This is a genomic window from Aminobacter sp. P4_D5 (genome assembly GCF_056401815.1).
Genome location: NZ_JBFUIP010000015.1, coordinates 1 through 55,176, shown reverse-complemented (window position 1 = coordinate 55,176; position 55,176 = coordinate 1). Strand labels below are relative to the sequence as shown.

Annotated in this window: 55 protein-coding genes and 1 pseudogene; 35 read left to right on the top strand and 21 right to left on the bottom strand. The window is 61.5% G+C overall.

All coding sequences use genetic code 11. From position 1 onward, the window contains the following. A partial coding sequence (locus tag AC1DWF_RS05960) for a DeoR/GlpR family DNA-binding transcription regulator (protein ID WP_476841512.1) occupies positions 1 to 773 on the bottom strand: 773 nt, incomplete at its 3' end. A 240-nt stretch (positions 774 to 1,013) separates the two neighbouring features. Here AC1DWF_RS05960 and AC1DWF_RS05955 point away from each other — a divergent pair. From AC1DWF_RS05955 to AC1DWF_RS05940, 4 genes are all read left to right on the top strand, one after another. Continuing rightward, positions 1,014 to 4,310, top strand: a complete 3,297-nt coding sequence (locus AC1DWF_RS05955) for an autotransporter domain-containing protein (protein WP_476788088.1) — start codon at positions 1,014 to 1,016, stop codon at positions 4,308 to 4,310. A gap of 167 nt (positions 4,311 to 4,477) precedes the next feature. After that, positions 4,478 to 4,960, top strand: coding sequence for a GNAT family N-acetyltransferase (locus tag AC1DWF_RS05950; protein WP_476841511.1), 483 nt, complete (start codon positions 4,478 to 4,480; stop codon positions 4,958 to 4,960). Positions 4,961 to 5,028: 68 nt separating this feature from the next. Further along, positions 5,029 to 6,405, top strand: coding sequence for an NfeD family protein (locus tag AC1DWF_RS05945; RefSeq protein ID WP_476785712.1), 1,377 nt, complete (start codon positions 5,029 to 5,031; stop codon positions 6,403 to 6,405). Further along, on the top strand, positions 6,402 to 7,166 hold the full coding sequence (locus AC1DWF_RS05940) for a slipin family protein (protein ID WP_476785711.1): 765 nt from the start codon (positions 6,402 to 6,404) through the stop codon (positions 7,164 to 7,166). The genes AC1DWF_RS05945 and AC1DWF_RS05940 overlap by 4 nt, the downstream gene beginning before the upstream one ends. Before the next feature lie 70 nt (positions 7,167 to 7,236). Here the strand turns inward: AC1DWF_RS05940 and AC1DWF_RS05935 are convergent, their stop codons facing one another. Further along, complete coding sequence (locus tag AC1DWF_RS05935; RefSeq protein WP_476788086.1) at positions 7,237 to 8,121, bottom strand: LysR substrate-binding domain-containing protein; 885 nt, start codon at positions 8,119 to 8,121, stop codon at positions 7,237 to 7,239. Positions 8,122 to 8,138: 17 nt separating this feature from the next. Continuing rightward, positions 8,139 to 9,203 (bottom strand): YeiH family protein, encoded by a 1,065-nt coding sequence (locus tag AC1DWF_RS05930; protein WP_476788085.1) that lies wholly within the window; start codon positions 9,201 to 9,203, stop codon positions 8,139 to 8,141. A gap of 216 nt (positions 9,204 to 9,419) precedes the next feature. Here AC1DWF_RS05930 and AC1DWF_RS05925 point away from each other — a divergent pair, with 216 nt between their 5' ends. Next, positions 9,420 to 10,313 (top strand): DMT family transporter, encoded by an 894-nt coding sequence (locus AC1DWF_RS05925; RefSeq protein WP_476841510.1) that lies wholly within the window; start codon positions 9,420 to 9,422, stop codon positions 10,311 to 10,313. Between the two features lie 146 nt (positions 10,314 to 10,459). Here AC1DWF_RS05925 and AC1DWF_RS05920 read toward each other — a convergent pair whose 3' ends face one another. The 4 genes from AC1DWF_RS05920 to AC1DWF_RS05905 all read right to left on the bottom strand — a co-directional run bounded on the left by AC1DWF_RS05920 (position 10,460) and on the right by AC1DWF_RS05905 (position 17,001). Next, entirely contained in the window at positions 10,460 to 14,017 is a 3,558-nt protein-coding gene (locus AC1DWF_RS05920) for an autotransporter outer membrane beta-barrel domain-containing protein (RefSeq protein WP_476841509.1), read from the bottom strand. Continuing rightward, positions 14,004 to 14,621 (bottom strand): hypothetical protein, encoded by a 618-nt coding sequence (locus AC1DWF_RS05915; RefSeq protein WP_476785676.1) that lies wholly within the window; start codon positions 14,619 to 14,621, stop codon positions 14,004 to 14,006. Before AC1DWF_RS05915 ends, AC1DWF_RS05920 begins: the two co-directional genes overlap by 14 nt. Before the next feature lie 320 nt (positions 14,622 to 14,941). Then, on the bottom strand, positions 14,942 to 15,325 hold the full coding sequence (locus AC1DWF_RS05910) for a hypothetical protein (protein WP_476804284.1): 384 nt from the start codon (positions 15,323 to 15,325) through the stop codon (positions 14,942 to 14,944). Between the two features lie 71 nt (positions 15,326 to 15,396). Then, a complete protein-coding gene (locus AC1DWF_RS05905; RefSeq protein WP_476804283.1) occupies positions 15,397 to 17,001 on the bottom strand; it encodes an amidohydrolase in 1,605 nt (534 codons plus the stop codon). Between the two features lie 290 nt (positions 17,002 to 17,291). Between AC1DWF_RS05905 and AC1DWF_RS05900 the strand changes: the two are divergent. The 8 genes and pseudogenes from AC1DWF_RS05900 to AC1DWF_RS05865 form a co-directional block, all read left to right on the top strand. Continuing rightward, positions 17,292 to 17,487 (top strand): annotated as a pseudogene (locus AC1DWF_RS05900) (ATP-binding cassette domain-containing protein); the annotation flags it as partial. Positions 17,488 to 17,731: 244 nt separating this feature from the next. Then, a complete protein-coding gene (gene napE / locus AC1DWF_RS05895; RefSeq protein ID WP_476783357.1) occupies positions 17,732 to 17,923 on the top strand; it encodes a periplasmic nitrate reductase, NapE protein in 192 nt (63 codons plus the stop codon). After that, positions 17,862 to 18,431 carry a ferredoxin-type protein NapF gene (napF, locus tag AC1DWF_RS05890; protein WP_476788080.1) on the top strand — a complete coding sequence of 190 codons (570 nt, stop codon included), beginning with the start codon at positions 17,862 to 17,864 and terminating at the stop codon, positions 18,429 to 18,431. Before napE ends, napF begins: the two co-directional genes overlap by 62 nt. Further along, positions 18,424 to 18,690, top strand: coding sequence for a chaperone NapD (locus tag AC1DWF_RS05885; RefSeq protein ID WP_476788079.1), 267 nt, complete (start codon positions 18,424 to 18,426; stop codon positions 18,688 to 18,690). Before napF ends, AC1DWF_RS05885 begins: the two co-directional genes overlap by 8 nt. Continuing rightward, a complete protein-coding gene (gene napA, locus AC1DWF_RS05880) occupies positions 18,687 to 21,191 on the top strand; it encodes a periplasmic nitrate reductase subunit alpha (protein WP_476783359.1) in 2,505 nt (834 codons plus the stop codon). The genes AC1DWF_RS05885 and napA overlap by 4 nt, the downstream gene beginning before the upstream one ends. Positions 21,192 to 21,193: 2 nt before the next feature. Continuing rightward, positions 21,194 to 21,664 carry a nitrate reductase cytochrome c-type subunit gene (locus tag AC1DWF_RS05875; protein WP_476783360.1) on the top strand — a complete coding sequence of 157 codons (471 nt, stop codon included), beginning with the start codon at positions 21,194 to 21,196 and terminating at the stop codon, positions 21,662 to 21,664. Positions 21,665 to 21,668: 4 nt separating this feature from the next. Continuing rightward, a complete protein-coding gene (locus AC1DWF_RS05870; RefSeq protein WP_476783361.1) occupies positions 21,669 to 22,385 on the top strand; it encodes a cytochrome c3 family protein in 717 nt (238 codons plus the stop codon). Between the two features lie 85 nt (positions 22,386 to 22,470). Continuing rightward, the gene (locus AC1DWF_RS05865; RefSeq protein WP_476783362.1) at positions 22,471 to 22,671 is read left to right on the top strand and encodes a DUF1858 domain-containing protein; all 201 of its coding nucleotides are present in this window, start codon (positions 22,471 to 22,473) and stop codon (positions 22,669 to 22,671) included. 12 nt (positions 22,672 to 22,683) lie between these two features. On the opposite strand, the gene AC1DWF_RS05860 is transcribed toward AC1DWF_RS05865, so the two are convergent. Beyond that, complete coding sequence (locus AC1DWF_RS05860) at positions 22,684 to 23,388, bottom strand: Crp/Fnr family transcriptional regulator (RefSeq protein ID WP_476783363.1); 705 nt, start codon at positions 23,386 to 23,388, stop codon at positions 22,684 to 22,686. Between the two features lie 147 nt (positions 23,389 to 23,535). Between AC1DWF_RS05860 and AC1DWF_RS05855 the strand changes: the two genes are divergently transcribed. Together AC1DWF_RS05855 and AC1DWF_RS05850 are read left to right on the top strand one after the other, a co-directional pair. Beyond that, a complete protein-coding gene (locus tag AC1DWF_RS05855) occupies positions 23,536 to 23,979 on the top strand; it encodes a pseudoazurin (RefSeq protein WP_476841508.1) in 444 nt (147 codons plus the stop codon). An 88-nt stretch (positions 23,980 to 24,067) separates the two neighbouring features. Further along, positions 24,068 to 25,273 (top strand): NnrS family protein, encoded by a 1,206-nt coding sequence (locus AC1DWF_RS05850; RefSeq protein WP_476783365.1) that lies wholly within the window; start codon positions 24,068 to 24,070, stop codon positions 25,271 to 25,273. A gap of 105 nt (positions 25,274 to 25,378) precedes the next feature. On the opposite strand, the gene AC1DWF_RS05845 is transcribed toward AC1DWF_RS05850, so the two are convergent. From AC1DWF_RS05845 to AC1DWF_RS05830, 4 genes are all read right to left on the bottom strand, one after another. After that, on the bottom strand, positions 25,379 to 26,257 hold the full coding sequence (locus AC1DWF_RS05845; protein WP_476783366.1) for an SUMF1/EgtB/PvdO family nonheme iron enzyme: 879 nt from the start codon (positions 26,255 to 26,257) through the stop codon (positions 25,379 to 25,381). 76 nt (positions 26,258 to 26,333) lie between these two features. After that, positions 26,334 to 27,452 carry a copper-containing nitrite reductase gene (gene nirK, locus AC1DWF_RS05840; RefSeq protein ID WP_476783367.1) on the bottom strand — a complete coding sequence of 373 codons (1,119 nt, stop codon included), beginning with the start codon at positions 27,450 to 27,452 and terminating at the stop codon, positions 26,334 to 26,336. Between the two features lie 207 nt (positions 27,453 to 27,659). Continuing rightward, positions 27,660 to 28,109 (bottom strand): hemerythrin domain-containing protein, encoded by a 450-nt coding sequence (locus tag AC1DWF_RS05835; protein ID WP_476841507.1) that lies wholly within the window; start codon positions 28,107 to 28,109, stop codon positions 27,660 to 27,662. Positions 28,110 to 28,129: 20 nt separating this feature from the next. Further along, positions 28,130 to 28,285 (bottom strand): hypothetical protein, encoded by a 156-nt coding sequence (locus AC1DWF_RS05830; RefSeq protein WP_476783741.1) that lies wholly within the window; start codon positions 28,283 to 28,285, stop codon positions 28,130 to 28,132. Between the two features lie 112 nt (positions 28,286 to 28,397). Here AC1DWF_RS05830 and AC1DWF_RS05825 point away from each other — a divergent pair, with 112 nt between their 5' ends. The 6 genes from AC1DWF_RS05825 (at position 28,398) to AC1DWF_RS05800 (ending at position 34,017) form a co-directional block, all read left to right on the top strand. After that, the gene (locus AC1DWF_RS05825) at positions 28,398 to 28,952 is read left to right on the top strand and encodes a cytochrome c oxidase subunit 3 (RefSeq protein WP_476783740.1); all 555 of its coding nucleotides are present in this window, start codon (positions 28,398 to 28,400) and stop codon (positions 28,950 to 28,952) included. A gap of 5 nt (positions 28,953 to 28,957) precedes the next feature. Then, positions 28,958 to 29,236, top strand: a complete 279-nt coding sequence (locus tag AC1DWF_RS05820; RefSeq protein WP_476783739.1) for a cytochrome C oxidase subunit IV family protein — start codon at positions 28,958 to 28,960, stop codon at positions 29,234 to 29,236. A gap of 161 nt (positions 29,237 to 29,397) precedes the next feature. Continuing rightward, positions 29,398 to 29,850 carry a c-type cytochrome gene (locus AC1DWF_RS05815; protein WP_476783738.1) on the top strand — a complete coding sequence of 151 codons (453 nt, stop codon included), beginning with the start codon at positions 29,398 to 29,400 and terminating at the stop codon, positions 29,848 to 29,850. 18 nt (positions 29,851 to 29,868) lie between these two features. Further along, positions 29,869 to 31,215, top strand: a complete 1,347-nt coding sequence (locus tag AC1DWF_RS05810) for a cbb3-type cytochrome c oxidase subunit I (protein ID WP_476804282.1) — start codon at positions 29,869 to 29,871, stop codon at positions 31,213 to 31,215. 75 nt (positions 31,216 to 31,290) lie between these two features. After that, the gene (locus AC1DWF_RS05805; RefSeq protein WP_476783736.1) at positions 31,291 to 32,103 is read left to right on the top strand and encodes an AAA family ATPase; all 813 of its coding nucleotides are present in this window, start codon (positions 31,291 to 31,293) and stop codon (positions 32,101 to 32,103) included. 12 nt (positions 32,104 to 32,115) lie between these two features. Then, on the top strand, positions 32,116 to 34,017 hold the full coding sequence (locus AC1DWF_RS05800; protein ID WP_476788076.1) for a nitric oxide reductase activation protein NorD: 1,902 nt from the start codon (positions 32,116 to 32,118) through the stop codon (positions 34,015 to 34,017). Between the two features lie 73 nt (positions 34,018 to 34,090). Here the strand turns inward: AC1DWF_RS05800 and hemN are convergent, their stop codons facing one another. Then, positions 34,091 to 35,443, bottom strand: coding sequence for an oxygen-independent coproporphyrinogen III oxidase (hemN, locus tag AC1DWF_RS05795; protein WP_476783734.1), 1,353 nt, complete (start codon positions 35,441 to 35,443; stop codon positions 34,091 to 34,093). Between the two features lie 211 nt (positions 35,444 to 35,654). Between hemN and AC1DWF_RS05790 the strand changes: the two genes are divergently transcribed. Then, positions 35,655 to 35,936, top strand: coding sequence for a DUF2249 domain-containing protein (locus AC1DWF_RS05790; protein WP_476783733.1), 282 nt, complete (start codon positions 35,655 to 35,657; stop codon positions 35,934 to 35,936). Between the two features lie 22 nt (positions 35,937 to 35,958). Here AC1DWF_RS05790 and ubiV read toward each other — a convergent pair whose 3' ends face one another. The 4 genes from ubiV to AC1DWF_RS05770 form a co-directional block, all read right to left on the bottom strand. Beyond that, on the bottom strand, positions 35,959 to 36,858 hold the full coding sequence (gene ubiV, locus AC1DWF_RS05785) for a ubiquinone anaerobic biosynthesis protein UbiV (RefSeq protein ID WP_476788075.1): 900 nt from the start codon (positions 36,856 to 36,858) through the stop codon (positions 35,959 to 35,961). 4 nt (positions 36,859 to 36,862) lie between these two features. Then, a complete protein-coding gene (gene ubiU / locus AC1DWF_RS05780; RefSeq protein WP_476783742.1) occupies positions 36,863 to 37,846 on the bottom strand; it encodes a ubiquinone anaerobic biosynthesis protein UbiU in 984 nt (327 codons plus the stop codon). 14 nt (positions 37,847 to 37,860) lie between these two features. Continuing rightward, positions 37,861 to 38,406, bottom strand: coding sequence for a ubiquinone anaerobic biosynthesis accessory factor UbiT (ubiT, locus tag AC1DWF_RS05775; protein ID WP_476788074.1), 546 nt, complete (start codon positions 38,404 to 38,406; stop codon positions 37,861 to 37,863). A gap of 123 nt (positions 38,407 to 38,529) precedes the next feature. Then, a complete protein-coding gene (locus AC1DWF_RS05770) occupies positions 38,530 to 38,958 on the bottom strand; it encodes a hypothetical protein (protein ID WP_476787258.1) in 429 nt (142 codons plus the stop codon). 168 nt (positions 38,959 to 39,126) lie between these two features. Between AC1DWF_RS05770 and AC1DWF_RS05765 the strand changes: the two genes are divergently transcribed. Together AC1DWF_RS05765 and AC1DWF_RS05760 are read left to right on the top strand one after the other, a co-directional pair. Then, complete coding sequence (locus AC1DWF_RS05765) at positions 39,127 to 40,614, top strand: UbiD family decarboxylase (RefSeq protein ID WP_476788073.1); 1,488 nt, start codon at positions 39,127 to 39,129, stop codon at positions 40,612 to 40,614. A gap of 17 nt (positions 40,615 to 40,631) precedes the next feature. Further along, positions 40,632 to 41,225, top strand: coding sequence for a UbiX family flavin prenyltransferase (locus AC1DWF_RS05760; RefSeq protein ID WP_476784183.1), 594 nt, complete (start codon positions 40,632 to 40,634; stop codon positions 41,223 to 41,225). On the opposite strand, the gene AC1DWF_RS05755 is transcribed toward AC1DWF_RS05760, so the two are convergent. Then, entirely contained in the window at positions 41,215 to 41,547 is a 333-nt protein-coding gene (locus tag AC1DWF_RS05755) for a hypothetical protein (RefSeq protein WP_476784182.1), read from the bottom strand. The two genes, AC1DWF_RS05760 and AC1DWF_RS05755, sit on opposite strands and share 11 nt — an antisense overlap. A 316-nt stretch (positions 41,548 to 41,863) precedes the next feature. Between AC1DWF_RS05755 and AC1DWF_RS05750 the strand changes: the two genes are divergently transcribed. From AC1DWF_RS05750 to AC1DWF_RS05730, 5 genes are all read left to right on the top strand, one after another. Next, positions 41,864 to 43,000 (top strand): NnrS family protein, encoded by a 1,137-nt coding sequence (locus AC1DWF_RS05750; RefSeq protein WP_476784181.1) that lies wholly within the window; start codon positions 41,864 to 41,866, stop codon positions 42,998 to 43,000. A 302-nt stretch (positions 43,001 to 43,302) separates the two neighbouring features. Then, a complete protein-coding gene (locus tag AC1DWF_RS05745; protein ID WP_476841513.1) occupies positions 43,303 to 43,848 on the top strand; it encodes a divalent metal cation transporter in 546 nt (181 codons plus the stop codon). Beyond that, positions 43,838 to 44,332, top strand: a complete 495-nt coding sequence (locus tag AC1DWF_RS05740) for a YciE/YciF ferroxidase family protein (RefSeq protein ID WP_476784179.1) — start codon at positions 43,838 to 43,840, stop codon at positions 44,330 to 44,332. The genes AC1DWF_RS05745 and AC1DWF_RS05740 overlap by 11 nt, the downstream gene beginning before the upstream one ends. A gap of 641 nt (positions 44,333 to 44,973) precedes the next feature. Next, positions 44,974 to 46,173 (top strand): tyrosine-type recombinase/integrase, encoded by a 1,200-nt coding sequence (locus tag AC1DWF_RS05735; RefSeq protein WP_476788069.1) that lies wholly within the window; start codon positions 44,974 to 44,976, stop codon positions 46,171 to 46,173. Positions 46,174 to 46,408: 235 nt separating this feature from the next. After that, on the top strand, positions 46,409 to 46,615 hold the full coding sequence (locus AC1DWF_RS05730; RefSeq protein ID WP_476784177.1) for a helix-turn-helix transcriptional regulator: 207 nt from the start codon (positions 46,409 to 46,411) through the stop codon (positions 46,613 to 46,615). Positions 46,616 to 46,636: 21 nt separating this feature from the next. Here the strand turns inward: AC1DWF_RS05730 and AC1DWF_RS05725 are convergent, their stop codons facing one another. Next, positions 46,637 to 46,888: a hypothetical protein gene (locus AC1DWF_RS05725; protein ID WP_476841506.1), complete on the bottom strand. Its 252-nt coding sequence runs from the start codon at positions 46,886 to 46,888 to the stop codon at positions 46,637 to 46,639. A gap of 113 nt (positions 46,889 to 47,001) precedes the next feature. On the opposite strand from AC1DWF_RS05725, the gene AC1DWF_RS05720 reads away from it, so the two are divergent. From AC1DWF_RS05720 to AC1DWF_RS05710, 3 genes are read left to right on the top strand one after another with little or no spacing between them, the layout of a single operon-like run. Further along, positions 47,002 to 48,675 (top strand): bifunctional DNA primase/polymerase, encoded by a 1,674-nt coding sequence (locus tag AC1DWF_RS05720; protein WP_476788068.1) that lies wholly within the window; start codon positions 47,002 to 47,004, stop codon positions 48,673 to 48,675. After that, positions 48,588 to 49,064, top strand: coding sequence for an ATPase (locus AC1DWF_RS05715; protein ID WP_476788067.1), 477 nt, complete (start codon positions 48,588 to 48,590; stop codon positions 49,062 to 49,064). The genes AC1DWF_RS05720 and AC1DWF_RS05715 overlap by 88 nt, the downstream gene beginning before the upstream one ends. Before the next feature lie 21 nt (positions 49,065 to 49,085). Beyond that, positions 49,086 to 49,301 (top strand): hypothetical protein, encoded by a 216-nt coding sequence (locus AC1DWF_RS05710; RefSeq protein ID WP_476784444.1) that lies wholly within the window; start codon positions 49,086 to 49,088, stop codon positions 49,299 to 49,301. Between the two features lie 335 nt (positions 49,302 to 49,636). Here AC1DWF_RS05710 and AC1DWF_RS05705 read toward each other — a convergent pair whose 3' ends face one another. Together AC1DWF_RS05705 and AC1DWF_RS05700 are read right to left on the bottom strand one after the other, a co-directional pair. Then, on the bottom strand, positions 49,637 to 49,822 hold the full coding sequence (locus AC1DWF_RS05705; RefSeq protein WP_476784443.1) for a hypothetical protein: 186 nt from the start codon (positions 49,820 to 49,822) through the stop codon (positions 49,637 to 49,639). Positions 49,823 to 51,849: 2,027 nt separating this feature from the next. Continuing rightward, positions 51,850 to 52,101 carry a GlsB/YeaQ/YmgE family stress response membrane protein gene (locus tag AC1DWF_RS05700; RefSeq protein ID WP_476784440.1) on the bottom strand — a complete coding sequence of 84 codons (252 nt, stop codon included), beginning with the start codon at positions 52,099 to 52,101 and terminating at the stop codon, positions 51,850 to 51,852. A 356-nt stretch (positions 52,102 to 52,457) separates the two neighbouring features. Between AC1DWF_RS05700 and AC1DWF_RS05695 the strand changes: the two genes are divergently transcribed. The 3 genes from AC1DWF_RS05695 (at position 52,458) to AC1DWF_RS05685 (ending at position 54,884) form a co-directional block, all read left to right on the top strand. After that, entirely contained in the window at positions 52,458 to 52,829 is a 372-nt protein-coding gene (locus AC1DWF_RS05695) for an HNH endonuclease (RefSeq protein ID WP_476784439.1), read from the top strand. 330 nt (positions 52,830 to 53,159) lie between these two features. Next, positions 53,160 to 53,549 carry a hypothetical protein gene (locus AC1DWF_RS05690; RefSeq protein WP_476784438.1) on the top strand — a complete coding sequence of 130 codons (390 nt, stop codon included), beginning with the start codon at positions 53,160 to 53,162 and terminating at the stop codon, positions 53,547 to 53,549. 132 nt (positions 53,550 to 53,681) lie between these two features. Further along, a complete protein-coding gene (locus AC1DWF_RS05685) occupies positions 53,682 to 54,884 on the top strand; it encodes a terminase large subunit domain-containing protein (protein ID WP_476784446.1) in 1,203 nt (400 codons plus the stop codon). Positions 54,885 to 55,176 lie beyond the last annotated feature (292 nt).

The following is a 55,176-nucleotide window of genomic DNA, read 5'->3' as shown; positions in this document are numbered from 1 at the left end:
CCGCTGTCGCGCAGCTTGGCGAGCAGGCGCTCTTCCGGCAGCGTATCGGTGACAAGCGTGTGGATGTCGCAAAGCGAGCCGAGGCGCACCAGGGCGCGGCGGCCAAACTTCGAGCTATCGACGGCCATGATCGTGCGCTCGGCCTGGCGCATGGCGGCGGAGACGGCGGCGACCTCGGCATGGTCGTCGTCGCCGATGTCGCCGTCATGGTCGACGCCGCTGACCGAGATGATGGCGACGTCGAATTTGAAGCGCCTGATGTATTCGGATGTTTCCTCGCGAAAGACGCCGCCGTCGACCTGGCGTACGAAACCGCCGGGTACGGCGATGGCGAAATTGGTGCTTTCGCTCAAGGTGGTTGCGACGCGCAGCGAATAGGTGACGACGCGCAGGTCGCGGCGCTTGACCAAAGCGCGCGCCACGGCCTCGCAAGTGGTGCCGGTGTCGATGAAGACGGCAGCACCATCTGGCACCAGATCGGCGGTGAGGCGACCGATCTTTTCCTTGGCGGCGGCGTTTTCGACGCGGCGCTGGCGCAGCACTGCAGGGTCGACGGGGGCTGAAATCGTTGCCCCGCCATGCAGGCGCCGCACCTTTCCGCCCTGTTCGAGCGCCATGATGTCGCGACGCGCGGTCTGCGTCGTCACCCCGTAAAGCGTGGTGATCTCCTCGATCGAAACGTAGTGGTTCTTCTGGAGATAGTTCAGGAGCTCAGCCTGGCGGGCCGACTTCTTGTTATCCTTGTCCATGCCAGGTCCGTTCATTTCGGGCATCTGCGATCTGGTCTCCACAATCCTTGCTAGCAAATCCAAGCGCGGGATTCACCAGGCATCTGGACAGCAGGTCGGCCCGACGGGGGAAATCGTATCCATCCCAACTAATGTTGTAAAAGTGACATCTACCATCACTAATGTCCGTTTTCGTACTTTTCAGTGACCGCAACATGTCATTCGCACGCCAGCCCTGGCGGTTTTGTGACAATGCGCGGTCGCGCAACGAAACGGAGTTACGCGATGAAGACGATCCACAACGGCATGGCCGAAGCGCCGGCCAATACGCCTGGCCAACATCACCGACGCTTGCGCGCGCTCGCCGCGGCTCTGTTGTGCGGCACGACACTGGCCGTGTCGGCAATGACCGCGCAGGCGGCCGAAGATTCGATCAGGATCCTGACGCTGAACACCTGGCTCGACCGCTTCAAGCCCAACCCGTCGGTGGCGGCCGACTTTTTCATCAAGGGCAATTACGACGTCCTGACCTTCCAGGAATTCCGCGCCAACTCCACCTATGCGCGCGACCTGCCCGGCCTGATGCAGGCTGCCGGCCTCGGCACCTATGGCACGCGCCAGGACAATGACGTCGGTGTGTTTTCGCGCCTGCCAGGCACCTTCGGCGCGGTGACCCAAGGCGTGATCGCGCCCTACACCAAGCTCGATGCGACGGCGAGCAAGCCGCAGACCATCGTCGCGACCACGCACCTGAACTATTACGATCCCTCGACCAATCGCATTGGCCAGGCCAAGGCGTTGAACAATTGGGCGAAGGGGCAGGGGCCGGTGATCCTGACCGGCGATTTCAACGCCGGCGACGTCTCCGAGCGCGGACTGCATTCGATCAGCCAGCAGGAACGGCTGCTCAAGATCTACACCAAGAGCCCGACGACGCCGTTTTATCTCGACCTGCTGCGCCAATACGCCAAGGACCAAGCGGCACTCGACGCCTATCTCACTCAGTGGAAGGGCAAGACTCCAGCCCAGATCGATGCCTCGACAGTTCCGGCAGGTCTGTTTGCCGACGAGATGTATCCGGTCACCGGCAACCTGCCGCAGACAATGAACATCCTGAAGAAGCAGTTCCAGCTGTTGCAACTGCCCAATGAGCGCGAGCAGTTTTCGCCGCATGCGCTGAATGATGGCTCCGTCACCTGGCCGTCGCATGGCGAGGACGCGACCAACACCTGGGGCAGCTGGCACCGCGTCAAGATCGACCACTTCCTGGCGTCGAGGCCGTTCGGCAAATGGTGGGTGATCAATGACGATCCGAAGGACCCCTATCTCGGCGTCATTCGCGACACGTCCTATGTGACCAATCCGGACGGCTCCAAGACGCCTCTCTCCGATCATGAGCCGGTGGCGCACACGCTGCGCTGGGTCGGGCCGCAGCTTGAGAACTATGACGACAACGGCACCGCCAGGACGCGCGTGGTGTGGGGCAAGGGTGCTTCGACCTTCAGCGAGCGCGGCAAGGAGTTTGTGCTCAGCCGCAACAACATGCGCGACGACGTCTATCTCGGCCAGATATCCGACGACAATGGGATGCCGCTTTTGACCGGCCTGACCGACGCCGAGAAAAAGACGCTGCTCGACTGCAAGAGCACCGATGCGCGCTTCCAGCAAGCGATCCGCGATTATTGCATCGACGACCATTCCTTCATCGGCGAGCTCAAGGTCGCCGATGGCGGTACCGTGATCGTCGACGAGGACGCGGCCCTTGGCACCGAACAGGCCAAGCTCAGGCTCGATGGCGGAAGCCTCAGGATCGCCGGCACCGACATGCATGTGCTTGGTCGCAACGTGGTCCTGGAGGCGGGCGGCGGCGCGCTCGACATCGCCGATGCTACCAACGTCGTTGGCATCAACAAGGAGATTTCGGGTACTGGCAGCCTGACCAAGCTCGGTCTTGGCGCGCTGGTTCTCGACGGCACCCACAGCTACACCGGCGAGACCGTCGTCAAGGCGGGCGCGCTTTCGGTGCAGGGTTCGATCGCTACGTCGAAGCTGACCACTGTCGGTGCCGGCGGCCTGCTGGGCGGCATCGGCACGCTCGGCAACACGGTGATCGCCTCGGGTGGTGTGCTGGCGCCTGGCAATTCGATCGGCACCATCAAGGTTGCTGGCGACATCACCTTCGAAGCCGGTTCGGCCTTTGAGGTCGAAGCCAATGCCAAGGGCGAAAGCGACAAGGTCGCGGCATCAGGCAAGGCGATGCTGAAGGGCGGATCGGTGCTGACTCTGGCGAGCGGCAACAATTATGCGCCGCAGACCAACTACAAGATCATCACCGCCGATGGCGGCGTGACCGGCTCGTTCGCCGATGTCAGCTCGAACCTTGCCTTCCTCGATCCCTCCCTTGCCTATGGCGCCAAGGACGTGACGCTGACGCTGAACCGCAACGACGTCACTTTTGCCGATGTCGGCGCGACGCGGAACCAGAAGGCAACGGCCGCAGCACTCGAAAGCACGGGCTTTGCCAATGCGGCATACGCGGCCGTCGTCAATCTCGACGAAGCGGGCGCGCAGCAGGCGTTTGCGCAGCTGTCGGGCGAGGTGCATGCCTCGGCCAGGGGCATGATTATGCAGAACAGCGGCGTCCTGCTCGACGCAGCCACCAGCCGCATCGACCAGGCGTTTGGCGATGCGACCGCGGCCAGCATGCCTGTCATGGCCTATGGCGACGATGGCCTGGAACTGGCGGCTGCCGACACCGACCGCTTCGCGCTGTGGACCCGGGCCTTCGGTTCGTGGGGCAACAACGACGGCGACGGCAACGCCATGGGCTTCGACCGCAGCACCGGCGGCCTGATCGGCGGGGCCGATGCGATGGTCGGCGACAGCTGGCGCTTAGGCGTGCTTGCCGGCTACAGCCGCTCGACCTTCGATGCCGCGGACGGCACTTCCAACGGCAGCAGCGACAACTACCATCTCGGCGTCAACGCCGGCACGCGGGTTGGTGCGTTCGGCCTGACCGCCGGCGCGACCTATAGCTGGCACCGGTTCGACACCGCGCGTTCGGTCGCCTTCGCAGGCTTCTCCGACGCGCTATCGGCCAAGTATGACGGCGGCACGGCCCAGGTGTTCGGCGAGGCGAGCTACCAGGTGGATGCTGGGCGCTTCGCCGTAGAGGGCTTCTCCAACCTGTCTTACGTGAACCTGCGCACCGACGCCTTCACAGAGACGGGCGGGGCGGCAGCCTTGTCCAGCGAAGCCACCAGCAACGACGTGACTTTCGCCACGCTTGGCGTTCGCGGCTCGACCGATGTCGCGCTGGGTGCGGTGAACGCGACTGTGCGTGGCACGCTGGGCTGGCGCCATGCCTTTGGCGATGTTACGCCGCTGTCGTCGGTCGCCTTTGCCGGCTCGGACGGCTTCGAAGTGGCGGGCACGCCGATCGCCAGGGACGCGGCGGTGCTGGGTGCCGGCATCGACTTCGACATCGCACCGAAGGCGAAGCTTGCCATCAGCTACACCGGGCAGGTGAGCAGCGGTGCGTCCGACCACGGAATCGATGCCAAGCTGGCAGTCAGCTTCTAGACATCGACGAGGCATCCGCGGCCTTGGGCCATGGCCGCGGATGCACTGATGTTGACGCGAAAGATCAGCGCAAGTATTCGCGCTTCGAGTAACAGCTCAACGCGTTGGCGGACGACACGAACCGCGCCGGCACTGCCGGGTCAAATATCAAAACTCTGGAAACCATCATGACCGAACAGATTTCGTCGGCCTCCGAGGTCTCGTTGCGCCGCATCTCCGCACAGACCGTGAGCGATGTTTGCGAACTCAGCGAGACGCTGAGCGAAGCCCAGCGCAACAAGGTGGCCGACAACGGCACCTCGATCGCCGAGGCACATTTTTCTGAAAACGCCTGGTTCCGCGCCGTCTATGCCGACGACACGCCGATTGGCTTCGTCATGCTGCATATCGGCGCCGACTATGACGTCATCGATTGCCCCGGTGCCTTCCTGTGGCGCTTCATGATTTCAGGACCTTACCAGGGCATGGGCTTTGGCCAGAAGGCAATCGCACTTGTGGTTCGCGATCTCAGGGGGCGGGGCTTCACTGAACTCTTCACCAGCTACGGGCTGGGCGAGGCGAGCCCGGAAGGCTTCTACAAGCGCCTAGGTTTTATCACGACCGGCGAAACCTATKACGACGAGGTGGAGGCCGTGCTGAAATTCAGCTGACGGCAGCCCAAACGCGCATTGGACTTCGCGCGCAGCGTGCCCATATCTTGGGATGTGGAGCTTTGAGCGTGAAACTCGCGCGTTTGGCCCTTTTCGTTGCGGCGCTGGTCGCCGCTGCGGTCTTTACTGCCTCTTCCTCGATCGGAGAAGACAGCGGCCGGGCGAAGGTGGCGTTGACCATCGTCATCGATGGCGCCATCGGCCCGGCGAGCGCAAGACAGCTCAAGGAAGGCCTTGAGACGGCGGTCAAGCGCAACGCCGAAGTCGTCATCCTCGAGATGAACACACCGGGCGGGCTGGTCACCTCGAAGCGCGAGATGATCGCCGACATCCTTTCTTCGCCCATTCCCGTCATCGGTTATGTCGCGCCATCCGGCGGGCACGCGGCAAGTGCCGGCACTTACATCCTCTATGCCACCCATGTGGCGGCGATGGCACCGGGCACCAACCTGGGCGCTGCGACCCCAGTCGAGATCGGCGGCATGCCCTCCTTGCCCGGGGGCGGCGATGACAAGGACCAGAAGAAAGCCGCTCCCGACACCGACCCGATGATGGCCAAGGTCACCAACGACGCGGTCGCCCTGATCCGCTCGCTTGCCGAATTGCGCGGGCGCAATGCCGACTGGGGCGAAAAGGCGGTGCGCGATGCCGCAAGCCTGTCGGCCAATGCCGCCCTGCAGGAGCATGTCATCGATTTGATTGCCCGCGACCGAACCGACCTGCTGCGTCAGGTCGACGGGCGCACGGTCGATGTCGCCGGCAAAAAAGAGGTGCTGGCGACGAGGGACCTGCCGGTCGAGGTGGTAGAGCCCGGCTGGCTGATCCGGCTATTGGCCATCATCACCGACCCGAATGTCGCTGTCATCCTGATGCTGGTCGGCATCTACGGCCTGGTCTTCGAGTTTTCGAGCCCCGGCATGGTGGCGCCGGGCGTTGTCGGCACCATGGCGCTGCTGCTTGGGCTCTACGCGCTCGATCTTCTGCCGATCAACTATGCCGGCCTGGCACTGATGCTGCTCGGCCTCGCCTTCCTGGTCATGGAGGCATTCAACCCGACGGTGGTGCTGGGGCTTGGCGGTGTTGCCGCCTTCCTTTTGGGCGCAGCGATGCTGCTCAAGGTGCAGGGTCCCGGCTTCGAGATCTCGTGGATGCTGATTGGAACTGCCGCCGCCCTGACGCTTGGCCTGGCACTTTTGACCGGCAGTTATGTCTGGGCGGCGCGCCACAGGCCTTCGCGCGTCGGCGCCAAGGCGATGAACGGCTTGCCGGTCGAGATCATCGACTGGTCGGCGGGCGAGGGCCATGTCTTCGCCCAGGGCGAGCGCTGGCGGGCGAGGGCGGACGAGCCACTCGCTATTGGCGATCCCGCCGAGGTGACCGGGATCAAGGATCTCGTGCTGACGGTCCGGCGCCGGAACGTTTCAAAGCCAGGAGAACCGCAATGATCGTCGGCTATGTCGTCTATCTGATACTCGCGCTTGTCGTGGTCATGTTCCTGTCGGCGGCAATTCGTATCCTGAGGGAATATGAGCGCGGTGTCGTCTTTACGCTTGGCCGCTTCACCGGCATCAAGGGGCCGGGGCTGATCCTGCTCATCCCGTTCGTCCAGCAGATGGTGCGGGTCGACCTGCGCGTGGTGGTGCAGGACGTGCCGCCGCAGGATGTGATTTCGCGCGACAACGTCTCGGTGAAGGTCAATGCGGTGCTGTATTTCCGCATCGTCGATCCCGAGCGCGCGATCATCAAGGTCGAGGATTACATGGCCGCGACCAGCCAACTGGCGCAAACCACTGTGCGCTCGGTGCTCGGCAAGCACGAGCTGGACGAGATGCTGGCGGAACGCGACAAGCTGAACGCCGCCATCCAGGAGATCCTCGACCAGCAGACTGACGCCTGGGGCATCAAGGTGACCAATGTCGAGATCAAGCATGTCGACCTCAACGAGAGCATGGTGCGGGCGATCGCCAAGCAGGCGGAGGCCGAACGGCTACGCCGTGCCAAGGTGATCAATGCCGAGGGCGAGCAGCAGGCGGCGCAAAAGCTTGTCGAGGCCGGCAGGATGCTGGCCAAGGAGCCGCAGGCGATGCAACTGCGCTATTTCGAGGCGCTGCACGACATATCGGGCGAGCGCTCGTCGACGGTGGTGTTTCCGCTGCCGATCGACCTGCTCGGTTTGTTCAAGAAGCCAGACGGCGGGGGCAAGTGACTACGCGGCCGCCTGCACGGCTGGTGCTGTTCTTGTCAGGCGCTTTCAAGTGGAATTGCCTGAAGCCGGGTCATTTGCTGCCGACGACAAGGGCAAGGAACTCGCGTGCCGCGCGAGTGGCATAACGCTCCTTGTGGCGCAGCACGAAGAAGCTGCGCTTGGGCAGGGCGAAGTCGATGGCGACCAGCGTACCGGCCTTGAGCGCGCCTTCGACAACAAGCCGCGACATGACGGCAACGCCAGCACCGGCCTCGGCAGCAGTGCGGATCGATTCGTTGGAGGGCATTTCGAGCGCGACATCGAGGCTGCCCGGCTCGACGCCAAGGGTGGCCAGCACCGCCTCGAAGTTCGAGCGCGTACCCGAACCTTGCTCGCGCAGGATCCAGCGCCCGGTCTTGAGGTCGCTAGGCGAGGCCGGCGGCGTGACGGTCCAGGGGTGGTCTGATATCGCGACAAGCACCAGCTCGTCCTCGGCCACCGGCGCGATGGCAAGTGCGGGATCGTCGATCTCGCCTTCGACAAAGCCTAGATCCACCGCGCCGTCATGGACCTGCGCTGCCACCGTCTCGGTGTTGCCGATGGTGATGCCAAGCGAAATGCCGGGGTAGGTCGTCTGGAAGCGGTGCGCGATCCTGGGCAGCCAGTAATTGGCGACGGTCTGGCTGCCGGCGAGCTTGAGCGCGCCGCGCTTGAGACCGGCGAGGTCGGCGAGCACGATTTCGGCGGAACTGGCGCGGGCAAGCACCGCGCGCGCCTCTGACAGGAAGATGCGGCCGGCGTCGGTGAGCACGATGCGGCGGCCGACGCGGTCGAAGAGTTTCGTCTGGTAGCGCGCCTCCAGTGCGGACACAGCCGCACTCGTCGCCGATTGCGTCAGGTTCAGCGCCTGGGCTGCTCGCGTGACGTGCTCGCGTTCGGCCACCGCGACGAAGATCCTGAGCTGTTCAAGGGTCACGGCTTTCCTTTCGGTGGTCAGCCCAGAAGTTTGACCAGCATTAGAGAGAAAGTCGCGATGAAAAGGAACGCGCCAAGGCCAAGAAAGAGTGGACGGGCGCCGCGTGCCCAAAGTTTGCGGACATCGGTTTCAAGCCCCATGGCGGCGAGCGCCATAGTCAGCAGGAAGGTGGTGAGCGTGACGATCCATGCCTTTGTCTCGGCCGGAATGTCGACGAGGCTGTTCATGCCGACCATCGCGATGAAGCCGAGCACGAACCACGGCATGGGAGCGGATGCGCCATTATGCGTCTTGCCGGCGGACTTGGCGCGCTGGCGGGCGGCCACGCCAAGCGCGATGACCACCGGCGCCAGCATCATCACGCGGGTGAGCTTCGCCACCGTGCCGAACTCGCCCGACTGCTGGCCGCCCTGAAAGGCGGCCGCAACGACCTGGGCGATCTCATGGATCGACGCGCCCACCCACAGCCCGTAGGCATGGGGATCAAGGTGAAGCAGGCCGGGCAGCAACGGATAGGCGAACATCGCCACCGAGCCGAAGACGGTCACACACGCAACCGCATAGGCGACATCCTCGTCGGGCGCATTGGTGACAGTATTGGTGGCGATGACAGCGGATGCGCCGCAGATCGAGGTGCCGGCGGCGATCAGTTCGGCGAGTTTTTGATCGACGCCGATGAGTTTCGCGAGCCACAAGGTGAATGCGAAGGTGGCGACAAGCGTTGTCGCGATGATGGCGATGCCCATGGCGCCAACCTCGGCGACCTGGCTGGCGGTCAGTTGCAGGCCAAGCAGGATGATGGCGAAGCGCAGCACCTTGCGCATCGAAAACGCAACGCCCGGCTTGGCAAGGGCAGGGGTCCCCACGAGATTGTGGAAGGCCATGCCGATAACGATGGCGATGATCATCGGGCTGAAGGCGGAGAGGCCGGGAAGCAGCCTGAGCGCGAAGGCGAAGCTTGCGATGGCCGCGACAAGCAGCAGGCCGGGCGCCAGATGATTTCCGCTTGCTGGGTGGCGCACCGTCTGCTGTGGGCTGATGGCGGCAGCACTTTGGGTTTCGGCTCGGGCGAGGGCATTCATGGCTTGTTCCTGCGAATTTCAGGCGCAAGCTATTCGCCGGCTTTTGATCAATCCAACGCGTAATATCTGTTGAATCGTTCGATGTGAGCGAATGGTTTGGCGGTGGCCCTGTCCAGGCACCGCCGTGCCACTGGACGTGAAGCGCTGCGTATCTATAGCGGTGCTTTGGTGCGGTCGTGTCCGCGCCTATCAATCCTCTTGCCTGTCGGAACGCCAATGCCTGTTCACGAGATTGCAGCACTTGGGGCGGCGACATGCTGGGCCGTCACCGGATTGATCTCGGCCGGACCGGCCGGATATCTCGGCGCGCCGGCATTCAACCGCTTGCGTCAGGTCTTCGTCACCGTACTGCTGGCGATCTATGTCCTGGCCACCGGCACATGGCGCGAACTTGATGCCGGCAGCGCCGGGCCTCTGCTTTTGTCCGGCCTCGTTGGTATCTTTGTCGGCGATACGCTGCTGTTTGCGACGCTGAATCGGCTGGGGCCTCGCCGTGCCGGCATCCTTTTCGCGTTGAACGCGCCGATTGCCGCCGTGCTGGGATGGCTGATGCTGGGCGAGGACCTTGCGCCAAAAGCTTCCATGGGCATCGGGCTCACTGTCGCCGGCGTGTTGCTTGCGATCCTGTTTGGCACGCGCCGGGCGCAGCTTCACGCCTGGGAGACGGTGAAGGGGCCATTATGGATCGGTGTCGCGCTGGGACTGGGGGCGGCGGCCGGCCAGGCGATCGGCTCCATTATCGCAAGGCCGGTGATGGCGACCGGCATCGACCCTTTCGTGGCCTCGATGCTGCGTGTCGGCATCGCAGCGGTTTGCCTGAGCGTGCTGATCCAGTTGCCGATACCGGCTGTAAAACCCAAGGCGCCGCTGACATGGAAGGTAGCAGCACTGACGGCGCTGACCGGCATCATCGCGCTCGCCATCGGCATGACTCTGCTTTTGTTTGCGCTTTCAGGCGRCAAGGTCGGCATCGTGTCGACACTTTCGGCAACTTCGCCGGTGATCATCCTGCCGATGCTTTGGGCGAAGACCGGCGAGCGACCCGCCGGCGGCGCCTGGGCGGGCTCGGCACTCGTGGTCGCCGGAATGGCGCTGATCTTTATGCGCTGAGGGAGCCTGCGCAGGTGGGGGCCGGGAACGTAAGGCGAAGCCAAGCGTTAATGTCCTGGAGCGCGCTTCGTTGATGTACACACACAACCGCGCTCCCGATAGGGCCTGCCGCGATCCCCTCCCGGCAGGCCTTTTCTCTGCCCCCCTTACCACTTGATCCTAAAGCCGGCAGTGCCGGCAAGCGCGTAGCTGTCGCCGAAGTTCTCCAGCGAACTGTTGACCGAGACCTCGCCATAAACCGAATATTTGTCGTCGTTCCAGTTGTAGGAGCCGCCAAGGCCAAGCCCGCCCCATAGCTTGTCGGGACGCGTTTCGAAGCCGGCGCCCGAGACATCGACCTGGGTGGCGTCGAGGAACTGATAGTACAGATTGGCGATGCCATAGAGATGGCTGCGCCTTGTCTTGCCCGCCTCGTCCTTCCAGTTCTGGTCGTGGTCGGCCGAGATGCCGAGCCGTCCAATCAGGGAACCGCCGCTGCCGAGCGAGACATTGGCGCCGAAGACATCGGCGAAACTGGAGAAGTCGACATTGGCATAGGCAAGCTGGGCCTGCGGGGTCAGCGTCCAGGTGTCGTTGAGGTCGAACTTCTTGCCGGTTTCCACCGACAGCGCATAACCAAAGCCGCCATTGCCATCGACAAGGGTCGGCGTGGCAAGGCCCCGCGCCTTCGAGGTCAGGTCGCTGTTGAACCAGGTCAGCTGCGCCTGGCCATCGACATAAAAGCCGTTCTGGTCGTACCAGGTCAGCGTGCCGCCGAAACCACCACCTGTCGTGTTGATGTCGCCATCGCCGAAGAACGAGGTGACGTCGCTCGAGGCCTGGCCCAAATGCACGGTGATGCCGCCGATCAGTCTGGAGCCGTCCTCGGCCTCATGCAGCAGACCGTCGAGGCCAGCCTGCAGCTTCCACACATTGGTGTCGTAGTCGGTAGCAGAAGTGGTGACGGCCGGTTCGATGCTGGCATGGCTGCCCTCGATGCGGCCCCAGATCGCCCGCTGGTCCTCGATCAGGGCACGATTACCGTCGGCAGCGCCGGCATAATATTGCGCCTGCGCACCGGTGACGGGGCACTGGAAGTTCTGCGACGCGTCCTTGCAGAACACCGTCTCGGGTGCCGGAGCCGGCTCGCTCCAGTAGCGGTTGCCGACACGCTGTTGCAGCGTGGGTACGGTGTTGAGGGCCAGAAGGTGCTGTGGATAGACCTCGTAGAGCGGCACGCCAGGCGAATAGCGCGGCGGCGGATTCGGCCCCGGGACCAGTGCCGAACGAAGATACCAGTTGTTGTCGGTGACATCAGCGCCGACACCGCCATAGTGAAGCGTGTAGGCAAAGGCACCACCGACCACCGCTGGCTGGCCGTCCTTGGTGATGTAGTTCCCAGCCAGCGTGAAGGCGGTGGATTCGGATGTCGCGCCATTGATGGTGTCGACGACCAGGATGCCATTGGCGACGGTGAGCGCGCCGGGTCCGGTGGTGTTCTTGACGATGAGCGTGGTGTCGCCCGTCGTCGTACCGCCATCGACGATCAGAATATCCGATGGCGCGCCATCAGCACCGAGATAGGTGTTGAGCCCGATCTGGCCGCCTTCGCCGACATAGTTGACGACCGTCAGCGTCTTGTAGCTCGCAAGCAACGTCGGGTCGCCGGTCGGCGGCGTGTACTGGATAAGGCTCGGGTCGTTGAGCAGATTGGTGAGATTGGAATTGCCCGTCATGATCCAGAGACTGTCGTTCAGCATCGTGACATTGGACACGCTGCCGGGCGCAGTGAAGGCCGAACCGATGACCGCCGAACTGTCCAGCAGCACGTTGGCGAGGCCTGGAACGATAACAGGCGCCTGAGGTGCCGGAGGGCTCGCTGGCGGTGGAACTTCGGGTTCATCCGGGTCCAGGATCGGATCGGGAATGCCAAACAGCGGCACCTCTCGCACAAGTTCCGGGAAATCACTGGCAGTCGCGACGCGCAGCCATTCGCCGCTGCCCGAGGCCATGGATCTGGTCAGCGTGACGTTGCCTACACCGCCMACGCCGATCGTGGGACCACTCACATTGGTGAGCGTGCTGGTAGTGAAATTTGCTGTCGAAACGGGGGCGTGCGTACCGGTCACATAGAGCGCCGACGCAAGCCCGCCTTTCGCGGTGACTGTCGAGTCTATGCCGACGATCAGCCCGCCGGCTTCAGCGACGGAACCGTGCGCATGCAGGCCGGTGGCGAGAACCGAAGTCTGCATCATGGTGACCGAGGTCGGATTGTCGCGGGACAGCGCGCCATGAGCGCCAATGCCCTCGGTCAAGACGGTGCTTCGGTTGGCGATCACCGCCGCTTCGCCGCGGCCTGTGACAGGGCTACCATAGTCCGCGAGCGTTGCCCGCAAACCGACTGCTCCTTCACCATGGGTCGTGATAGCGGTATCGTTGACCGTGAGCGTGGCCTTCGGGACCGGCACGTCGTTGCGCGCCTGCGCGGCAGCGCCATGTGCGAATTGGCCGGAGGTCTCCAATGTCACGCCATTCGCCGTCAGGTTCGCGGGAAACTGCGCGCCGACCTGTTCGGTGATCGAGTACAGTCCGATGCTCCGGAACCCCAGCGTCGTGATCGAATTTCCGCTTAGAAGCATCGTGCCGCCATCGTCGGCGACCGCACCCATCGCGGTGATGCCGGTGGTCAAGATGGTCGTGCCCGTTGAGGAGAGAACGCCGCCTGGATTTCGCGCACCGAGCGCATGCGGGAAAGACGCTTGCCGGACCGCGTCACCGTGGGTCGTCACCGAGCCGCCAATCAGGGTGATCAGGGAGTTGCCRTCCGCAAGCACGCCCATGGCATTGTCGTTGCCCGTGGTCGTGACCACGACGTTGGTGGCTGTAATCGTTGCGTTGCCGGTATGAATGCCGGGCGAGTCTCGCCCTGCCGTAGAGACGGATCCGCCGCTCATCTTGGCGGTGGCGCCGTTGCCTGCGCGCAATCCGTAGCCGATCGACGCCGCCGGTGTATTGGCCGCGATGGTCGTATTGGTCAGGTCGATCGAGGAGCCGGGGTCCAGCAGGACGACTGCACTGAAACCCATCGACGTGAGGCTGCTGTTCGTGACGGTTGCCTGACCGCCATTGAAAATGAAGGCCGCGTTCGCGCGGGTGCCGGCCGCCGAGACGGTGGAGTTCGAAATGGTCGCAGTTGAGCCCGCGTCCTGAACCGAGAACCCCATTCCGCGTTGCCCGGTCCCCGTCAGCGTGCTGCCGCTGATCTGGAGCGAGCCGCCGGACATGGCGCGCGCCGCCGAGGTCGGATCAGTGTCGGCCGCGGACGTGCCGCTGGTGGTGAGATTACTGTTTGTCAGCGAGATCGCGCCGCCCGCTTCGGCACGCACCGCACTCGTGAACGTGCCTGAGGTGTTCACCGTGACAGTGTTGCCGTTGATCTGGCTGCCGACCCCCAGCGCATACAAACCGTGGCTGCCGATCGAGGGGTTGCCGCCGCTCGGGGCCTGCCCGGCACCGGTGGTCGTGACCTGAGCATTGGTGAGATTGGCGGCGCCGCCAGCCTCAGCCCGCACGCCGTTGGCGATCGCGCCCGATGTGGTCACACCGATATTGGTGCCGTTGATGACGTTGTTGTTGCCCGTCGCGTACAAGGCGTGGCTGCCGATCAGCGTCCCAACGGTCGCAGCGCCTGTGGTCGCGACCTGAGCGGCGCTACCGAGCGTCACCACCCCGCCGGCTTCCGCCTGGACGCCGAAAGAGCCTCTCGACAGCGTTGATATCGATCCGCCCGAAAAGCTGATCTGACTGTTGGCACCGGTCGCCACCAGAGCGTGATTGCTGACGCCGGTTGCTCCGCCCAAGCATCTGGATCGACGTATTGGCCAGGCTGAGGGCCGCGCCGCCTTCGGCAGTCGCCCCGGTCATATTGCTCGCGGCCGTCGTGCCATTGGGCGGTCCCATGGTAATTGAGGAGCCGGCCGCGTTGATCGTGCTGCCCGCTCCGGTCGCGCGCAAGCCGAACTGTCCCGCGGAATTTGCGGTGATTGTCGACGTCGTGTGAAGCGTACTGCCGTTGAAGAAGATGGTGCTACCCGACTGAGCCAAAGCGCCAGTGGTCGTGGCGGCAGCGAGGTTCACCGTGATGCCGTTTCCGATGATCTGCCCGAGCGCGCCGGAGGCATTCAGCCCGATGGCATTGGCAGGAGTGACCGTGATGGTCGTGCCAGGAGTTACCGTGCATGTCGTGCCATTGGCGACTGCTGGAGTTGGGCAAGTCTGGGCAAAGGCCGCCACCGGAAAGCCGAGTATGGCTGCTGCGACGATGGCCATGCGTAGACTCGCAGGGGGCACACGCACTTCGAATGCAATTGAATTGGACGTTTTTGTAGCTTTCTCCCAAGACCATGCTTGGGGCAAAACCATACCATCCAAGGGAACATCTCCGTTAACGCCGCCCCACATCAGCGTGCGCGTATATTCGGCCTCACGCAAGTATTCGGGCGCGTGGGATTTCATATTGATGGATGGATGTTGCTTTTAGGCACTTGCTAACAAGTGCCAAACCAAGCCGTGCCGGTTGATTCAGGCTTTCGATTGAGAGTCCAAGCCCATTGCATCGGATCGCGTCGGCCCTGCAGCCGCGAAACACGCTAGGACCGAGAATCATCTCGGACGCGCGGCATCGAATCGCGCCGCCTATGGTGGGGGCCGGCCAGTTCCCGACCTAACGCAATCGCATCCTGAAGGTTGGTGGTGTACTTCGCCGTGCCTTCCAATCCGCCGAAATGATTGAGGCGGATGTTTTCGCCGCGTTTGCTCACGACCACGCCCATGGTCCGAAGGGTTTCACGCAGCTCTGAAAATCGCATGGTCGCTTCTCCTGATGGTGGTCGAGCGAACATTAGCGCACGCTTGTAACAGGCCCATGTTGCACGCAACGCGATGGATGCGTGAATTCGGGAGGTTTCGCGCAAGCGCTGTTTCTTGATCAGGTATCGGCAGCCCGTCATCTGGTGCCGACGTATATCTTCCATACGGCAGGCCCTGTTGCCTGCCGTATGGGGCGCATCAAGCTATCGAGATTGATGCGCAAAAGGCCACGGCCTTACTTCTTTTCGAGAACCGGGAACTTGATGCCCAATTGTTCGAGATAGGTCGGATATTTCGACGGATCGTAGTAGAGCTTCTGCATTTCAGGCCGGAAGGTTGCCATGATCTCGACGTTCTTCTGGATCTGCGGCTTGTCGTCGGCAGTCAGCATCGGGACGTATTTCTGGCCCTTCTGTTGTTCGTTGTTGAAGTAGTCCGTCGCCTTGGCCAACAATTCGGGGTTGGTCAAAAGGTCGATCGACGTCATGGCGACCACTTTCGAACCGGCGACGACGCCTTTGTGGGCAATCGGCGTCGCCATGGCCATGGCATTCGACCAATGGTGACCGGGCAGGCCGGGGATGTTCGAGGGATAGTTGAGCGTGATTGTCGGCACCACCCAGGAGATGTCGCCGATGTCGTCGGATCCGCCGCTCTCGGGTTTCTCTAGTGGCGGCAGAAGCTCCTTGAGCTTGACCGCGAGGCCTTCCTCCTTGGCGGTCACCGTCTTTTGCACGGCCTTGGCGAAGGCTTGCTCGTCGTCGCTCCATGTCGGCAGGCCGACCTGCTGGATATTGGCGTAGGCCGCCTCGGCGATAGGCTTGTTGAAGTGGCGAGGTGCCGCGGTGCCCACGATCTGTCGCGAGACGGTGGTGTTCGACATTTTCGCCGCTGCCTCCGCGATGGTGTTGGCGGTGTCGAAGTTTTTGGAAATGTTGTCGAAATCCTGCTCGCGGATAAAGTACCAGACCGTTGCGGCTGACGGCACGACGTTGGGCTGGTCGCCGCCGTCTGGAATGACATAGTGCGAACGCTGCTCGGGACGCAGGTGCTCCCGCTTCATGTTCCAGCCGATATTCATCAGTTCGACGCCGTCGAGCGCGCTGCGACCGCGCCACGGCGCCCCGGCCGAATGCGCCGATTCACCCTTGAACGTGTATTCGACGGAAACCATGCCGGTGCCGTTGGGTTGGCCCCACGTGGTCTGAAGATTGTTGCCGACATGGGTGAAGAGCACGGCGTCGACATCCTTGAAAACGCCGTCGCGGACCATATAGGCCTTGCCGGCGAGCAGTTCCTCGGCGACGCCTGGCCACAGCATGATGGTGCCAGGCAACTTGTCCTTCTCCATGATGTCCTTGAGCGCCAGTGCTGCGACCACGTTCACCGCCTGTCCGGAATTGTGGCCCTCGCCATGCCCAGGCGCGCCTTCGATCATCGGTTCGTGATAAGCGACGCCAGGCTTCTGCGAGGTCTTCGGCAGGCCGTCGATGTCGCTGCCGAGCGCAATGACCGGCTCGCCAGATCCCCATTTGGCAACCCAGCCGGTTGGCAGGCCAGCGACGCCGCGTTCGACGGTGAAGCCGTTCTTCTCGAGGATGGCGGTGATGTATTTCGACGTTTCGATTTCCTGGAAGGCCAGTTCACCGAAGCTGAAAATCGAATCCGTCATCTCCTGGGCGAGCTTTGCGCGGGCTTCGATGCCCTCTATCGCGCGTTTCTTGAGCTCGGTGACCTGTTCGGCGCTGACTGCCTTTTGTTCGTTGGCCAATGCGAACGTCGATGCTGACGCTGTCACGAAAGTGGCCAGGGCTATTCGCGAAATCAATTTGCGCTTCATGAAAATCTCCCATTGATCGACATTCGCCGCTGACCATGGGCAGTAATTTCTACCACTTGACGCAGCGGCAACCTGGATGATGGGCAAAGGTGCCAGCATGAGCAAGAATATTTTTCTCATGTAGGGAAATTAGGAAAATATATGCCTAGATTCACTCATGCAGATGCAAGTCGTTTTATGAATCGCTAATGTATGTGTCGAATACTGACAGGCGTGCAAAAATGATTCAACTCAAGGTCTGCGATTGGCCCAGCTCGCGGTGCTCGCTGGACTACTGCCACAAATCGGCGGAAATGTTCGCGGAAGCCGACAGTGTGCTGAAGCGGCTCAAGGCCGACGTGAACTCGGGCTATCAGAAGGTCGACAGCCGAGTACCTATCGGGTGGGCACCAGCAATCCGTGGCGATTGCCAGCGCGATCTCCTTTCAGACGCGCGTGATGATCCTTGACGAGCCGACCGCCAATCTTTCGGTCATGGCCATCGAGCACTCGCAGCGCATGCGGTGGCATATCGCTATATCCAGATAAATATAACGAACCGCAAGCTGTTTGGCGATAACCGGTGCACGTTCCTTGGGAATGCAAAGGTCATTTCGCTCGAAAGCATGTGAGATGTGAAATTCTTGCCTGGTGTCAAAGAAGATTTGCAAAGACCGCCTATTTCGGTAACCTGTTGAMAGAATGAACGAGATTGATCGTTCCATTCACGTCCAAGGCACATGAGGTGATCATGACCCAGGACCAGGCAGGCCCCGCTGCGGTGAAATCGCCGGTTTCCACGCGCCGAAAAGAACTCCTTGCATTCCTTGTTCTTGCTTTCGGGATCTGGCCCATCGTCGCGGTTGGCGTGGTCGGCGGCTATGGCTTCGCTGTCTGGATGTGGCAGATCATATTCGGGCCGCCCGGACCTCCCGGAGGTTGAGCCCGTGGCAAAGCCGGCCTCCATCAGCCGCAGGACATTTCTGACAGGCGGCAACGAACAGCCGGTGCCAAGAATTGTGCCGCCGGGGGTGATGGACGGCGGACTAGCCTCATGCACCGGTTGCGGTGCCTGTGTCGAAGCCTGCCCGACAGCCATCATTGTCATGGTCGCGGCCAAGCCGTCGCTGGACTTCATGGCCGGTGAATGCCTGCTTTGCGGAGACTGCGCGACGGTCTGCCCCGAACCAGTTTTCGGGGGCGCTACGCCGGTGGCCTTTTCACATGTCGTGGCAATTTCCGACGACTGCCTGGCACTCAACGGGGTCTCCTGCATGACTTGCCGGGACGCCTGTCCGCAAGCGGCGATCATGTTCCGGCCGCGCATTGGCGGGCCGTTTTTTCCAGAACTGACGGAAAGTGCCTGCACAGGTTGCGGCGCGTGCATTGCGCCATGTCCAGCACAGGCGATCATGATCGCGCGGCAGACTGCGGAGCCAGCCCATGCCTGACCCACGTCGATATCACCACATTTCAAGCGCTGTCGTCACCGTCATGCCTGGGCGCATGGAGGAGGTGCTGGCGATGATCGCGCGTTTGGATGGCCCAGAGATCCGGGCGCATGACGGCAATCGTATCGTCGTCGTCATCGAAGGAGCAAGCGCAGGCGAACTCGGCGGGCTGCTGACGACGATCGGCGGCCTTGCGGGCGTGATCGCTGCAAACATGGTTTTCGAGCATATCGAGGAACTGGAGGGCACTGAGCCATGACAGCTGAACTGAACCGGCGCGAGTTGCTCAAGGCGCAGGCTACGGCGATCGCAGCAGCGACCGCTGGCATCGCCCTGCCTGCCTCCGCTCAGCCGATCCCTGGTGGGGTAACTGCACTCGAGATCAAGTGGTCGAAGGCGCCGTGCCGCTTCTGCGGCACTGGTTGCGGCGTGATGGTTGGCGTCAAGGATGGCCAGGTGGTCGCCACGCACGGCGACACGCAAGCCGAAGTCAATCGCGGCCTGAACTGCGTGAAAGGCTATTTCCTTTCCAAGATCATGTATGGCGCCGACCGGTTGACCACGCCGCTGATGCGCAAGCGCAACGGCGTCTACGACAAGGATGGCGAGTTCGAGCCGGTTTCATGGGACGAGGCGTTCGGCCTGATGTCCGATCGGCTCAAAAAGGTGCTGAAAGACAAGGGCCCAACCGCGGTCGGCATGTTTGGGTCAGGCCAGTGGACGATCTTCGAAGGCTATGCCGCCACCAAGCTCATGCGTGCTGGTTTTCGCTCCAACAATCTCGATCCAAATGCCCGCCACTGCATGGCATCAGCCGCTTATGCCTTCATGCGCACTTTCGGCATGGACGAGCCGATGGGCTGCTATGACGATTTCGAGAATGCCGACGCCTTTGTGTTGTGGGGCTCGAACATGGCCGAGATGCATCCGATCCTGTGGACGCGCCTTGCCGACCGGCGATTGGGACACGAGCACGTCAAGGTCGCGGTGCTGTCGACGTTTACGCACCGCAGCATGGACCTTGCCGATATCCCTGTCGTCTTCAAGCCGGGAACCGATCTCGCCATCCTCAATTACATCGCCAACCACATCATCACGACGGGGCGGGTCAACGAGGACTTCGTCAAGAACCACACCGTGTTCATGCGTGGCGAAACCGATATCGGTTACGGCCTGAGGCCGGAGGATCCGCGCGAAGTCTCGGCCAAGGGCGCGGCGAATGCCGCGAAGATGGAGCCGATCGACTTCGAGGCATTCAAGACGCTGGTTTCGGAATACACGCTGGAAAAGGTTGCTGAACTCAGCGGCGTGGAAAAGGGCTTTCTCGAAGAACTGGCAGAACTCTACGCCGATCCCAAGCGTAAGGTGATGTCGCTTTGGACCATGGGCTTCAACCAGCATGTCCGCGGAGTCTGGGCCAACCAGATGGTCTACAACATCCATCTGCTAACCGGGAAAATCTCCGAACCCGGCAACAGCCCGTTCTCGCTGACCGGACAACCTTCAGCATGCGGGACGGCGCGCGAGGTCGGCACCTTCGCCCACCGGCTGCCCGCCGACATGGTGGTGACCAATCCCGAGCATCGCAAGCATGCCGAAGAGATCTGGAAGCTGCCGGCAGGCCTTCTGCCCGACAAACCAGGTTTCCATGCCGTCGAGCAGGACCGCATGCTCAAGGACGGAAAGCTCAATTTCTATTGGGTGCAGGTCAACAACAACGTCCAGGCAGCCCCCAACAGCAGCAACGAGACATATCCAGGCTATCGGAACCCGGACAATTTCATTGTCGTGTCCGACGCCTATCCGACCGTCACCACGATGTCGGCGGATGTCATCTTGCCGGCGGCGATGTGGGTTGAAAAGGAAGGTGCTTATGGCAATGCCGAGCGCCGTACCCACGTCTGGCATCAACTGGTGCAAGCACCGGGCGATGCCAAATCGGATCTGTGGCAGCTGGCGGAGTTTTCGAAATACTTCACTACCGAGGAGGTCTGGCCGAAGGAGATGCTCGACGCCAACCCGACCTATCGCGGCAAGACGCTGCACGATGTGCTGTTTCGCAATGGCAATGTCGACAAGTTCCCGCGCAGCGAGATCAACCCTGACTATGAAAACAACGAGGCAAAGGAGTTTGGCTTCTACCTCCAGAAGGGGCTGTTCGAGGAATACGCCACATTTGGCCGGGGTCATGGCCACGACCTTGCGCCCTACGATGCCTATCATGAGGTGCGTGGCCTGCGCTGGCCCGTTGTCGACGGCAAGGAAACGCTGTGGCGCTACCGCGAGGGTTTTGATCCATATGTGAAGCCGGGCGAGGGGGTTAAGTTCTATGGCCGGCCCGACGGCAAGGCGGTGATCCTTGCGGTGCCCTACGAACCGCCGGCGGAATCGCCTGATGACGAGTTCGACATCTGGCTGGTCACCGGGCGCGTGCTTGAACACTGGCACTCCGGTTCGATGACGCTGCGCGTGCCGGAACTTTACCGGGCCTTCCCCGGTGCGCGCTGCTTCATGAATGCGGACGACGCCCGCAAACGTGGCATCAACCAGGGGGCCGAGGTGCGCGTGATCTCGCGCCGTGGCGAGATCCGTTCGCGTATCGAAACGCGCGGGCGCAACAGGATGCCGAGCGGCGTGATCTTCGTTCCATGGTTTGATGCCAGCCAGCTCATCAACAAGGTAACGCTCGACGCAACTGATCCCATCTCCAAGCAGACGGATTTCAAGAAATGCGCAGTCAAGATCGTTCCCGTCGCATAAATATGCGCCGCACCGTCCCCGCGCTTGTTTTTGTCACGCTGTTTTGCGCGGGAACTGCAGCCGTAGCCCAGATGGCCGCCAACAGGTCTCCCGAACTTACGGGGCCGCCGACCCCCATGGAGTCGGTCCCAGCGGCGCCGGTTCCCAAATGGGTGACCGACGACAGAAGGCAGATGCGTGCCTATCCCGAACAGCCGCCGGTCATCCCGCATTCGATCGAAGGCTATCAGCTCTCGGTCAACGCCAACCGCTGCCTGTCCTGCCACAAGCGGGAATTCACCCAGAGCTCGGGCGCGCCGATGATCAGTGTCACCCACTACATGAATCGGGAGGGCCAGATGCTGGCCGACGTATCGCCACGGCGGTATTTCTGCACCGAGTGCCATGTGCCGCAGGCGGATGTTCGACCGCTCGTCGAGAACCGCTTCAAGGATATGAGCGAACTGGGCTTCAAGCCCGCCGGCAGCGAGTAGGCCCATGCAACGATTGAAGGACTGGCTGCTGTGGGCGTGGCGCATCGTAAGCACGCCGGCAGGTACATTGAGTCTGGGCTTCCTGACGCTCGGCGGCTTTGTTGGCGGAGTGATGTTCTGGGGCGCGTTCAACACTGCGCTTGAAGTCACCAACACGGAAAAATTCTGCACTTCGTGCCACGAGATGCGCGACAACGTCTATCAGGAGCTGACCCATACGATCCACTTCGCCAACCGTTCGGGCGTGCGTGCGTCCTGCCCGGATTGTCACGTCCCGCATCAATGGACCGACAAGATCGCCCGCAAGATGCAGGCCTCGAAGGAGGTCTGGGGCAAGATTTTCGGGACGATCGACACAAGGCGCAAATTCCTGGACAAGCGTCTGGAACTCGCTCAGCACGAATGGGCGCGGCTGAAAGCCAATGACAGCCTCGAATGCCGCAACTGCCACTCGTCAGTCGCCATGGATTTGACGCGCCAGACCCAACGCGCCGCCGATATCCATACGCGCTATCTGCTTTCGGGAAAAGCGACCTGCATCGACTGCCACAAGGGCATCGCTCACGAGCTGCCCAACATGAAGGGCATAGCCCCTGGCTGGCAGGTTCCGCCGGAACTGCAGGGCAACCAGCTGCCGCAATCCTCGGCCGTCGATCAACTCGATCGCTATGTCAGGTCGCAGCATGCGGGCATTCCGCTTGATGTCATGGCGCTGGACTGAAGATATCGCTGTTCTGTTTGTCGGCGCGCAATGACCGCGCTGCCAGATGCGCCCATCATGGCGGCTTCAGAAGCGGACAACGACGATGAAGCCACGTTTCAATGACGACATGACAATGGACGCGATCATGCGCCAATGGCCGGGAACCATAAGGGTGATGCTCGGGCATGGTCTTATTTGCATCGGTTGCCCGATCGCGTCGTTCCATACCGTTTCGGATGCGGCGAGGGAACACCGCTTGGACGAGGACGTGTTGCTTCGCGACCTGATGACAGCGATGAAATAAGGGCTGGGAGCGTCAGCTCTTGTCGGCACGTCCCTCGGCCAGAACGAACAGGCGGTGCGGCTCGACCACCGTTACCTTCTGACGTCCGCTTTTGACTAAGCCCTTCTCTTCCCATGCCGTGAGCAGTCGGCTGACTGTGTGGAGGGTCGTCCCCGTCATCTCCGCGATGTCCTGACGTGAAATCGGGAAGTCGATCAGGATGCCCTCGTCAGTCTTCTTTCCGGTCTGCTTGACCAGCCGCAGCAGCGCGTGAGCGACACGCTGCTCGACCTGTTCGGTCGCCATTTCGACGACGCGGGCCTGGGTCTCCTGGAGCCTGGCGCCAACGGTCTTGTAGGTGCTGGTGCCGAAGCTTGGAAAAGACTCCGCCAGCTCCGGCCACAGATGCCCGGGCCAGGCGAGCACGACGCAGTCCACGGCAGCGACGGCACTGGCGGGATAGGTGGTGCGCCCCAGTGCATGGGCTATGCCCATCAGTTCACCGGGGCTGATGTAGCGCACGATAACCTGTTGGCCGTCCGGAGTGGTCTTGACGACGCGGGCATGGCCGTCGAGCAGCAGGAAGAAAGAGTGTGCCTCTCCTTCCTGCTCGAAGACCGTCTGATCCTTGGCGATGCGCAGCGATCGTGCCTGCTGGAGGAGACGGTCGAGGTCCTCCGGGGCCATGCCCTGGAAGACGGGCAAGCCGGCGATTAGCGAGCGGTCGAGACGGCTCATTTCAGTTACTCCTGCGAATGCCCAATGCTGTTCTCCGAAACCACAGATCATCTCGCTTGGGTTTGCGCTGGATCAAAGTGTCCTCGGCAAAGGCGCCTTAGGCAAGGGCCCAACGGCTGGAGCCGTCGTGAAAGGAAAGAAAAGATCATGAAATACGCCATTGCTACTGCAGCCGCATTCGCAGCCGTGTTGCTGGCCGGCACCGTTCAGGCCRCCGAGATCGAAATCCAGATGCTCAACAAGGGCGAGAAGGGCTCCATGGTGTTCCAGCCCGATTACGTCGTCGCTGCACCCGGCGATACCATAACCTTCGTGCCGACCGACAAGTCCCACGACGCCGAAAGCATCAAGGACATGATCCCGGAGGGGGCGACGCCGTTCAAGGGCAAGATGAATGAGAAGATTTCCGTCACCCTCGACAAGGAAGGCGTCTACGGCGTCAAGTGCACGCCGCACTACGGCATGGGCATGGTCGCGCTGATCGTGGTCGGCAAGCCGACCAACCTCGAGCAGGCCAAGGCCGTCAAGCAGCTCGGCAAGGCCAAGAAGACGTTCGAGGCACTTCTGGCTCAGGTTCCCGCTGGCAGCTGAGTGCCGGTGCGAGGCTGCTCAATTCATCTCTAAATCAGCCGGGTGGAGCACCAGCTCTACCCGGCCTTTTCCCGTTGAAAGCGATGTCATGGCTATTCCGCGCGTTCGGCCGGGCAACTATCCCGCTGTGCTCTCCTATAGTTTCCGTCCATTTTTCCTGCTCGGCTCGATTTATGCCGGCATCACCATCCTGTTTTGGCTACCCATGCTTTACGGCCGGCTCGAAACCGCGAGCGCGCTGGCGCCAGTCGATTGGCATATCCATGAGATGCTCTTTGGCTATCTCGCCGCGATCGTCACCGGATTTCTGCTGACCGCCATCCCCAACTGGACAGGCAGGCTGCCCGTCCAGGGGCTGCCGCTGCTCGCACTGGTTCTTCTCTGGTTGGCTGGACGCTTGGCCGTGTTCTTTTCGGCCGACATCGGCTGGCTTGCGGCAGCCATGATCGACAGTGCGTTCCTGCTGGCGGTTGCCGTTGCCGCAGCGATCGAAATCATCGCCGGGCGCAACTGGCGGAACCTCAAGGTTCTTGCGCCGCTGGTCGTGCTCTTCGCCGCCAATGTCGCCTTCCATGTCGAGGCGCACTATCAGGGCGCATCTGATGTCAGCCGCAGGCTTGGCATCGGGGCGGGCATCGTGCTCATCATGATCATCGGCGGGCGCATCATCCCGAGCTTCACCCGCAACTGGCTTGCACGCGCGAATCCGGGCCGGTTGCCCGTTCCGTTCAACCGTTTCGATGGGGTGACGATCGCTCTCTCCAGCTTGTCGCTTGTCGCCTGGGCCTGCTTCCCGGAGCGGTCTGTTACAGGTGCGATGCTGCTGGGGGCTGCCCTTCTCAACACCGTTCGGCTCGCGCGCTGGGCGGGCGACCGTACGCTGCGCGACCCGCTGGTACTGATCCTGCACATTGCCTACGCCTTTGTGGCGCTGGGGCTAGCCTTGGCCGGTCTGGCTGCCCTGCTGCCCGAGGCAGTTCCGCCGGCAGCTGCTCTTCACGCATTCGGCGTRGGAGCGATCGGGGTAATGACGCTTGCAGTGATGGCGCGGGCAACGCTGGGGCATACCGGACGCGAATTGCATGCCGGTGCCGGCTCTTGCCTGGTCTTCGCAGCGATCGTCGTTTCGGCGCTGTTGCGTATAGTCGCGGCTTTTCTTCCGGGCGCGCCGGCACTCCTGCATGGATCGGCAGCGGCATGGACCGTGGCATTTCTCGGCTATGCATTGCTCTATGGCGGTATGCTGGTGCGTCCGAAACTGCGCGCGCGCCAGCCCAACGCCGCACCCAGCTGATCTCGAACCTGCCTCGCAAGCCACCGCGACATAAAAAAGGCCCAGATTTCCTGAAGGAGATCTGGGCCTCTTGCTTGATTGGTTCGCTGATGTGCGACGGCGGCCTTAGCCGACAGCGTTGCGCCAGAATGCCTTGAGTGCCGCAAACAGCGACGGGCGCTCCTTCACCAGCCGGATGCCGAGATTGTCGGGTGCCATGCCTGCGGCACAGCCGCCGCTTTTGCCATCACGAATGAAGAATGACATGTAGCCGCGGTGCTGGCCGCCGGTGACCCTTACGCCGCAATTGTCGGTGCTGCTGTCGACGTTGCCTTGGTGGTTCACGGAAGCGCGACGATAGCAGGTCGAGGTCCATTCCCAGACGTTGCCGGCCAGATCATAGACGCCCTTCGAATTCGCCCCGAAATGGCCATGGGGCTTGGGCTCGGGATCGCGTCCCTTGGCGGACTCGGCCTCGCTTCGATAGCGCGCGAGCCAGCGTGCGGCGGGGTTGTTGCTGTCTTCGACCCCCAGCGTGTCATCGGCAAACCGTTCGGCGGCCGCGAACGCCCATTCTTCGTCGGTGGGCAGCCGCCATGTTTCGCCGGTGCGATCCGACAGCCATTGCGCATAGGCCATCGCGTCGCGGAAACTCACACCGGTCGCAGGAAGCTTGCCTTGTTCGCCGCTCGCGCCTTCGGCTGCCTCGCAGGCGCCGTCGGCAACACACAGCGCATAGTCGCTGGTGCTGACCTGGTAGGCCATGATCTCGAACGGACGGCGGAAGCGCACGTCCTCCGCTGGCGCATCGACCGGTCGTTCGGCCTTGAGAAATTCGCCTGGAAGCCGATAGGCCAAGGTGCCGGCGTTTATGGTGACAGTCGCCGGCGATGCCAGCCCGGAAAGAGCAGGGGGCCTGCCGGGCCCGCTTGTCTGGGAAAAGACCGCCAGCGCGATGGCTGGGACAGCGATGGCAGTGGTCACGAGAATACCGCCGAACTTCATGGGTTTGGTCCTTTGCAAAGAAAACGGCCCGCAGGAGATACCGGCGGGCCGTAAGAAGCAGCGTTAAGGTCCGCCGTCAGTTGGTCGGAATCGGGCCGGGGGCCTGAACCTGCTTCATCAGGTCGTCGTTCCACTCACCTTCGACCATCACATGCGCGGTTGCGCCAAGCTCGGCCGCCTCGATGAGGTTGTGGTTGACGTAGGCGTAGACCCCTGGCTGGAGGAAGGTGTAGAGCGCCGCTCCCGCCGATCCGCCGCGAATGAACCAGGTTTCGAGGTCCTTGGCTGGTGGGTTGACGAACTTGCCCAGCTCCCAGACATGGTCGCCATGGCCGCCGATCAGGTGGGGCCGGGTGTCCCGGTTCGCCTGAGCATGGATGAACAGAACCGTCTCACCAACCTTGGCCTTCAGCGCATTGTCGCCGGTCAGCGCACCGACCTTACCGTTGAACACGACATGCGTCGGGATCAAGCCACGCATGACCTTGAGCGTTTCATCGTAGCTGTCGCCAAGTGAATCGTACTTCTTGTACTTTCCATTCTCATCGCGCGGTATGTAAAGGTCATGCTCGCCGATGTAGAAGATCCGGTCGTATTTCAGGGGCTTGCCAGCCTCGTCCTTCAAGCCGTCGCGCGGCAGCACCATGACCGCACCGTTCATGCCCGATACCACGTGCCAGGGGATCATTCCGCTAGGTGCGCAGTGATAGACGAAAGTGCCGGTGCGGGTCGCCTTCCAGCGCAGCACAACCTGCTCGCCGGGATTGACGTTGGTCAGTGCCCCACCACCGAGCGCGCCCGTTGACGCGTGGAAGTCGATATTATGTGGCATCTCGTTGGTTTCGGGATTTACGAGCGTCAGTTCGACATAGTCGCCTTCGTGCACGATCATCAATGGGCCGGGCATCGAGCCTTCATAAGTCATGGCCCTGAGCGTCGTACCTTCGCCGTCGATCACCATCGGCTGCTCCTTGATGGTCATCTTGAATTCAACCACCTTCGGGCCGCCCTTGGCGATCTGGTCATGGGCGTGTGCGAAGGGCGGCGCGACAAGGTCAACCTTGACCCGGGGCAGCGTGGCGATATCGGCTGCGCTCACCTCAGCTAAAGCTGGAGCTGCGGCCATAGAGCCCAAGATTGCTGCGGCAGCCGCACCAGTGGCTGTACCCAAGAGTGCTTCGCGTCGCGTCAACATTTCAAATCTCCTTAGTGCGTGACGTTGCCTGTTACTACGATCGGTAGAATAGGTGGCTCACGAAAACCAGTCTTTGATCCAGCGCAAACAAATGCTGCGGTGCGATATTTTTTTGAATATTCTTGCGATACGTTTTTATGTTGCCGAAACCGGACGCTCGGATGCTTCGCCAAGTCGGACGAAGCATCGTCTCGCTTGATTGCCGTTTCAGAGGGGATTGGCGGTGGCACGCAGCGAAGCGAGCAAACTCTGCTCGCATGCCACATGGCGGCGAACAGCCACAAAATAGGCTCGCAACATGTAGCCTATGKCATCCCAGGAACGTCGTCCGCCGCCGCGCGACAAGGTGACGAGGATGCGGACGATTTCGTCGGCCGCGGCGCCATCCTGTACATGTTCTTCGCGGAGCCGGTTGATTGTCGCCTCAATGTCCTCAGCCGGCAGGCGATTGAGGGCAGCGGGGAAGAGGACTTTTTCTTCCATGCTGTTTGCAGCTTCGATGGCCGGCTTGAGCGTGGCAGCAATCTGCCTGCAGCGTTTCCTGTCGGGGTGAGGAAGAGAATCCGCGATCTCTTCGAGACTGTCGCAGATCTCCAGCGTTGCGCGATAGAGTCTGGTCAGCTCGACAAAACCAGCCGTGGGGGTAGGTTCGATCATCGCAGCTGGCTCTGGCACTTCTACTGGTTGAAGAAAAGAACAACAGCGATGGCGACTGACGCCAGTACGGCTGATGCCGCCCCGGCGCGCTGGAGAACGCCCATCCTGTAGAGAAGCAGCGCGAAGCCGACGATGATGGGCGTGGCGACGGAAAGTCCGAACTGGGCATTGGTCATGGCGCGGGTTCCCGAAAGCTGGTGCTGTTGACGGCGCGATCCTGCAGATTTTCGTGTACGCCACCTTGCGCAATCGCAAAGAAGCAGGCCGGGCGCATGAATATGAAGCCGCATGGATGTGGCCGTATCAACGACGCGGGCCGGAGACGATCCGGATGCCGGCGACTTTTTGCTCTGGATACTGGTGTGGAGCGAGCTTGCCGCGTTCGGCATTCTGCTCGTCGCATTCATGGTGGCCGGTGTGGTGCAGGCGGATCAGTTCGCCTCGGCGCGCCTGCATCTGAACGCGCCGCTCGCGGCGTTGAATACGGCTGTTCTTCTCACTAGCGGCTGGTTGGCAGCGCGCGCGGCTCGGCCTGACGCGACGCGCCGACAGGCGAGGGCCGCACTCATTGGGGCGGCAGTTTTCGGCTTGCTGTTTGTTGCCATCAAGCTGTTCGAATACAGCGCCGAGATCGGCCATGCCGGAGATCAAGCCTATGGCGTGTTCTTCGAGCTCTACTTCATCCTCACCGGCTTCCACCTGATGCACGTTGTCTTTGGTGCATTGCTGCTGCTGCTCGTCAGCTGGAGGATGGAGCGCTCCAACGTCGTGCTCATCACCACGCTGTGGCATGTCTTCGATCTGATCTGGATCGTCATGTTCCCACTGGTCTACCTGGCGTGAATCGCATGACAGACAGCCCCGAACATCGGCTTTCCAGATCCTTGCTCATCCTCCTCGCTCTCACCGGCATGAGCGTTCTGATCGTGAGATTCGCAGGGGCGACGACGGCAATCACGTTTGTTCTCGGCCTTGCCATGGTCAAGGCCCGCTTCGTCGTGATGGATTTCATGGGTTTGCGCGGACGCAGCCAAACCGTGATGCGGCGCGCGCTGCTTGCCTGGTGCCTGGTCCTTATGTCTGGAGCCGCGGCAAAGACCATCGCCGTCGCATTGGCTGCCGGCTGAGCCCCAGGCGCGTTTGTTTGCCAAAACGCAAAGAACGCCTTTCCCAAACTCATAGAAGGTTCCGATCCGGGTCAGCCGGAGACCGCCGGGAACTGCCCGTCGGGAGGGAAAACGAATGGGCCGATCCGCTTGCGCGATCGCAGTCTGGAAAGGATCACGTGATGGCAGAACGCCTCACAAAAACGGGGGCTCGAAACGTCTTTTACGGCGGTTCGATCTTCTTCTTTGCAATCTTCGTCGGGCTGACGGCCCACAGCCATTATTATATTCGCACCACCTCCACTGACGAGAAGACGCTGACGGACTCAGTCGCGCGCGGCAAGCATGTCTGGGAGAAGAATTCCTGCGTCAACTGCCACACGATCCTGGGCGAGGGCGCCTATTTCGCGCCTGAACTCGGCAACGTTTGGAAGCGCTATGGCGGCGAAAGCGACCCAGAAGGCGCACGCGAAACGCTCAAGGCGTGGATGGCAGCACAGCCCTCGGGAATCGAGGGCCGCCGCCAGATGCCGCAGTTCCATCTCACCGAGGGGGAGTTGAACGATCTCGCAGACTTCCTCGAATGGACGAGCCGCATCGACACCCAGAAGTGGCCGCCGAACGAGGCAGGCTGAGGCGCCAAGGAGACAGACATGAAATACCAATCCCAAAAGGTCGCAATGACCTACTTCTACGGCGCGCTTGTCCTGTTCCTGGCGCAGGTCGCCTTCGGCGTGGTCGCCGGCATGATCTACGTGCTTCCCAACACGCTTTCCGAACTGCTGCCGTTCAACATCGTCCGGATGATCCACACCAATGCGCTGATCGTCTGGTTGCTCATGGGCTTCATGGGAGCGACCTATTACCTGCTGCCCGAGGAGGCGGAGACCGAGCTGTACAGCCCGAAACTGGCGACCATCCAGTTCTGGATGTTCTTCGTCGCTGCCGGTATCGCCGTAGTCGGCTACCTGTTCCGCATCCATGAGGGCCGCGAGTTTCTCGAGCAGCCCTTCATCATCAAGGTCGGTATTGTAGTCGTGGTGCTGATGTTCCTGTTCAACATCACCATGACGTCGCTCAAGGGCCGCAAGACGACGATCACCAACATCCTGCTCTTCGGCCTATGGATGTTGGCGATCTTCTTCCTTTTCTCCTTCTACAACCCCTCCAACCTCGCACTCGACAAGCTGTACTGGTGGTATGTCATCCATCTCTGGGTCGAGGGCGTGTGGGAGCTGATCATGGCGTCGGTGCTGGCGTTCCTGATGATCAAGCTCAATGGCGTCGACCGCGAGGTCGTGGAGAAATGGCTCTACATCATCGTTGGCCTGGCGCTATTTTCCGGCATTCTCGGCACCGGACACCACTACTACTGGATCGGCGCGCCTGCCTATTGGCAGTGGATCGGTTCGCTGTTTTCGACGCTGGAAGTCGCCCCTTTCTTTGCGATGGTGCTGTTCACCTTCCACATGACCTGGAAGGCCGGACGCAACCATCCCAACAAGGCCGCGCTGCTGTGGTCCATCGGCTGCTCGGTGATGGCGTTCTTCGGCGGTGGCGTCTGGGGCTTCCTGCACACGCTGTCTTCGGTGAACTACTACACCCACGGCACGCAGTTGACCGCAGCCCACGGGCATCTCGCTTTCTTTGGTGCCTATGTGATGCTCAACCTCGCCATGATGGCCTATGCCATTCCCGAGATGCTCGGTCGCGCGCCCTATAAGCAGTGGCTGAACATGGTCAGCTTCTGGATGATGGTCACTGCCATGTCGGTGATGACGTTCGCGCTCACCTTCGCCGGTGTTGTCCAGGTGCATCTCCAGCGCGTTCTGGGCGAAAGCTTCATGGACGTGCAGGACCAACTGGCACTGTTTTACTGGATCCGTCTCGGTTCCGGCGTCGTCGTGGTCATCTCCGCGCTGATGTTCATGTGGGCCGTGCTCGTCCCAGGCCGCGAGCGCAGCGAGAAGCTGGCCCGCGTCGTCCAACCCGCCGAGTAACGCCAGCCGCATGGCCCCGGATCTGTCCGGGGCCATGCGTCCCGCACCTAAGCTTGCCTCCCATGGAGATCCCATATGACCATCGCCCTGCCCAACGTCCGCCCTGTTGCCGACAGCCCCGCCTATTACAGCCCCTCGGGCAATGAATGCAGCCTGTTCGAGCGCGCCTGGGCGCGCCGCCTGCCGCTGCTTCTCAAGGGGCCGACGGGATGCGGCAAGACCCGCTTCGTCAGCCATATGGCAGCCAAGCTCGGCCTGCCGCTTTCGACCGTGTCTTGCCATGACGACCTGGCGGCGGCCGATCTCACCGGGCGTTACCTCTTGATGGGCGGCGATACAGTCTGGGTCGACGGGCCACTCACCCGCTCCGTGCGCGAGGGCGGCATCTGCTATCTCGACGAGATCGTCGAGGCCCGTAAGGACGTTGCCGTCGTGTTGCATCCGCTGACCGACGACCGTCGCATCCTGCCACTGGAACGCACCGGCGAGCAGTTGCTGGCGCCGTCCGCCTTCATGCTCGTCGTGTCCTACAACCCTGGCTATCAGAACCTGCTGAAGAGCCTGAAGCCGAGCACGCGCCAGCGTTTCATCGCCATTGAATTCGACTTCCTGCCCAAGGCCGAGGAAATCGCCGTGGTCTCGGCCGAAAGCGGCCTGGCCGAAGGGCAAGTGGCGCCGCTGGTCGAACTCGCCCGACGCATTCGCGCGCTCAAGGGCCACGATCTCGAAGAGGGCGCGTCGACCCGGCTGCTCGTCTATTGCGCCAGCCTCATCGACGCCGGCGTGCCGGTGCGCGAAGCAGTCCTCGCCGCAATGATCGAACCGCTGACCGACGAGCCAGATGTCAAGGCGGCATTGCTCGAACTGTCCGATTCCCTGATCCGCTGAGGCGCGCCTGTCATGCTGGACTTCCTTGAACTGGAGGAGACGGTCGGGCGCGCCTGGCATCGTCTCATCGGCAATGTACAAACCTGGCCCCGCCACCCCGAACAGGCGGTGCGGCTCGCCGATGTGCAGCCGGTGCTGGCGGTTTGTTTTCGCGGATTTGGCGGCGAAGGCGCGGTGCAAATCGCCACCGCACGCGGAAAGGCCTCCGGCCACCGGCTTGGATGGCGCCAGCGCATGGGGCTCGGCGAAGAAAAGCTGGCCCATCCCGGGCGCGATATGTCGTCGCTGATACTGCCCGGGGTGATCGACCTTTTTCCCGACAGGGATCTCAACCGTGATCTCTACGTCTGGCTGGTCGCCTATATGGCGACGATGTCACTTGAGCCTGTGACGGACGCCGATCCGCTGCAACGTGATCTGGCCATGCTGGCGCGTGCCGAAGAGATGGTAGCCCGCGTGCTCAAAAGCTTTCCCGGGTTCGAACGGCGCTACCGACGTCTTGCGGCGGCGACGCTCGAAGCGCGCCAGCGTGGCCCTCTGCCATCGGTTGAACTTCAGGTCGAGGGCCGGATATCGAGCCTTTTGCGGAAGGGCGCGGAACAGCCCGACGATGCGCTGCCGGTCATCTTCCCCCATCGCGCACCGGCGGGATATTTGCCCATGCTGCCCGTTCCGCTCTGGCCCGATGCGTTGCTGCGCGTCGAGACGGCACCGCGCCGTGGCGAAGACGAGCCGATTGCCGGCGGCCGCGAGGCCGAGGGTGTTGAAACCGAGCGTCAGGTAGCCGTCCGGGAGAACCAAGATCCACGCAAGGACGAGCGGAGCCCCTTCATCCTCAATCGCTTCGAAAAGATCCTCGCCATGGCCGAGATGGTCAATGTCGACCGTCCATCCGACGACAGCGACGACCAGGACGCCAAGGCTGCGGAAGACCTCGACGACATGACTTTGGGAGAGCGCAAGGGCCGACCGGCTACGCGCTTTCGCTTCGACCTCGACCTGCCGCCCGAAGCACTGGACCGGACGCCGCTGACTGCGGAGCGGACCTATCCGGAGTGGGATTTCCGCTCGGGCACCTATCTTCCCAACCACTGCCGGGTGCTGGCCGCGCCGGCCTCGGCGCTCGGGGACGCTGGCGAGCCAGATATCGAGACCAGGCGCCTCATTCGCCGGGTACGCCGCCAGTTCGAGGTGCTGCGCCCGCGCAACGAGATCCTGCGGGCGCAGCTCGACGGCGCCGATCTCGATCTCGATGCTGTCGTGCGCGCCCGCACCGACCTGGCTGCGGGTGGGCAGGGCAGCGACCGCATCCATCTGATGAGCCGGCCGCAGGTGCACGACCTCGCCGTCACCATCCTTGTCGACGTGTCGTTGTCGACCGATGCCTGGTTCGACAATCGCCGGGTGCTGGATGTCGAGATGGAGGCTCTGCTGGTCCTGGCCAACGGGCTTTCCGCCTGCGGCGATAATCACTCGATCCTGACCTTCACGTCGAGGCGGCGCGACTGGGTGCGCATCGAGGAGGTCAAGGCTTTCGACGAACCGATGAGTTCGGTGGTGGAGTCTCGCATCGCCGCGTTGAAGCCGGGCTATTACACGCGGATCGGCGCGGCCATCAGGCATGCGGCCGCCGAACTCGGCAAGCAGCCCAATCGCAAGAAGCTGCTTCTGGTGCTGACTGACGGCAAGCCCAACGACATCGACCATTATGAGGGACGGTTCGCGCTTGAAGACAGTCGCCGTGCCGTGATCGAGGCGCGCCGCATGGGGCTCGGCGTCTTCGGCGTGACGGTGGACCGCGAGGCAAAATCCTACGTTCCGGCGCTATTCGGCCAGAACGGCTATGCGCTGGTCGGCAACATCAACCGGCTGCCTGCAGCACTTCCCGCCATTTATCGCAGCCTTGCAGGATAGGGGGACAAGGTCGCGATAGCGAAAGGCCCGGCGCGCCAGAGCCGGGCCTTTTTGCTTTCGGTGTTTGCGCGGCTCACGCCGCCTTGCTGTGCGTGCGGTTTGATTGGTCGAGATAGGCGTCGAAGGCCGCCGCGACCGCCCTGATGACGAAACGATGGTCCTGGCCGACGCGGATCACACCGTCCTTCACATTGAACACGCCGTCCCCCTGGAGGGCCGCCAGTCTGTCGTTGCCAGCGAGCAGCTGAGCCGGATCAAAGCCATGGGCGCTGCAGATTGTCGGAAGATCGACAGCGAAATCGCACATCAGGCGCTCGATGATCTCGGCCCGCAGGCGATCCTCCGCCGTCAGGCGATAGCCCTTGGCGGTTGCAAGCTGCCCTGACGCGATATGCTGGGCATAGAGCCCAGGTGCCACCTCGTTTTGAACATAACCGTCGTTCATCCGGCCTATTGCCGATGCACCGAAACCGATCAGCGTTTCGCAATTGTCGGTGGTGTAGCCTTGGAAATTCCGCCTCAACTTGCCTGCGTCTTGCACCTGAACGAGATCGTCACCGGGCAGCGCGAAATGATCGAGGCCGATTTGCCTGTAGCCGGCTGCGACCAGCGTTTCACTGATCGCCTCAGCCTGCTCGTTGCGCGCCTGACCATCGGGCAGGGCGTTTTCGTCGATCATCCGCTGGTGTTTCTTGAACGAGGGGATATGCGCATATCCGAACACCGCAAAGCGGTCGGGCAGCATGGCGATCGCGGCATTTGCCGTGTCGATACAGGACTGCACCGTCTGGTGCGGCAGGCCGTAGATCAGGTCGAAATTGATGCCGGCAACGCCGGCGCGGCGAAGGCTGTCGGTCGCTTGCGCCGTCTGCTTCTCGCTCTGGATGCGATTGATCGCCTTTTGCACCACCGGATCGAAGCTCTGGACGCCGAGGCTGGCCCTGCTGACGCCTGCGGCACCTAGGGTCTGGGCCATCTCCGCTGTCAGCCCGCGCGGGTCGATCTCGACGGCGATGCCGGTCGTGTCGGAGAAGTCGTAGTGTTCGCGCAGCAGTGCTGTCAGCGCCAGGAATTCGGCCGGCGAGATGATGGTCGGGGTGCCGCCGCCGAAATGGACTTCGCCAACCTTCAGCCGGTGCGGAATGCGCTCGGCGACCATACGGATTTCGTCGCGCAGAACGCTGAGATAGTCGAGGATCGGCCGGTCCTGCCTTGTGATCGTGGTGTGGCAACCGCAGTACCAGCACATCGACCGGCAAAACGGGATGTGAAGGTAGAGCGAGACGGGATCACTCTTGGGCAGTTGCTGCAGCCAGTCGCCATAGGCTCCCGCGCCGATCGACCGCGCGAAACTCGGCGCGGTGGGATAGCTCGTATAGCGAGGCAGCCGGGCCTCGCCGTATTTCTGCAGGATGGATGCGGGCATGGCTCTTCCAGTTCTGTCGCAATGGTTTGCGCCGGTTCTAGTGCCATGCCCGGCCATGCTCTTTGCGAAATGCCAAGCTGCGTTCGATTCCCCGATTTGTTTGCGTTTCGACAACCTCGCCGGACGGCTGGGGCCTTAGGGTCCGCCGCGCGGGAGGATAGCGGCCGTTTCTCCCGGCATTCTTTTTTCACGRCCAGAGGACCACCAGGACATGGCAATAGCGGAAACGGCAACGATACCCCTCATCGACGTGCGGACGATCGCGCCAATTGAGCGTCATCCCCGAATATTCGCGACGGCCGAGGCGCTCGCTCCCGGCGACGCCTTCGTCGTCGTCAGCGACCACGATCCGCGTCCGCTGCACTACCAGTTGGAGATGTCGTTCCCCGGCCAGCTTTCATGGGATTATTTGGAGCAGGGCCCTGAAGTCTGGCGCGTCCAGGTCGGCCGCAAGGACGTCACCTGCTGCGGCTCCTGTGGCGGCGAGCATTGACCGCTTCGCCAGCCGGTCGCCTTCAACGCAAGGCGGCCGGCTGGCACCCAGCATAGCCACGGAAATATCCGTCGACCATTCTGCCCGGCAGTTCGAGGCAGGAAAGCAGGAAGCGGGTGCACTCGGCATCCTCCTTGCCATCGAGCAAGTCGCGATACATGTTCGCCACCATCACCATGTCGCAGCTCTGGGGGGATAGCCTCAAGCGTCGTATCTGTTGCGCAGCGAGTTCGGCGGGGCTGGGGCAGGCCGCTTGAACCTGATTGGACAGGGTCTGCACGCCATTGATCGCCAGGAAGGCCTGATCGTCGGTGGTATCCACCGCAAGGCCGTCCGGGTCCTTCTCGCAAGTGAACTGGCATGAATCCTTGTGCAGACCATGAAGCCGCGCATGGTAGCAGCGCCCTGATAGGGCGAGCGGCAGGCGACCAAACGCAAACATCTCGAACTCCGCCTCGGGGCAGGCGCGAGCGATGGCTCCCACATTCGCAAGCGACAGCTCCACCGGCGGACAAATCGTTTGCGCGCCTTGCGCGATGAGGAAGCGTGCCGTGCCTTCATTGTAGACGTTGATGAACGGGCCGGCGACGAAGGGCTGACCCCGCCGGCTCGGCATGGCGGTTATGTCGTTGATCTCGACCATGCGCGTGTCATGGCAGAGTTCGCGGACCACCTTGCATTCACGTACATTGGCAGGTGCGGCAAGCGTCGACAGCACCACCTCCTTGCCGCCTCGCTCAAGGCGCTCGATGACATCTGGCCAGACCGGGTCGGAGAACGGCAGGCGCTTGCCGCACACGACCTCACCGACATGGACGCGGTCTATCGGCGCCTCGTCGGCGATGCGCCGGTAGAAGTCGGCGAGCCGTTCGGCTGGCCAATGGAAGAATACGGGACCCAGGGTCAGCTTTGTCGGCCACATCGGTCTATCTCCATGTTTTCCGGTAGGCACCCGCAGTCTGCTTGCCGCCTTCCGACATGCCCGCGAGGATGCGGTCGATCTCGATTGCGTCTCCGCCGGCATCGATTGCATCGACCGCCCTGCGGAAGGCGCCGACAACTTCGGTGACATAGCCCTTGCCACGCTGGCGCCCTTCGATCTTGAGCGCGGTGACGCCGGCCGCCTTCAATCCCGCAAGCATGCTTCCGGCATTCAGGCTGACCGGGTCTTCGAACAGGTATGAGGTCTTGTCGCCAGCGTTGAACCGGCCCTTGCACAAGGTTGGGTATCCGGCAGGCGCGCCGGGCGCATAGCTATCGATGGTGAAGCCGGCGAGCTTGGCCGTCGTGCCCCGCGCATCCTCGTGGTAGCTCACCATTTCTGGTGGCGAGCAGACGCCGTTGAGGTTCGGCGATTTTCCGGTTGCGTAGGAAGAGAGATAACAGCGCCCCTCGACCATCACGCACAGGCCACCGAAGACGAAGGCTTCCGTCTCGACATCGATCTTTCGGTTGAGGGCTGTGATCTCTTGGATCGACAGCACGCGCGGCAGCACGACGCGCCGGACGCCGAATTCGCGCGTATAAAAATCTATGGCTTCCGGTGTCGCCGCAGCAGCCTGGACCGACAGATGAAGGCGGACATCCCGGTGGTTCTTCGCGATGTGATCGAGCACGGCTGTGTCGGCGGCGATAATGGCATCGGCACCGCATGCGATGGCTTCGTCGGCTGCCTTCTGCCACACGTCGATACGGCCGACATGCGCGAATGTGTTGATGGCAACGAGAACTTTCTTGCCATGGGCATGTGCAAAGCGCACGCCTTCGGCCAACTCCTCCATCGAGAAATTGAGCCCCGGAAAGTTCCGTGCGTTGGTTTCGTTGCGGAATCCGCAATAGATTGAATCGGCGCCGGCCAGCACCGCAGCCCGTAGAGTCGCAGGAGTGCCGGCCGGGCAGACGAGTTCCATGCGTCCAGGCTCAGTCATAGCGCCTCCTCCATGGACTTCTGGCCGCCGACCAATTGCCGGGCAGCGTTTAGCCCGCCCAAAATGCCCTTGTCGGCAAGGCGAGCGAGCGTCCCGCGCAATCCAAGCAGCTCCGAAGGGCGAAGCTCCGCATCCTCAATCGCATTGCGAAGAGCGACCACCGCTTCGGTCCGGCCGCTGACGGAGATGATGCGGTGAAAAAACAGTGCGTCGCCATCCAGCGTGCCATCGAGCAGTCCTAGCAGCATCAGGATGGGCCCCCTGATCGCCACGCTGGACGCCGTGTCGTCGTGTTTGCCTACGACACGGACGCTCGACGTTTCTCCATCGGGTACGATGACGAAGGAAAATGCGAGGTCGGTTGGATCGATCAGAAAGCTTGCGGCTCTGTGTTCACCAAGCCGATCGAACAATTGCGGCCTGCGTCGGGCGAGCCCGCGCAGGGAAAATGTCAGCAGCGGCCCTAGCGGCAACCCGGCAATACTTGGGAATAGGTGCCGGGCGAACCCAGGCAATTCTCCTTCAACGGCTTTCGTTGCCACCCGACACTCCATGTTATTTGTCGCACATTGACCGGAGTGTCATAGGCGCGGGACCGGAGTGCTTGTTTGTCGGGGAACAAAGAGGAGCGCGAATTTTTCTAATTCGCGCGCCTGCACCACAAGCTAGCTATGTGCCTCGTTGCCATGGAGCTTTGCCATCTCGTCGAAGCTGTCGCGGTTCGGGCAGAACTCGCGATAGCGCTTGGCGAAACTGGCTGCAGTGAGCTGGTCGGAACAGTGACTGCGCTGGCTGCACATCATGCAGGTGCGTCGCATGTCGCGGTTCCATCCGGCATACAGGGTCGCGAAAGCGTCCGGATCGACGCCAACCGACTGCATGGCCTCGGGGAGCAGGATAGTGGACGCGAAGGTGTGCCGCATGGCGATGGCGAGATCAGCGCGCGTCAGGCCGCATTCGCCGAGAACACGCTCACCTTCCTGGCGCCCGAGAGCATTGATCTCTCGTATGGCCGCGCGTCGCTGTTTCCAGTCCTTGTAGGCCAGAACCGCGGAATGCCACACTTCCCAACTTTCCGGTGCCGGAATGCTCATGACGCTTTCCTCCTCGTCCAAGAATGCGGCGGACACCAAAACCGCCACTTGACCGTTTCGTACTGGAAACGCCGTGCCTGTTCTTTGTCCTGGATCAAAGTTGGCCATGGATCGACATGGGATAGGAGCCGCGTCCGCAGTTCCGGACGGACCGGATCGCCTTCAACCATGCACCAGCGCAGTCTTCAGCCGTTTTCCAGCCTCGCTTCCTTTATTGACCATCTCCAGGGCCAAGGTGACGTTCAGCAGCTCAGCAGCCCCGTCTCCACGCAGCTTGAAATGACCGAGATACATCGTCGTGTCATCGCGGCAGGCGGGCCGGTGCTGCGCTTTGCAACGCCAATGACGGCCAATGGCAACGCCTCGACCATGCCGGTCGTGACCAATCTGTTCGGCACTTGTGAACGTGTCGCGGCAGGCCTCGGCACCACGCGCGAAGGCCTTTCCACGCTCGGCGCGCTGTTGGCGTGGATGAGGGCGCCCCAGGCACCGCGAACACTTGGCGAGGCGCGCTCGCTCCTGCCTGCCGCCCGCGGCGCACTGACGGCGCGGCCCAAGATCGTCACCGCTCCTGCAGGGTGGCACGACATGGAACCGGATTTTTCGCAGCTTCCAGTCCAGACCTGCTGGCCCGAGGATGCCGGGCCACTCATCACCTGGCCGGTGGTTGTTACCCGCTCACCGGGAGACGACGATCCGGCTGCCTACAATCTCGGCATCTACCGCATGCAGGTGCTCGACCGCGATCGCGCCATCGTGCGCTGGCTGCCGATGCGGGGCGGTGCGGCGCATCATCGGCAGTGGGCGGCAAGGGGCATGGAAATGCCGGTGGCGGTGGTGATCGGCGCTGACCCGGCCACGATGCTGGGAGCAGTCATGCCGGCACCCGAGGGTGTTTCGGAACTGGCGCTGTCAGGGCTGATCAACAACCGTCGGGTAGGTCTTGTACCGTGCAAAAGCATTGCCCTTCATGTGCCATCAAGTGCCGAAATCGTGCTCGAAGGCATGGTTTCGCCGACAGAGACCGCGCTGGAAGGACCGTTCGGAGACCACACCGGCTACTACAACGCGCCGGAGCATTACCCGGTCTTTCGTCTCAAGCGGATCCGCGTCCGCGCGAATGCCAACTACCTGACAACCTTCACCGGACGCGCGCCTGATGAACCTTCCGTTCTCGGCGAAGCGCTGTTGGAGGTCTTCAAGCCTTTGCTGCGCCAGCAGATTCCCGAGATTGTCGATGTCTGGCTTCCACCAGAGGCCTGCTCGTATCGTATCGCCGTGGTTTCCATCGCCAAGAAATATCCCGGCCAGGCGCGGCGTGTGATGATGGGGTTCTGGTCGCTGCTGCCACAGTTTTCCATGACCAAGCTGGTCGTCGTGGTCGACGACGATATCGACATCCGATCGTGGCCGGATGTCATGTGGGCGATCGCCACGCGGATGGATCCCTCACGCGACCTGATGCTGGTCGATCGTACGCCCATCGACCAACTCGACTTTGCCTCTCCTCTGGAGGGGCTTGGCGGCAAGCTGGGTCTGGATGCCACACGCAAGATCAGTGCGGAAACGCATCGTGCGTGGGGCAAGCAACTCAGCATGTCGGCAGAGGTCGAACGGCAGGTGTCCGCGCGATGGCGGGAATTGTTTCCACAATGAGCGGAACTGGACAAAAGATGAGCAAGCGACTGATCGTCGGCGTCACGGGAGCTTCGGGCTCCATTCTCGCGCTGGAAACCCTGCGCCAACTCGCCGGAGCAGGCGTTGACACCCATCTTGTGGTTTCCTCGGGCGCGCGGGCCAGCATCGCGCATGAACTTGGCGAGTATGGGCTTGACCGTCTTGCCGCCTCCGCCAGCCAAGTCCATTCTGCCAGCGATCTTGCCGCACCTATTGCCAGCGGATCGTTCAGGGCGGACGGCATGATCGTCGTTCCGTGCTCGATGCGCACGCTGGCCGCTATGGCGCATGGGCTCGGCGACAATCTCTTGACCCGTGCCGCTGACGTCACGCTCAAGGAAAAGCGCCGCCTGGTTGTCGCGCCGCGCGAAGCGCCGCTGCATGAAGGCCATCTCGAGGCGATGCTCAGGCTGGCGCGGATGGGGGCCGTCATCGCGCCGCCAGTGCCGCCTTTCTACACCAGGCCATCGTCCATCGAGCAGATGGTGCGCGAGATCGCGGCGCGCCTTGTCAATTGGGCCGGCATCGATCCCGGCAGTGAGCTCACGCGATGGGGCGAGGAGGGTTCATCGCCGCGTTCTAGGGCTTAGTCGGGGTCGACGTTGGACACGACGACAGATGCCGCATCGAAAGAGCTCCGTTGTTTGCGGCAGCAGCGATGTCGTCAAAAAGCAACGCGATCTCCGTATAGGCGCTTTGGTCCTGCTCCGTCGCAACCAGTTCGTCGAGATCCCGCAGAAAATAGAGAACAGCTTCGATCCGCTCGCGCTGCCGACGCGCATTGGCAAGCTGCTCGCGCGCGGCCCGCCGAATTTCCAATGCTTCGAACCTGGCCAGCGCCTGATCTAGCCGGTCGTGGCATTCGCAATCCAGTTCTACACCCTTCAACACGTTCGCCAGGCGCCGGGCCACTGTGGTTCCCTGACGCGGTTCGACGTGTTTGCTACCACCTGACTGAGAGGTGCTATTCATGGCCAGATTTATCCCTTTGCAGCGGTGTGTACTTGCGTCGGTGGCAACCCAAACATCCCCACACCACCATCCTGTCAGAGCGCCGACCGGCTATCCCGACAGTGATCGCCGCAGCTACGAATGGCCGGCGGCCGCATGGGAAAGCCGGGGATCATCATAGCGGCTTCATCAGACGCTTGTTTGTGCTGGAGCAAAATTCGACGTCGTGGGGTCGCCGAGACCGGGCCGATGAAGACATCCGGTCGTGGGTCGCGTCATGAAAGCGGCGGTCGAGACGCAATCACCCTTTCGACCATTTTTCCTGCTCGCCGCCCTGGATGCAATCCTCGGGGCAGCGATCTGGACGTTGCCAATGTCTGCAATGCAATTCCTTTCTGCGATTGGAATGCCCGCCAATGAATGGCATCGTAATGTGCTACTGTTCGGTACGGTTCCGGCTATCCTCGCCGGTTTCCTGCTTACGGCGCTCCCGCGCTGGACGCGGCGGCCACCCGCATCGAGGCGCGTCGTCCAGTCATTGGTAGCGCTGTGGCTGGTAGGTCGCGTCACGTTTCTGTTCGTCCGACCTGGCGCTGGGCTAGCTCTGTTTGCCCTGTTCGTTCTTTGGCTCGCGGTTTTGGTGGCGAGGCCGGTGATTGCCGCTCGTGACAGGCGCAACCTCAAGATCGTGCTTTTCTTGTTCATCTACTGCGCCAGCATCGCGCTCACGGCCATGTCTTGTGAACTGGTGCTCGCTCTGCGGATGGCCCTGGCTTCGGTCGTCTGCTTTGTCGCGATCATCGGGGGCAGGGGGATTCCGGCCTTGACCGAAGCCTATATCGAAAAAGGTGGCGGCCGGATCGTCATCGGTTCGCCGGCCGCCGTGGAGCGGCTGGCCGCTACTGCCACGGCGTGCGCCCTGGTCGGATGGATTGCTATGCCGCATGCGCAGCTAACCGGCGTCGCCTGCGCTGTAGCGGCCTGCGCACATACGGTGCGCCTGGCGCAATGGCGTGCTTGGCGAACCGTCGCATCACCAGCAGTTCTGGCACTTCACGTCGGATATGCCTGGACCATAGTCGGCTTTGCCCTTCTGGCGGCCCATGTTCTGGCCCCGCAGAGCATCGGGCGGGCGGCCGCCATCCATGCCTGGATGATCGGTGCGGTCGCCACCATGGGGCTCGCCATCATGGCGAGCATGATCCGCAAGCACGCCGGTCGCGCCTTTGCGCCTTCAGCGCCGGCAACGGCAGCGTTTGTCTTGATCTTCTTGTCGGCTCTGTCGCGCCTATTGGTCGAGCTGCTTCCGAGCGCAGGTGCGTTTTTTACAACGCTCGCAGCCATTTCATGGATTGGGGCCTTTGCTCTGTTTTTCGCCGCCTTCCGCCGGATGCTCGTGTTTCGCGATTTGTAACTCTCGCAGCGGCGCGCAGATTCCGACGTTAGGTGGCGGGGCGTTTTGCGTTTCAGGAACGATCTTCGGGCGAGTTCGTTTTCTGACAGCCGCGAGGCCCCCCGGCGAGCCGATGCGGGCCTTTTGCGAGTTGGCGGCAATCGCTGCCGAAGCATGGCGCGGATACCATTGTCTCCGCCAATCGTGAATTGGATCCATGTCCAAAAAGGCAGGCGCTGGCAAAAGTGCGGATAAGTCCCGCCCGTACGTGCAGCGAACGCGATGGTTCAGGGCCTTGGGTCCAGGTCTGATCACCGGTGGGCATGGGCTTTTCCAACATCGTTGCCTTGGCGATCTTTGCGCTTGGCATCGTTGGTACCGGGCTTTTGGCAGTGCCGGTCCTCGCTGGGTCGGCGGCATATGCCGTTGGGGAGACCCTGCGGTGGCCGACCGGGCTCGATCGGAAGCCAAAAGACGCCAAGGCCTTTTATGCGACGATTGCTGTTGCGACACTGATCGGCGTGGGGCTGAATTTCACCCCGATCAATCCGATCAGAGCTTTGTATTGGAGTGCTGTCATCAACGGCGTTGTCGCGGTTCCGATCATGGCCATGATGATGCTGATGTCAGTGCAGCCTCGTATCATGGGCAAGCAAACCATCGGTGGCACGCTTCGGGTATTCGGCTGGCTTTCGACGGCGGTGATGCTGGTCACGGCTGTCGCGATGATCGTGACGAGTTTTTTTGTAGCAGCATCACCTGCCTTGCCTCGACAATCCCGAAAAACTTCGCCGACGCCGGAACGATGCACTCCGCGCGGCATTGTTGTTGTCTACCCCCCACATCAGGAGAAGTTCTATGGCTCATGAAAAGCTCGACGACCTGTTCCACGACACGCTGATGGACATCTATTTTGCCGAGCGCAAGCTACTGCAGGCGTTGCCGAAGATGGCGAAAGGCGCCCAATCCCCGGAACTCAAGGCCGCCTTCGAAAAGCACCATCGTGAAACCGAAGGACAGATTGCGCGCCTGGAGCGGGTGTTCGAGATCATTGGCAAGAAGGCCCAGGGGAAGACCTGCGAGGCGATCCAGGGGATACTTGCCGAAGGCGAGGAAATCCTCAGCGAGTTCAAGGGCAAGCCGGCATTGGATGCTGGTCTTGTGTCTTCTGCCCAGGCTGTGGAGCATTACGAGATTGCGCGCTATGGCACATTGAAACAGTGGGCCAAGGAACTCGGCCTAAAGGATGCGGTCCAACTCCTGGACCAGACACTCACGGAAGAGTCCAAGACCGATGAAGCGTTGACGCGCTTGGCAGAGGGTGGCGTGAATCACAAGGCAATGGCCGCCTGAGGAATTTGCGGAAAAGGCCCGCCGATCTTCCATCTGAAATTCGACGGGCCTCCGTCTAATTCATTGCAAGCGTCCCGGGACCAATAGCAGTGCTTCCGATCCGTACCGCGCGCTGCTGCCCAAAAGACCCATCAGAAGCGACATGCTGCAACCAGCGACATGGTCGGCCCAGCCTTGCGGGCGGAGTCGGAAACTTGTTTGGTCTTGGACTCGGCCGGTGCAGGCGGGTCGACGATCGTCAGCTGACCTTCAGGTAGCGCGCCGCAAGCTCTCAGGTTGGTGATTCCTGGTTGCCGTCGGTCTAGGTGCGATTCGTTCAAGCTGCGCGCCATTGAGGTAACCCCAATCGGCGGCGATGATCCGCCTGTCGCCTGCCGCTCTGGCCATGCAGGTCGAGGCGTAGCGAATTCTCGTTATGCAGGTATGCTGTAGATTGCCCCTTGAAGGGTCAATTCTCTAATTCGCATGCTTTGGAAAAGGTGGCTCCCCGGGCCGGATTCATATTGATGACATTGGCGACGATGGCGTCAACCAATCATGACATAAGGCACTGAAATTAAAGGAATTGCTTGTCACTTGTAACATTACTGTCTACCAATAGCGCGTACCCTAATAGCGGGGAAAAAGCGGGGAAAGACAGGATGGGGAGCCATACTCGAAACGTTCTCACAGTAAAGGCTATCGCGGCTAGCAAGGCAACCAAGCTGCGTGATGGCGGAGGATTGTGGCTCGTTACCAAGGGCAAGGGCAGATACTGGATTTTGGATTACCGGTTCGACAAGAAGCGCCGGGAGCTAGGTTTAGGACCGCTTCATTCTGTCGGCCTGGCGGAGGCTCGCCAGAAAGCCGAGGCCGCCCTCGATCTGGTGCGCAAGGGTATCGACCCGATCGAACACCGTCACGGCGTGGAGGCCATCGAAGCGGCAATAGCGAAGTCGGCAGAAAAGACGTTCGGCCAGTACGCCGATGGATACGTTGATGACGCGGTGAAAGCTGGCCGCTGGCGTGGCGGAAAGACCGAGGCGAGGTGGCGTAATATGCTCACGAATCATGCTTCGGGCATCCGCGATAAGGCGCTGGCTGACATCGGAGTGACTGAGGTGCTGTTGGTGCTGCGTCCGCTATGGGGGGTTAAACAGGAAACAGCGGAGAAGTTGCGCGAGTGTATCGAGCGCGTTCTTGATTCCGCGAAGGTCGAGGGTCTGCGGACAGGGGGGAACCCTGCCGCTTGGAAAGGTAACTTGGAACACGTGCTTCACAAGCCGGATGCCCTGACGACCAAGAGCAACCATGCGGCGATGCCTTGGCGGGCAGTGCCGGCGCTCGTGAAGGTTCTGGCTGGCTTGGATACCGTCGGCGCCAAAGCGTTGGAATTTACCATCCTTACCGCCGCTAGGTCCGGCGAGACGCGCGGGGCAGTCTGGGGCGAGTTCGATCTGGATGGCAGGCTGTGGACTATCCCGGCCGAGCGCATGAAGGGCGGGAAGACGCATCGTGTGCCGCTCTCCGATTGCACCGTTGCCATTTTGAGGGAGATGAAGGCGAAGAGCATCAATGACTACGTATTTCCAGGCGCCAGGGATAAGCGGCCCATTTCTGAAAACACGATGGCGAAGGTGCTTGCTGACAATGGCGGCGATGGCTTCACCGTTCATGGCATGCGCTCGGCTTTCCGGGACTGGGTTACAGAGGCGACAGGCCACGACGGGGATCTTGCGGAGATGGCGCTTGCACATGCAGTCGGGGACGCCGTGGCGCGAGCCTATGCCCGATCTGATGCACTTACCAAGCGCCGGTTGCTCATGGCGGATTGGGCCGAATACTGCGGTGGTAAAAAATAATCATAAGGCAACCTTGACCATATCGCCCGAGGCGCCTTTTATGTACCAGGTGCGCGAATGCACTTTCGGGCCTAAGGCCAAAGCAGCGGGTTACCCCGCCGGGTAGTTGCCCCGAGACGGCAACGGCGCTTGAGCGTCAGTCAACCCCAGCGCCCAGCTTACATGCCGGAATCCCCACTCGACAATCAACCATTTTGAATTGCGCCCGGATTCCGTCTGGCGCCGAGGAGAACACATGATTCCTAGTAACGACAACCAGCCGCGGCTGGTTTCGCTCAACGATGCCTGCCGTATGACTAGTATGTCGCGCTCGATGCTCAACAAATACCGCGCCGAAGGACGTTGCCCTATTGCGGTTCCGCTTGGCGATCGCCGTGTGGCCTTCGTGCGAGGAGAGGTTGTCGCATGGATCGACGAGCGCATCGCCGCGAGGGCAGCATGAGCATCGCCATCGCAACAACAATCAAAGCAGCTTTCGCCGCCTAGCGTCTTGAAGGTTCAGCAGGTCGACCAAGTCGTCGGCCTGCTCCATTTCCAACCCTATTTGCGTCACCTGGTCCACTTCGGCCGGTTGGCCAGTGAAAATATCGAACACGGTCCAGGTGCCTTTGAACGGGCCGCCGTACTCTTTCCGCAGATCGTATCTGTTTCCAGACATGCGCACCTCCCAAGGAGTAGCAATGACAGACACTAGCACGAATTCCGCCTTCGCCATCGACCTCGTAACCGCCCCCCCGACCGCCGCCCACGGCAACGCCCCCCCTCGACCTCGCGCTTTCCTACGTCGCTCGTGACTGGCCAGTCTTCCCGACGCGCGCCAAAGAGGAGATGGACGACCACACCGGCGAGATTTACGCGCCCAAGACACCGTTGGTAAGCAACGGCCTAAAGGGTGCTTCCAAGAACGAGCGCATCGTCAAGGAATGGTGGCGCCGGACGCCGGACGCAATGATTGGCGTGCCGACGGGCAAGGCCATCAACGCATGGGTGCTCGACCTTGACCGAAAGCCAGGCATCGGTGACGGCCACGACTGGCTTGCCGACATGGAGGCTGCCAACGAGCCATTGCCTCCAACTGCCCGTGCCAAGACCATGGGCGGCGGCACGCATATCTTCTTCAAGCATGTCGACGGCATCCGCAATCGCGGTGGGCTGGGCGTCGCTGTCGATGTTCGCGGCGACGGCGGCTACGTCGTTGCACCGGGGAGCGTTGCGGCTGACGGGCGGTCGTACGAATGGATTGACTGGGAAGGCGAAGGGCATCCGCCTATCGCTGACGCACCGCAATGGCTGCTCGACCTCGTGTTGCCGCCCGTGCACACGGCCACGCGCCACGATTGCACCTATCAGCCGGGCGGCAACGACATCTATGTCGAGCGGGCACTTGAGGCTGAATTGCGTGCTCTGGCCACGACCGGACCAGGCGGGCGCGGCTACCAGTTAAACGCAAGCGCGTTCAGCGTCGGGCAGTTGGTGGCAGCCGGCGCTGTTTCTCGTTCGCAGGCAGAGTCTGGGCTATATCAGGCGGCGGTTTCGTGCGGCATCGCGGCCAAGGACGGCGAGCGCGAGACGTGGGCGAAGATCCGGCGCGGGCTTGCCGCCGGTGAGCGGCAGCCGCGCGAAATCCCCCAACCGGCCTACAGCAACGACAACACGCGGTTGGTCGACATCAGCCGCATGATCACCAACGGCTTGGCGAAAGGGAAGAAGGACGGCACGCAAGAAGCGAGCAACCATGCTGATCCCGAGCGGGACGAGTCCGACCTGTCAGAACCCGAAAACGCAGATGTAATCCCGAGCGGGATCGCCCCAGCGCCAACCGGCCCCACACCCGCCTTTATCGCCACCCCATTCTCGTGGATCGACCCGAAGACCCTAGCAAGACGCGAGTTCGCGTTCGGCACGCATTACATCCGTAAATACGTGTCCGTCACAGTGTCCCCTGGCGGCCTAGGCAAGACCAGCAACAGCATCGTTGAAGCTATCTCCATGGGTGCCGGAAAGCCGCTGCTGGGCGTAAAGCCACCGCAACGGCTGAAGGTCTGGCTGTTCAACGCCGAGGATCCGCGCGACGAAATGGAGCGCCGTATCATGGCGGCGTGCATCCATTATCGCCTGTCTCCCAAAGACATCGAGGGGCACCTGTTCCTAGATACGGGCCGCGAGCAAGAGCTCGTGGTGGCGATCGACGACAAGCGCGGCGTCAAAATACAGGTGCCAGTTGTCGAGGCGGTTGTCGAGCAGATCGAGCGCAACGGTATCGACGTCATGATTGTCGACCCGTTTGTGTCGACACACCAAGTCAATGAGAACGATAACGGCGCAAGGTGGCTGACCGGGACGCCACGGTCGAGGATGCTCGAGGCGCCGTCTCACTCATTGGCGCGGTCAGATCGGTGCGCGTGCTCAACCGCATGTCGGAAGAACAGGCGGGCCAGGCGGGCATTAGTCCGACAGAGCGCTTTTCATATTTCAACGTGCACCAAGGCAAATCCAACCTGACCAAGATGTCGTCCGCTCAAGACTGGCGGAAGCTGGAGAGCGTGCCGTTAGGCAACGGGCAGGGGCTAAGCAAGCCGCAGGACCATGCTGGCGTCGTGACGGAGTGGCGGTGGCCAAGCGCGGAAGAGGTGACTGACGCGCTCACCTCGGACCAGAAAGAGGTCATTCGCGTTGCTGTGACAAATGCAGACTTCAAGGAGTCGGCGCGAGCCAAGAACTGGGTTGGCCAGGCGGTTGGCTATGCGCTGGGCCTCGACCTTGAAGAAGACGGCCACCGCAAGCGCGCAGGCATGATCGTGCGCGCGCTGTTGAAAGAAGGAGTCCTGGTCAAGAGCGAGGAGAAGGATCCGATACGTCGGGAAAGCGCCGTATTTGTGCGGGCGGCTTGACACAAGGACGGAACATACAAAATGAACCCGATGACTAAGCTGGCGGATGTTCAGCTACGCGTGGAAATGCCTGCCGGTAGCGAGTCTGTCCTTGGACCGCCGCAGCCGTTTGGTTGGAACATCGACGTCACTGCGGCTCTCGACCCCTCCAAGGATAGCGGCGTAATAGTCGCTAAAACCACCATGGGTTCTGCGCAAGGCAAGTACCAGTTCATGCGGTCGCTGCCGCAGGATTGATCGACCCAGCAGTGGTACATTTAAGGGGCGACGAGCAATTGTCGCCCTATTTTGTTAGCCCGTGAGCACAACCTCCGCCGCCCGCTCCACAACTTCTGATAGTGCCCGGATAGCGCTTATCGAACCGTGCATTTTCCGTGCAGAACTGTGCAAAATCGTCGGGTGGCACTTAGCATTGCCTGCCCAGAAAAGTGCCCGGTTATAATACCCCCCTTTAGGGGGGTTATTACTGGGCAACTGGGCGGGGCATGTGCGAGGCGCGAAGTGCCCGCCCAGATAGATAGAACTTATCCGGGCGACTGGGCACCATTTTCAAGGTAGCTGAAAAATGCAACCTAGCGGGCTGCCCTCTTCTTCAACCTCAAGCGGTCGACCCGAGCCACGTGCGCATCGTGCTTCTGTCTTTCCGGGGAGGGAAGCAACGGCACTGGTTCGAAATCGTCGGGCACTCGGTCGATGAATTCCTTGGTGATCCGGTAAGTTCCATACCCGAGCAAAAGCACGGCGAGCAGGCGTAACATGGGGCTCTCCTTTGGCTTTCGAACGCCATCGCAAAAATATCGTTCCAGCTTTGCTTGCTGTTTTCGACCTTCGTTCTTTTTATGCCCATGGGGCAACCAACCCCGTTCCCGTCTCACGAACGCAGCACCACCACGAGGACGCTCTGCGCAAGATGCCCGAGTACGGCAAGCGGTTCCTGCTGGCTGGCGACCAGAACGCAGCCAAGCGCGGACCCAAGGCTCAGGTGCAGGCTATCGCGGCCGGCCTCACGCCTGGCGAAGCTGATGTGCGCATCTACCTCGATAACGGCCGGCTGCGCATGTGGGAGAACAAGGTTGGTGGCGCGTCGCTGACGGAAAGCCAGAAGGTTCGACACCCAGCACTAGCCAAGCTTGGCCACGAGGTGACGGTCTTGCGGGCAGTCACCTGCGAAGATGCGGCCGCCCAAGCCGTCGCCCTGGTTCGCGGGTGGCTCGCCGGTAACGACAACAGCACGAACCATGGCAACGAAGAATTATTTTCAGCCGTTCCTTGTCGGAAGTARATCTGCCGCCTTTTATGTACTGACCCACTGCGGTCACAAGCACCGGTTTTGGCCGGACCTTCCATCACAATTGGGAAACAGCACCCGATGCAAACGAAAGAAGCCGCCCCTTCGGGGGCAGATGGCCGTACCGTGGCCAGCGACAATAGCGTTGTCCACCTGGAAGTAGTTTCGCCAACGCTTTCATACGACCCAGACGCCTCCGAGTATCACCCGCGCCTCAAACTCGGACATCCATACAAAACGAGCACCCGCTTCCAGAGAGACGATGCCGGTAGGTTCCTGCGCGACTCCGAGGGATTGCAGGCAGTTGACGACTTAATGATCAAGGTCGCGCCGAACTGCTTCGTGAATGAAAGGAGTGCACGAGCGCTCGGCTTCATGGGTGGAAACGGCGATCTGCGTACGGTCAGGTGTGCTGTGGATGGGGAGGTCGGTGGCTACCTTATCCCAATCCCACACGAATTGGACAAGCCGTTCAACAAGTCCACCACCCCAGCAAAGAGGGCCGCAGGACGCGAGCGCACCGCCAAGAAACGGACCCTAGAAAGGCGAGCCGTCACCCGAATGAGGCACAAGTTCGAAAAGCGCCAGTCTATTGGTGACCCGGATTGCCCGCGGTCACGCGATGAGGATTTCCCGCTTCTGGCTGTCCTTCGCCGAGACAAGCTGCACCACTACATCAAGATAGTGGTGGAGTATCGCCGACTGGTGGCCCTGTGCGAGGCTGAGCCGCTTAAGGGTCAGGCATATGGGGGCAGTGAAGCCACCGGGATGGCGGTTGCTTATGTGTCGCGTCGTATGGCCGGAATTGAGGAAGTCAACGAAGCAGCCGCCGTCGGCTTTCCAGGGAGGTCCGTGCCCGGTGGAGAAATCGTGTACGAAACCAAGCTGCGAAAGTCCAAGGGCGCTTACAACATCCCGGCAGTGCGGAAAAAGAAAGTCGACGTCGACGCTTACTTCGAGGGCGACAATGGGACATCAAAGGTCGGCATCACCGAAAGCCTGCACATCAAGGTTACGGAAGACATCCTTCTCGAACGGATCGACCGCGCACCGATCCTCGCCCGCATTCGCTCGGCCCTTGGCCCCCTGTTGGAGCCATTCGACGATGCCGTGCTTGGGGGAYGGACACTGCAAAAGATCGGTAACGATGCTGGATTCAATGGAAGGGATGCGACTTCAGCCGGAAAGGCGCTTGTATTGCGGGGAATTGGCGTTGCCGACAGCTTCCTTGGCGGTGCAAAATTCCAACCTGAAAACGATAACTATTTGATTGAATACAAGAAAATTGCCTAAGCGCCACTAATCCGCACTCAAGTCCCCTAGAACGGGGAAGGACAATTAAATTCAAGGGTCGCTTCGGCGACCCTTTTTTCTTGGGTGTACAAGCCCCCCAGCCTATGGCTGGGTAACTATCGCCCCTGCGCGTCCCYCCACGCTGCACGGGTGATCAGCGGCGACCTCCTAGCCTCGGCCGGTTGAGGTCGCCGCTTCTAGGAGCTAGCGCTTAACGGCACGCCCAATGGCTATAAGAATGCAGGCGCCGATGAAGCCGGCGATTAAGTAGCCTAGCCAGCCACCAAGGCCGACGCCTACAAGGCCCAGCAAAAAGTTGGCCACTACCGCCCCGACGATGCCTAGTACGATGTTCATGAGCACGCCCATGTTGCTTTTCATGAACATCTCTGCGAGCCAACCCGCGATGCCGCCAACAATGATAGCGGCGATCCAACCGACTTGTGCGTCTTCCATAATTTATTCCCCTCAAGCTTGGCGGTAATTCGCCTCGGTTGAAATGCAAGCGCAGGGCATTAGTTCCCTGACCTCGCGCGCCACCAATGAGGAAGCCCGCGATACTATGCCGGTACACCGGCCGCCTGTTCTAAGACTGCCAGAAGCGAGCTCGCTTCATTCGGTAGCCAGGCTGCTCGCTGCCTCCCGGCTTTTCAACGTTCAGCGGGTTGTCTCGTGGAGGGTTCTGAGCGTCCGAGTGGCGGACCTTTTCGTTAGTCTCATCTACAGGCGCTGTCTTCCGACGTTTGGCTCTATCATTCGGGTCGCGATAGTTTCGCGCAGGCTTGCGTTCGCTAATTCCATCTTCGTTCTGCATGTTGATCTCCTACCGTTACGGAGACAACACTGCGGTGCAGCGTAAGGTTCCAACGACCATGGCACGTCAGCCTGACCATCGTTCAGCCGAAGCTGCCATCTACCGTAGATTATATAAAACTGCCCGCTGGCAGCGCACCCGCGAATACCAGCTGGCCACGCAGCCGCTGTGCGAGCGCTGCTTGACGATGGAAGTAGTCGAGCCTGCGACGGTGGTTCACCATGCCGACGGCGGCCATAAAGGTGACGAAGACAAGTTTTGGTCTGGCCCCTTCGAGTCTCTATGCAAGCCCCATCACGATAGCGACGGCAAGCGAGAGGATCTCGGTCAGACCGTGATCCGCTTCGGGGCCGACGGCTACCCCATCTAGTCGCGCAACAATACTGCGCTTTGACGTAAGAATATTACGTGAAACATCAATGTTTCACGGAGGGGTGGGTCAGACCCTTTCGACCGCCTCGACGCCCGGACCGTGAGGGCAGCAACGTGCGTGCATCCGCAATTCAAATGTTGGGGCTCAAGGCGCTCCGCTGGGCCACATGATGCCCGCAACCAGAGCCAGGTTCAGCAGCACAATGAGCGATGAGCAGTAGATCGCGGCTTTGCTGATGTCGGTCATGCTCGACTCCCTTCCAGGGTGAGCGAGCCACTATCCGGCGGCAAATATAAATAAGAGATTACTAATTTAAGGATTTCCCCCATGGCTAGGCCGAGAAATCCCCTAGGCAAGGCCAAGACCGAGGGGCGAGACACGAAGGACCCCCAGCGGTTCAAGGCAAGGAAAGAGCCCAAGGGCAGCGGGCCGTTGGGCTCTCCGCCGGAGTGGCTGACAGACACGGACACAAACAAGGCCAAGTCCGCTTGGTTGCTGTTCCAGACGGAAATTCCCTGGCTGACTGAATCGCACCGAATGTTGGTTGGCATGGCCGCGAACATTCAGGGGCGCATCATGGCCAATCAGGACGTCGGCGTTCAGGCGATGAACTTGCTCCGTCAGTGCCTTGGCCAGATGGGAGCGACCCCGTCCGACGCCAGCAAAGTTACGGTGCCAGATGATGAGGACGACAAAGACGACCTCCTCGACGGCTGAGATCGCGCTTAGGCGTGTCAGTGCGTATGCGCAAGCGGTGCTGGATGGTGTGGAGGTTGCAGGGCCTCATGTGCGGAATGCTTGCCGCCGGCACTTTGCTGATTTGGAGCGCGGCCACGAGCGCGGACTGTACTGGGACGACGAGGCGGCGAACCGGGTTTTCGGTTCTTTGAGGAGCGGCTTCGCCTCAGTGAGGGTCAGTTTGATGGCAAGCCGTTCAAACTTCATACGTCGCAGGCGTTCAAACTCGGTTCGATCTTCGGGTGGAAGAAAGCGAACGGCACTCGCCGCTTTCGCACCGCCTACGTTGAAGAGGGCAAGGGTAACGGCAAGTCGCCGTTTGCCGGTGGTGTCGGCCTTTATGGTCTAACCGCTGACAAGGAATCCGGCGCGCAGATTTACGCGGCGGCTGCCAAGAAAGACCAGGCGCAAATCCTGTTTCAGGACGCGTGCAAGATGGTCCGGCAGGCTCCGGCGATCGAGTCTCGCGTGAAGTTCAGCGGCGGATTGGGCAAAGAGTTCAACATCGCCCACCACAAGTCTGGTTCGTTCTTTCGGCCGATCTCCAAGGAAGCTGGCAAAACAGGTTCTGGTCCGCGACCGCACTTCGCGCTTTGCGATGAGGTGCATGAGCATCCCGACCGCAGCATTATGGAAATGCTCCAACGCGGCTTTAAATTCCGCCAGAACCCGCTTCTTTTGATGATCACGAACAGCGGTTCGGATCGAAACAGCGTCTGCTGGGAAGAGCGGGAGCGCGCGGTAAAGCTTTTAGCCGGCACTCAGACGCCTGACGAGGAATTCACCTTCGTTGGCGAGACCTGGGAGGGCAGCGACAGCGTCTTTGCCTATGTCTGCGCCCTGGACAAGGGCGACGATCCGATGACGGATCCGTCGTGCTGGGCGAAGGCGAACCCCCTTCTCGGCACGATCCTGACACACGACTACCTTGCCGGTGTGGTTGCCGAGGCGCGCGACGTGCCCGGCAAGCTCAATAACGTTCTTCGCCTGCATTTCTGTGTTTGGACGGACGCCGACAAGGCTTGGATGCCCCGCGCTACCGTCGACAAGGTGATGTCCGAGTGGGATTTGCCAGAGGACGGGCCGCTTTATCTCGGCGTCGATCTTTCCGGCACAAAGGATATGACCGTCGTTGCTTGCGTCCAGGCGACGGGCTTCAAGACAGTTACGCGCGAGGATGGCGAAACAGCGGACCTGCCAACATATGACGCGTGGATTGAAGCATGGACGCCGGGCGACACGCTTGCAGCCCGCGTTACGGCCCACAAGCAGCCCTATGACGTCTGGGTGCACGGGCGAGGGGCTAGTGTTTGAGCCTTTGCCCGCGAAATCCAACTTTCAACACAATGCGCCATCATCGGGCGACCGCGGGTGTGATTTAGCCCGCCTCAGGCAACAGCCCCGCTTCCGAAAGGTCGCGGGGCTTCAGTCATTTGCCCAATTGCAGATTGTAGGTGTTGGGGAGGATGGCCGACGCTACACTCAGGTATAATATTTGCGGCGCCGCGTCGGCCACTCCACCCACCCCACCGCAATTCGTGCGCTTCCGGGCCTTAGATTGCAATTAGATCAATGGATAGATGAGCGCCCACCCAGGTTCTAACGC

Bases quoted from the DNA above. Each gene is read 5' to 3' on its own strand.
- AC1DWF_RS05955 (WP_476788088.1), top strand. From the start codon at position 1,014: ATGAAGACGATCCACAACGGCATGGCCGAAGCGCCGGCCAATACGCCT.
- AC1DWF_RS05940 (WP_476785711.1), top strand. From the start codon at position 6,402: ATGATCGTCGGCTATGTCGTCTATCTGATACTCGCGCTTGTCGTGGTC.
- AC1DWF_RS05930 (WP_476788085.1), bottom strand. From the start codon at position 9,203: ATGAATGCCCTCGCCCGAGCCGAAACCCAAAGTGCTGCCGCCATCAGC.
- AC1DWF_RS05915 (WP_476785676.1), bottom strand. From the start codon at position 14,621: ATGGCCATCGTCGCAGCAGCCATACTCGGCTTTCCGGTGGCGGCCTTT.
- AC1DWF_RS05910 (WP_476804284.1), bottom strand. From the start codon at position 15,325: ATGGAAGATATACGTCGGCACCAGATGACGGGCTGCCGATACCTGATC.
- AC1DWF_RS05905 (WP_476804283.1), bottom strand. From the start codon at position 17,001: ATGAAGCGCAAATTGATTTCGCGAATAGCCCTGGCCACTTTCGTGACA.
- napE (WP_476783357.1), top strand. From the start codon at position 17,732: ATGACCCAGGACCAGGCAGGCCCCGCTGCGGTGAAATCGCCGGTTTCC.
- napF (WP_476788080.1), top strand. From the start codon at position 17,862: ATGGCTTCGCTGTCTGGATGTGGCAGATCATATTCGGGCCGCCCGGAC.
- AC1DWF_RS05885 (WP_476788079.1), top strand. From the start codon at position 18,424: ATGCCTGACCCACGTCGATATCACCACATTTCAAGCGCTGTCGTCACC.
- napA (WP_476783359.1), top strand. From the start codon at position 18,687: ATGACAGCTGAACTGAACCGGCGCGAGTTGCTCAAGGCGCAGGCTACG.
- AC1DWF_RS05875 (WP_476783360.1), top strand. From the start codon at position 21,194: ATGCGCCGCACCGTCCCCGCGCTTGTTTTTGTCACGCTGTTTTGCGCG.
- AC1DWF_RS05870 (WP_476783361.1), top strand. From the start codon at position 21,669: ATGCAACGATTGAAGGACTGGCTGCTGTGGGCGTGGCGCATCGTAAGC.
- AC1DWF_RS05865 (WP_476783362.1), top strand. From the start codon at position 22,471: ATGAAGCCACGTTTCAATGACGACATGACAATGGACGCGATCATGCGC.
- AC1DWF_RS05860 (WP_476783363.1), bottom strand. From the start codon at position 23,388: ATGAGCCGTCTCGACCGCTCGCTAATCGCCGGCTTGCCCGTCTTCCAG.
- AC1DWF_RS05845 (WP_476783366.1), bottom strand. From the start codon at position 26,257: ATGAAGTTCGGCGGTATTCTCGTGACCACTGCCATCGCTGTCCCAGCC.
- nirK (WP_476783367.1), bottom strand. From the start codon at position 27,452: ATGTTGACGCGACGCGAAGCACTCTTGGGTACAGCCACTGGTGCGGCT.
- AC1DWF_RS05830 (WP_476783741.1), bottom strand. From the start codon at position 28,285: ATGACCAATGCCCAGTTCGGACTTTCCGTCGCCACGCCCATCATCGTC.
- AC1DWF_RS05825 (WP_476783740.1), top strand. From the start codon at position 28,398: ATGGATGTGGCCGTATCAACGACGCGGGCCGGAGACGATCCGGATGCC.
- AC1DWF_RS05820 (WP_476783739.1), top strand. From the start codon at position 28,958: ATGACAGACAGCCCCGAACATCGGCTTTCCAGATCCTTGCTCATCCTC.
- AC1DWF_RS05815 (WP_476783738.1), top strand. From the start codon at position 29,398: ATGGCAGAACGCCTCACAAAAACGGGGGCTCGAAACGTCTTTTACGGC.
- AC1DWF_RS05810 (WP_476804282.1), top strand. From the start codon at position 29,869: ATGAAATACCAATCCCAAAAGGTCGCAATGACCTACTTCTACGGCGCG.
- AC1DWF_RS05805 (WP_476783736.1), top strand. From the start codon at position 31,291: ATGACCATCGCCCTGCCCAACGTCCGCCCTGTTGCCGACAGCCCCGCC.
- AC1DWF_RS05800 (WP_476788076.1), top strand. From the start codon at position 32,116: ATGCTGGACTTCCTTGAACTGGAGGAGACGGTCGGGCGCGCCTGGCAT.
- hemN (WP_476783734.1), bottom strand. From the start codon at position 35,443: ATGCCCGCATCCATCCTGCAGAAATACGGCGAGGCCCGGCTGCCTCGC.
- AC1DWF_RS05790 (WP_476783733.1), top strand. From the start codon at position 35,655: ATGGCAATAGCGGAAACGGCAACGATACCCCTCATCGACGTGCGGACG.
- ubiV (WP_476788075.1), bottom strand. From the start codon at position 36,858: ATGTGGCCGACAAAGCTGACCCTGGGTCCCGTATTCTTCCATTGGCCA.
- ubiU (WP_476783742.1), bottom strand. From the start codon at position 37,846: ATGGAACTCGTCTGCCCGGCCGGCACTCCTGCGACTCTACGGGCTGCG.
- AC1DWF_RS05770 (WP_476787258.1), bottom strand. From the start codon at position 38,958: ATGAGCATTCCGGCACCGGAAAGTTGGGAAGTGTGGCATTCCGCGGTT.
- AC1DWF_RS05765 (WP_476788073.1), top strand. From the start codon at position 39,127: ATGCACCAGCGCAGTCTTCAGCCGTTTTCCAGCCTCGCTTCCTTTATT.
- AC1DWF_RS05760 (WP_476784183.1), top strand. From the start codon at position 40,632: ATGAGCAAGCGACTGATCGTCGGCGTCACGGGAGCTTCGGGCTCCATT.
- AC1DWF_RS05750 (WP_476784181.1), top strand. From the start codon at position 41,864: ATGAAAGCGGCGGTCGAGACGCAATCACCCTTTCGACCATTTTTCCTG.
- AC1DWF_RS05745 (WP_476841513.1), top strand. From the start codon at position 43,303: ATGGGCTTTTCCAACATCGTTGCCTTGGCGATCTTTGCGCTTGGCATC.
- AC1DWF_RS05740 (WP_476784179.1), top strand. From the start codon at position 43,838: ATGGCTCATGAAAAGCTCGACGACCTGTTCCACGACACGCTGATGGAC.
- AC1DWF_RS05735 (WP_476788069.1), top strand. From the start codon at position 44,974: ATGGGGAGCCATACTCGAAACGTTCTCACAGTAAAGGCTATCGCGGCT.
- AC1DWF_RS05730 (WP_476784177.1), top strand. From the start codon at position 46,409: ATGATTCCTAGTAACGACAACCAGCCGCGGCTGGTTTCGCTCAACGAT.
- AC1DWF_RS05725 (WP_476841506.1), bottom strand. From the start codon at position 46,888: ATGGCGAAGGCGGAATTCGTGCTAGTGTCTGTCATTGCTACTCCTTGG.
- AC1DWF_RS05720 (WP_476788068.1), top strand. From the start codon at position 47,002: ATGGACGACCACACCGGCGAGATTTACGCGCCCAAGACACCGTTGGTA.
- AC1DWF_RS05715 (WP_476788067.1), top strand. From the start codon at position 48,588: ATGTCGGAAGAACAGGCGGGCCAGGCGGGCATTAGTCCGACAGAGCGC.
- AC1DWF_RS05710 (WP_476784444.1), top strand. From the start codon at position 49,086: ATGAACCCGATGACTAAGCTGGCGGATGTTCAGCTACGCGTGGAAATG.
- AC1DWF_RS05705 (WP_476784443.1), bottom strand. From the start codon at position 49,822: ATGTTACGCCTGCTCGCCGTGCTTTTGCTCGGGTATGGAACTTACCGG.
- AC1DWF_RS05700 (WP_476784440.1), bottom strand. From the start codon at position 52,101: ATGGAAGACGCACAAGTCGGTTGGATCGCCGCTATCATTGTTGGCGGC.
- AC1DWF_RS05695 (WP_476784439.1), top strand. From the start codon at position 52,458: ATGTTGATCTCCTACCGTTACGGAGACAACACTGCGGTGCAGCGTAAG.
- AC1DWF_RS05690 (WP_476784438.1), top strand. From the start codon at position 53,160: ATGGCTAGGCCGAGAAATCCCCTAGGCAAGGCCAAGACCGAGGGGCGA.